The sequence below is a fragment of the Campylobacter sp. JMF_08 NE1 genome (assembly GCF_027737875.1).
GTDB lineage: Bacteria > Campylobacterota > Campylobacteria > Campylobacterales > Campylobacteraceae > Campylobacter_B.
Genome location: NZ_JAOVUC010000004.1, coordinates 1 through 57671 on the forward strand (window position 1 = coordinate 1; position 57671 = coordinate 57671).

The window sequence follows — 57671 nt, forward strand, 5'->3', positions numbered from 1 at the left end:
TACTGTTATATTACCCTCGCTATCAGCTGTAATAGTAATATTTTTACCATTTTTGAAATTTGCAATATCACCTGGGTTGATTAAAGTAGCGTTTTCATCGTTAGCTTTAAGAGTCCAACCACTAGCATTGATAGCATTTACTATATCTCCGGCAGTAGCTAATGAATCTGTATTAGTAGGATTTTCTACTTTACCTGTGTTGCTATTTGTAGTGATATTTGTAGTTTTAGCTGCAATGTTTCCAGCACTATCTAGTTGAACTGTTTTGTTATCAACAAGAGCAGAAGCTGTATAAATAGTGTGTCCGTCAGTAGCAGGTTCAGAAGTTACTTTTACGCCATCTTTTCCTTTAACTTCTGTTTTTGCTGCTTTAAGTTGGCTAACATTAACAGCGTCGTTATCATCTGTTCCGTTTGCAACATTAGTAATTTTTACAGGATTTCCGCCTTCATCACTTACTTTGATATTACCATTGCCGTCACTGCTGATTTTTGGACCATTATCACCGAATTGAACACTATTGAAATTTGGATTATCAATAGTTGCTACTGTTATATTACCCTCGCTATCAGCTGTAATAGTAATATTTTTACCATTTTTGAAATTTGCAATATCACCTGGGTTGATTAAAGTAGCGTTTTCATCGTTAGCTGTAAGAGTCCAGCCTGCTCGTTTTAGTTGAGCGACATTGACTGCGTCAGTGTCCTCGCTACCGGCGGCTAAGCCTGTGATTTGGCGAGTTATATCTTTACTTACATCGCCCACTGCGATAGCGTTTGCGGTGGCAATCCAAGTAGAATCATCCGGCGTTGCGGTATTGGCTGCACCTTTTGTGTTTGTTTGCATATCGTAGCCTTTGAATATTTTAGTGGCTACATTACTTTCATTATCTCTATTGGCTAAGCTATATGAGCCAAGAGCAACGCCATTTTTCACATTAGCGTTTGAACCACTACCGATAGCGACAGCTCTCGCTGCATTTTGCGCCACCTTTGCAGCACTAGTATAATTTGTGATAGTCAAATTATTTTCATCTAAGGTAGGATAGTAGGTATTATCTGCTCCGCTTATATCAGCACTTGCTCCACCTATTGCTACGGCACCTGTCGCACCGATACCGACTTCTGCACCGATACCCTCAGCCTCTTTCTGCCATTTTTTGTCATCACCAGCATAATATTTGGTTTCTATATTGACACTATTGTCATTAGTTCCAAGATGATAAGTATATGATATACCGCCACCAAGAGCTACTGAGTTTTGCGATTTTACAAAGCTACCTGTGCCTATGGCAACAGCATCATTTACATTTATGTCAGCACCGGCTTCTGAACGCTCAAAATCGCCACTTACAAATTCTTCTTTTGCATAACGAAAAGCTGTCGCTTGGTCACCGATAACGATAGAGCCTTGACCACCAGCACGCGAACCTGAATGATTTTGTCCAGTTGGCAAACTAGTGCTACCAGTTCCTAGTGCAAAAGATCTCTCTCCCGTAGCATCTGTGCTAAAACCGATAGCAAGAGCATTTGCTGCGTGAGTATGAGCAGCAGTGCCTATCGCGGTGGAGTTTTTCGTATTGGCATAATAATACGTTCCAGGGGCTTTTACACCATATAGGAAAGTCGAGGCTTTGTATCCGATAGTTACCGAAAAGCCACCTTTATCAGCCGTATCCAAAGCATAATCTCTACCGCCTAGTCCTTGATTTCCTCCTTTACCCGAGCCGATAGTGATAGCATACGGAGTTAATGCCCAAGCATTTTCACCGATTGCAATAGCACCTGTTGTTTCTGAGGTTTCATCTGCTCCTGTGGTTTGATTTCTCCATCTTGTCAGCGCACGAGCATTTTTACCGATAGCGATAGCGCTAGAAGTCAGTTTTTCTTCTTTTCCACTTTTGTCTGTATATGTATATGTAGCTGCACCCCTAGCAATAGCTCCTTCGCCCATAGCGATAGAAGAGTTACCAGCAGCCTCAGAATTTGTGCCAATAGCGATAGCATTGTTTGATGTTGCTCTTGCAAATGAGTAGTCATGGAGTAGATTGGTCATTTGATCTGTAGCGGCTTTATATCTATCTTTTTGAGTTTGATCTGCTTGGGCTTTGTTTGCATCTGCAATCGCTGTTAAAGCCGCTATCATATTATCATAGTTGTTTGCATTTATAATTCGCGTATCGTAATTAAGATTATCATCTTCTTTTATGGTATCTACACGAGCATTGTATGCTTTTGTTTTTGCCTTGGCTATACTTAATTTTTCACTAGTAGTTGCACCATTTCCCATAGCGATAGCATTTGTACCGTTTGCCTTGGCTGATTCTTCTGCTGCGTCAGCGACACCATTTATATGTAATAGTGGGCTTTGAATTTCATCGGTAGAAATCCTTACAACTCTATTATCGCTCTTTAAAGTTGTTGTTGGGTTCGGATTATTTTCAGCGTTAATAGTGCCGTCAGGGTCAATTCTTATGTTTGTTCCTTGTTTTAAATTTTGGAATTTATAGGTCTGATCTCCGATTTCCACACTAGAAACAGTATCATTAGCACCTGCAACATTATATTTAGGTAGCACGGCAAAAAGTTGTGAGCCGTTGATAGCGTCTGTGCTATCTTCGCTTATCAAGCCTGCTGCGACATTTTGGATACGACGCGCAGAGCCTTCTTTGCCTATGCTTACTACGCCCACAGGTGTATTACCTGCAAAACCATCATAAATTACGCCCTTGACATCTGCTTCATTTACAGTATCCATACCGCCTGTGGTGTTTCCTGCTACTACATACGCAGAGCTATCGCCTAAAAATACAGAATTTGCAAAAGTATCAGTAACATTATTTCCTAAGATAAATACGCTATTATTTCCTGCTGCTATGTTGTTATTATTACCCACAGAATAGCTATCATTACTATTAATCACGCTTGGATCACCAAACACACCTGAGCGATCGCCAGTTACGGTATTGCCAGTTCCCATAGCGATAGAATTTTTACCTTTTACTATGTTGCCATAACCATGAGCGATACTCTCGACACCTGTTTCGGTTACATTGTTGTCCATACCGACCGAGAAAGACCTATCAGCACTTGCGGTATTGCCAAAACCAAGTGCGGCTGATTTCTCGCCTTCGGCTAGATTGCTCATACCGGCAGCGACAGAGTATCGTTTTGTGGTGTTGTTATCAGCACCCAAAGCCATAGAATTTTCAGCCTCAGCATTATTTAAAGTTCCGATAGCTAGGGTATTATCCTTATCAGCTTGGTTTCGCAAACCAAATGCAGTTGAATATGCTCCTGTGGCGTTATTTTCACCACCCACAGCGATAGAGCCAATACCAAGAGCATAGTTGTTTAGACCCACAGCAGCAGCATTTGTCTTGTTTGCATCGTTGTATAGACCGACTGTGATAGTATTATCGGCGTGGTTTTCATTATAGTAACCAGCCGCGATAGAAAAATTGCTACCTGCGACAATGTTTCCATTACCAAGAGCCATAGCGTTTGTCGAGCCGCCGTCGATTGTATTAATTACACCGATTGCGGTAGAATTTACATCGACTATGGTATTTTCTGCACCCACAGCGGTCGAGCCGTGACCATCGACTACATTGTATGTTCCGATAGCACTAGCACCGATACCCTTAGCTATATCCATATAACCAAAAGCATTTGAGAAGGTATTGCTAGCTAATGAGCTTTGACCTACTGCCATAGAGCCAAGACCACTAGCTGTCGTTGGTATGTATAGATTGCCTTCGCTTGGTTTGTCGATAACATTACTACCGCTACTACCATATTTTGCACGAATTGCTTCTTGCTCAGCTACTGTTTTATTTGTATTAACTTGTATTTTTTTACCAACAACTACCAAATCTCCATTAAAAATACCTTGCAAAATTTTAATATGGTCGGTGGCGTGCTCTTCACCGCCGATGACATACAAATATTCACCAATTTTTCCTAGCTTAAAATCACTTTTTGTACCACCGATATCATCTCCGCCTATTGATATAGAGCCATATCCACTTGCGATAGTATTCGCACCCAAAGCCATCGCCTGACCACCAGTCGCAAATGCACTATATCCCACAGCGGTGCTCTGTCCTGGTCTATCATTTTCATCTTCGCTATTCATTTCGACAGCTTTTGCTTTACCGCCGATAGCGACATTACCACCACTCCAATCATTCATAGTAGCCGCCATAGCCTCTTCACCGATAGCGATAGTGTAATCTCCATTCGCTGTCGCACTATTTCCAAGAGCAACTGCACCTTTATCCATAGCATAAGAATTTGGACCGATTGCAATCTGTGTGCCGTCTGAACCAGCTATTACGACTTTATCAGAGAAAAAGCGATTAGGATCGCCAATTTCTTTCTCAAAGCTATTTCTGTTATTATATATAAATTGTGCTACATTTGCCGCTACATCTGCATCGGTTTTAGTGCTATCCTTGGCAACCCAGCTTTTTCTATAATTATTATCATCTTGTTCATAATTTTCATCGCTTCTAAAAGCATAAGCTCGAAGCAATTCGGATTTTAGCTCTCCGTTAATATCTTTATTCTTATATAAATCCTTATCCCTATCCAAACCACCGACTTTTATCTCACTATTGCCTTTTTTATAATATGCGTAATAGTAAGTCTTGGTCGCACCAGTAATTCCCATCTCAGCTAGTTGAGTAGTTGTATATGCTTTAACCATAACTTTGGTAGGATTGTTATCGTTAATAAAGCTAGCTTGGATATACATCTCAGTCACTTTATGACCAGCCTTGGCGTCTGTGCCCACAGCAATACCATTGTTTGCTCTAACATAAGAGTCTTTGCCAATGGCGATAGTATCAGTCCCAGTAGATGTGCCCTCTACTATCTCTGCATACAGACCCTCTGGTGCAAATGGCGCACTAATAGCCACTATCGTAGCTAGCGACATAGCCAGCCGTCCCAGAGCAGGCGCACTCGCTATCTTGCCAATGCTTGAAAAAATCGTGCTACCGAATCCCTCGCGCACAGTTTTTTCGCCACTGTGTCCCTTAGCGATCTCGCTAACGACCTTGACGCCGCGTGAGCTCCTTTTGAGCTTATAGACCTTGTTCATGAAAAACTCCTTTTTTCTGCGAACTTAATCGCAAAATGTGATAAATAACTCCGTATTTTAACTCTTTAAAAATTAAACGAAGTTTAATTACACATTTGTAAAGGATAAAATTTATCGCCGTTTTTTTTTGCGCCGTTTTTGGGGGAATTTGGGGGAATTTTAATGTCGCTAAATTTGCAAATTTAGCGTTTGGAATTTTTAAGTCGTAGATTGCTTCGTCGCTTCGCTCCTCGCAATGACAAAAAAAAGAGTGGCATTACGCGAATTCGGCTAATCTGTCATTGCGAGCGAACACAGTGAGCGCGGCAATCTACGAGTGAAAAATTTAAAGTTTGGTTTTTTGCAAAAAATTTACTCGATTTGTCATTGCGAGGTGATTTATCACCGAAGCAATCTACGAGTGAAAAATTTAATGTAAATAAATTTGCAAATTTAGTGTTTGGAATTTTAAAGTCGTAGATTGCTTCGTCGCTTCGCTCCTCGCAATGACAAATCGAGGCAAATTTGTTTTGCACCTCGCAATGACAAATTAAAACAAATTTGCTTCGCTCCTACAATGACAAGTCGAGATAAATCAAAACAAAATTTCATCATACAAATCAATCCAAGTTGGATTTTTGCTTTCGATTAAAGCGATTTTTTGCTTTCTGTTTCCATTTTTTAGCTGTTTTTCGCGCAAAATAGCACTTTCGATACTATCGTATTCCTCGAAATACCCAAGCTTATCCACGCCATAAGTAGCCGTAAAACCTCTGATAATCTTGCTTTTATGCTCACTAATTCGGCGTTTTAAGTCATTTGTAACACCGATATAAAGCGTGCCGTGCTTTTTGCTAAACAAAATATAGACAAAGTATTGATTTGCCATAAAACACCTGCTTTTAATGATGATTTGCTTGGGATTTTAACATAAATTTTACATTTTCGCTCGATATGTCATTGCGAGCGAACGCAGTGAGCGTGGCAATCTACGAAATAAAAATTTAATGTAAATAAATTTGCAAATTTAGCGTTTGGAATTTTTAAGTCGTAGATTGCTTCGTCGCTTCGCTCCTCGCAATGACAGATTAAGGCAAATTTGCTTCGCTATGCTCGCAATGACAAATCAAGGCAAATTTACTTTGCTTTTGCAATGACAATAGCATACAAAAATTTCGGGGCAGTGTTTAGAAGTTGCGCTAGCGGAAAAAAATGCGAAATAAAAAAGCCTAGACGCAAGGTCTAGGCAAAGGGGAAAATGAAATTTAAAATTCAAACAAAATTTCAAGTAAAATTTTAAGCTATAAGCCCAAAATTTTAATCGTAAATTTAAACAAAATTTCAAATAATCAAAATTTCAATCACAAATTTAAGCGACCAAAATTTAAAACAAAAATTTGAATAATCAAAATTCCAATCAAAAATTTAAATAACTAAAATTTAAACAATCAAAATTCACAATCCACGCAAATTTAAATCATCAAATTTCAAGCAAAATTTAGCCAAAAAGCTTTCTCATCGCCTTGAAAAACAGCGCAGTAATCGGATTTGACTTGCCAGTAATGCGCACAATCCAGCTCTCATAAGTCTCGCCTTGTTTTTTGAGGTACTCGTTTAGAAGCGCCTCGCTAGCCTCCATACCGCCTTGCTCCTCTGCGGCGAGAAGCTTTTTATACAGCGGTTCGACGATGTCGATAGCAGCGCGTGGCGGGGCTTTGCGGTAGGCTGTGTATTCGACAATTTCGCCTGTGGCGGGGTCTTTTTTAGGGATAAATTCGGTCATGACCCAGTAGTAACTGCCGTCTTTGGCCATATTTTTGACGACTGCGACGAAATCGCGACCTTTTTGGATCGTATCCCACATGAGCTTGAACGCGATTTTTGGCATATCTGGGTGGCGGATTATGTTGTGTGGCTGACCGAGTAACTCCTCGACGCTATAACCGCAAATAGCGCAAAAATACACATTGCCAAATGTGATGATACCCTTAGAATCGGTGCGAGAGACGATATATCTGCCCGGATCTAGCTTGATCTCGTTGTTTTTAGGGGTTGGTCTTGGCATTTTTTTCCTTTACGATAAAATTTCTCTCAATTTTACAAAGTGATTTATAAAATTTAACTTAAAATAAAAAAACAACAATAATATTATGCGCTAATTTTAAAATTCAGGCAATTTGAGTATCTCAAATGGCGCGATGAAACCCTGCGCGAAATCCGCGAAAATCGCTGTTTGCGCCTGAGAAAGAGCGCACGAAAACACAGCCCCTGTGTCGGCGAAATTTAGCGTGTAAGCGAAATTTTGCTTTTTCATAAAATGCTCGAATTTCGCAATTTGCGCAAACGGCACGAAAAATTCGCAAGGCTTTTTGAGCTCGTATAATACTAGCTCGCTCGCATTTATCGCCAAATTTACAGCCCCGCCATACGCGCGCACTAGCCCGCCCGTGCCTAGCTTGATCCCGCCAAAATACCGCACCACAAGCACAGCCGTGTCAATCAGACCTGCGCCACGAAGCGCATTTAGGCACGATGGCCCGCTCGTGGATTTGGGCTCGCCGTCGTCGCTTTGGTTTTCGACGATTTGGGAATACTCATTTAGCGCTCGATACGCCCAGACGATGTGGCGGGCTTTGGGGTGTTCGCCTTTTAGTCGCTCACGCACGCGCTCAAACTCAGCTAACGGCACCAAATGCGCGATGAAATTTGACTTTTTGACCTCTAAATTCGCGCTAAATTCGCGCTGTATGATATACATTTTCGCCTTTTTGATTAAATTTAAAATTTGAATTTGAAATTTGCAGGCTTACCACCCGCCACTGGCACCGCCACCACCAAATCCGCCTCCGCCACCACGAAAGCCACCTCCTCGCGAACTGCGCCCAAATCCACCAGAGCCACCGCCGAAACCACCGCCAAATCCGCCATTTCTACCAAATCCGCCAGAGCCACCAAAGCCACCGCGCAAAATTTCATCAAGCCCGTCGCCTAAGATGATAGTGTTGCCATAATCCCCATGTGAGCGTGATTTGTTTCTCATCATCATAAAAAATACAAAGAAAAAGAAAAGCATAAAAATTACAAAGTCTATGTCGATTTCCTCGCCCTGAGCGCGCTCGATTTTGGCGAATTTTATGTCGCCACTCTCGATAAAATCGAGGATCGTAAGCACACCAGAAACTATTCCGCCCTCATAATCCCCAGCCCTAAAATGTGGCAAAATTTTATACTCGATTATGCGTTTTGACACGCCGTCAGTCAGCACGCCCTCCAAGCCATATCCGACCTCGATACGCACCCTGCGCTCGTTTGGCGCGACGAGCAAAAGCACGCCGTTATCATAGCCCTTCTGCCCTATGCCAAGCGCCCTAGCCTGCTCGTTCGCGACCTCTTCGATAGAGTAATCCCCGAGCGTTTTTAGGGTTACGACCATGATTTGATTGGTGGAATTTTCGTCAAATTTAAGCAAAATTTCGTTTAACGCACCAGCCGTAGAGGCGCGCAAAATACTCGCCTCGTCGATAATAGCCGTGTCGTTTGGCAAGGCCAAATAGTCTGAAATTTTAGCCTGCGAAAAAGATAAAGCCAAAAATAAAAAAAGTAAAATTCTTCTCATTTTATTTCCACAATCTTTTCTTTGATTTCATCTTTATCGCCCATTTCATGGGGGATTTTCGCCATTATTAGCGCGCAAAGCCTATCTATACCCGCGCTCACAGCCTCGCCAAAATTCGCAGTTTTTGCCTGGGCGCAAAATTCCTGCACAATCTGCAAAAATTCAGAATTATCAATCTTCGCGCTGATATTTTCGCCACAAACTATGTGCGCGATTTTTTCATTTTTGCAAACGCAAAAAATCACAGCGTTTGGGATTTTATCATATCCAAACAGCTCAAATTTACTCACGGCAAAGTCGTAAGTAAGCCTAAATTTAAAGAATTTAGGGATAAAAAATTCTAAAAATTTAGGAAATTTAGAAAATAGAAATTTAAAGAGCAAAAATACAATCGCAATCAACTCAAACGCGCCTACTTTGCCTACTTGCTGGAAAAACATCAGCGCAGTGCCCACTACAAAGGCAATCGTGCAAGCCACGCCCCAGCTAAGGGGCTCTAAGTCCAAAGCCTCGCCACTTAGCACGCAGATAATCTCAGCGTCGCTCGCATCTTCGGCCTTTGAGATTTTATCCGTTATGGCGTCTTTGTAAATTTGCTCAATCATCTAAAACGAAACTTTTGGCGCGTTTTGATTGGCTTCGCCTGCGTTAAATACAGGCTTAGCTCCGCCCTTGCCTACGAGTTTGGCGATGATATTTGTAGGGAAAACCCTAATCATCTTGTTATACTCTTGCACCACAGCGATATAGTCCTTACGAGCCACAGCTATGCGGTTTTCGGTGCCCTCTAACTGATTTTGCAAATCCGTGAAATTTGAGTTTGCTTTTAGCTCAGGGTATCGTTCTACAACTAGCATTAAGCGCGATAGAGCCGAGCTTAGCTCGCCTTGTGCGTTGTTAAACTGCGTAAAGGCTTCTGGGTTATTTACGATATCGTTTGCGTCGATTTTCACGCTCGTTGCCTTCGCGCGAGCCTCGATTACGCCCTCTAAGGTGCCTCTTTCATGGCTTGCGTATCCTTTGACGGTTTCGACGAAATTCGGGATCAAATCAGCGCGCCTTTGATATTGGTTTTGCACCTGCGCCCAGGCCGCATTGACATCTTCGTCTTTTAGGGTCAGTTTGTTATACACAGGCACGGCAAAAATCGCAAACACAGCCAAAATTATGCCAACGATAATCAGCCATTTTAGCCAGCCTTTTGATGATTTTTTCTCGACATTAGCAGAGCCATTGTAAGTTTGGCTTTGCTCTGCACCTTTTGCACTTTTTTCGCCGTCATAGCCGATTTGTTCGGCGCCATTTTGGTTTTCTAACTCGTTCATACCACTCTCCTTGATATTTTTTCATGAAGTTTAACTAACACATCATACTCAATCGTGCCAAAAAATCTCGCCCACTCTCTGGCGTCATTTATCACGCACACTCGCTCGCCACCAAACTCAGCGCAAAAGCTATCCATGGACATTTTGCCAAGTAGCCTTTCGCCACTGGCTAATCGCAAATCCCCAAGCCCAGCGTATCGCAAAAGCCCGTCTGCATAGCCTAAATCATAGGTGCCGATTTTCATATCGCACGGCGCGCAAAACACCCCGCCATAGCCTACCCTTTCGCCTTTTTTAAGCACTCTTTGGCTGATTAAATCAGCCCACAAGCTAAGCACAGGGCGCAAATTTAGGCTATCATCAAATTGAGCGTATCCATACTGCGCCATACCCACGCGCACAAACTCATCGTCAAACCCCGCTCTACGCTCGATCGCGGCTGAATTTGAAGAGTGGAAAATAAGCTCATTAAATCCAGCCTCATTTGCCTTAAATTTGGCGATTTTTTTAAATTCGGCGAAATTTTGCCTTTGTGCGTAAAAATCAGAGCTTAGCTCATCGCTGGCGCGGTAATGTGTCAAAAATCCGCGCAAAGCTAGCGAGTATTTTTTACAAAGTGCCAAAGCCTCACTTAAATCCTGCGCGCAAATGCCGTTTCTATGCATGGCTGTATCAGCCACGATATGGACTTTCGCGCCCCGTTTTAGGCGCGAAAAATAGCTCATATCATTTACGGCATAAATAAAATTTGGATTTTCGTTTCCGTTTGGAATATGCGAAAGAATTAAAATTTCCTCGAAAAATTCTGAAATCTCGCGCGCTTCATCTAGCGTCCTAGTAACAGCTCTTTTGATACCAAACTCGCGCGCCCAGCCCGCGATTTCGCGCATGCCATGCCCATAAGCGTTGTCTTTAAGCACGAGCATAATGCGCTCTTTGGCTACTTTTTGCGAAATTTGCGAAAGATTGTGAAAATACGCTGATTTATCAATCAAAATTTCAGACATTAAAGCTCACTCCATACGCCTTGTATAAATACGGCAAAAGCTTGCGAATAGCGTAATCATAGCCGTAAAATTTGGTGTAAATTTCCTTTAAATTTGCCTCTTTTGCGTTTGCGAAATCAAACACATCTGTGCCCTCTATTTTTGGCACTTTTTCATCTAGTAGCGCGAAAAATTCAGCCCTAGCGCCAAGAAGCTCTTTTATATTTTGCTCGACTAACTCTTTTTCCATTATTTTGCAATCTCCTCTAATGCGCCCATTATCACCCTTTGCATTTCATCGCGAAATTCAGGGCTTTTAGCCTCAAATCTCGTTACGATTATCGGCGTGGTATTGCTAGCTCTCACCAAAGCCCAGCCATCATCAAACCTCAATCTAACCCCGTCGATTTCTATCATATCGCGCACGGCTGGAAGCCCAGAAATGCCGTTTTTGGCTAAATTTTTAAATTTATCAATTATCTCAAATTTTGCGGTGTCTGTGGTTTTAAATTTGATCTCATCGGTGCTATACATTACAGGAAGCGCGTCAAGCTCGGCGTCTAAATCAATACCCTTTGCGACGAGTTCTAGCACTCTCATCATCGCATACACGCCGTCATCGAAGCCAAAATATCGCTCCTTAAAATAAATATGCCCGCTCACCTCAGCCGCCAAATCAATGCCAAGCTCCTTCATAGCCTTTTTGATATTGCTATGACCTGTTTTGCCCATAAAGCTCTTGCCACGGCGGTTTATCTCATCATACATTACCTGCGAGCATTTCACCTCGCCCAAAATTTTCGGCTCTTTCATATTTAGTGATAAAAGACAGGCTAGCTCGTCGCCTTTGATATTTCGCTTCGCTGTTAGCACGGCGATTCTATCGGCGTCTCCGTCGAAACCAAAGCCCAAATTTAGCCCGTTTTCGCTAATTGCATTTTTTAAATCGACTAAATTTTTCTCTTCACTTGGATCTGGGTGGTGATTTGGGAAATTTCCGTCAGGTTCTGGAAATAAAATTTTAGCATTTAAGCCCAATCTTTCCACGATTTTACACGCTGTAACACCTGCTGCGCCGTTTGCGCAATCAATCACAAATGGTGTTTTGAAATTTTTCAAATTTGCAAATTCTTTTTCGAAATAGTCCAAATACTCGCCCAAAATATTATATTTTTCGCAAAATGTATTTGTTGGGATTTCCACGCCAGAGCCCATAAATTCAGCCACTTGGCGGCCGAGTGTTTTAAGCTGTGCGCCAAAAAAACTATCCGTGCCGATTGTGATTTTAAAGCCGTTATAATTTTTCGGATTGTGCGAGCCTGTAATCATAATGTTTGCGTCAAATTTGTGCGTAAATACGCCAAAATACCCCACAGGCGTAGGCAAAAGACCAATATCAAAAATCCTAAGCCCAGCGTAATTAAGCCCACTTACTAGGTATTCAAACATATCTGGCGCGCTTAGCCTCGCATCATAGCCTACGCTGATACGCTCACGGCCTAAATGGCGCAAATGCATACCAAAAGCAAAACCAATCGCCTTAACGCTCTCTTCGTTTAGATCCTCGCCCACGATTCCGCGGATATCGTATTCTCTAAAAATATCTTCAATCATAAAATTCCTTAACAAAAAAATTACAATATTTTAAATTATAAATGTTAAAATTTGTCAAATTCAAGGAGTCAAAATGAAAAAAATTTTTCTTGTTTGTGCGATTTTGGGCGCAGTTTTCGCTAAGGATTATGAGGTGATTGATAGTGTAAATACTTCGTTTAGAATTTTTGGCAAAAACGATAGAATCGAGGTTATCAGCGTCAGCGACCCTAAAATCGACGGGGTTACATGCTTCATCTCATACGCCAAAAAAGGTGGCGCCAAAGAGATTGTTGGCGTCGAAGAAGACCGCTCAGAAGCCTCTGTTTCATGCTCTCAAACAGCCCCAAAAATCATAATCAAAGAAGAGCTTAAAAAAGAGGATATATTTGCGAAAAAATCCTCGCTAATCTTTAAAAAAACCCATGTCGTGCGTATGTTTGACGAAGCAAGCCAGAGCATAATTTATCTAGTGTATTCAGATAAAATCATCGACGGCTCGCCAGATAATTCTATCTCGGCAATTCCGTGCAATCAAGCCGTAGGCAAGGTGTGTGAATTTAATTACAAAAAATGAGAATTTTTAAGAATTTTTTGATAAAATCCCAGCTCTTAATAAAATTTATCATTTAGCAAGGAAAAATATGAAATCTATTTTTAGCATGGAATCTGCCAGCATTATGCTTGCCCTGCTGGCTATCGCGTGCGCGGTGGCGACATTTGTGGAGACTGCATTTGGCACGCCAGTAGCGTGGGCGAGTGTGTATAATGCGTGGTGGTTCGGGCTGATAATGCTACTTTTGGGGCTAAATTTAGCCTACAATATCTACCGCTACCGCCTCGGCGATATCAAAAAGCTTCCGACCTTTATATTTCATTTAAGCTTTCTTTTTATTTTGCTTGGGGCTGGGCTTACGAGATATTTTGGATTTGAGGGGAATTTGCACATTAGAGAGGGAGAGGAAAGCTCGCTAATTAGCACCAAGGACGAATTCGTGCAATTAATCAGCATAGGCGAGGATAAAAATTTCATCTCAGCCGATGAAAAAAACTACCTAAGCGGCGTAGGAAAGATGAAATTTGATCTAAATTTAGATGTAAATGGCAAAAATGCAAATTTAAAATTTAAAGAATTTATCCCGCACGGCGAGCTAAAATGGGTCAAAGACGAGAGCCAAAGCGCACCCGCTAGAATCGAGTTTTTGTTCTCAAACGATACCCAAAAACAGCCCCTTTCGCTACTTTCTGGGCAGAGTATCGAGCTAGGCGAGGTTAGCATTAGCTTTAATACCATGCCAAAAACCAAATATTTCATCTATGTCAAAAACGATGCCGATAAATTCTATATAAATTCAAATTTCGACATAAACGCCACTAAAATGGGCACTAGCGAAAAAATCGCACTAAATAAAAACGAGGATAATCTAATCGATGATTTATCGCTTTATAGCTTTGAGGGGACGAATTTCGCCCCAGTTAGCCTGCTAAGCTCAGCTGTGGAAAAATTTGTTAAGGTCGAGGAAAATTTAGCCGGTATGGGTGGCATTATCGCAGATCTTAGCTATAACAACGAAAGCAAAGAGGTGCTAGTAATCCAGGGCGAAAAAGGCCTTCAATACGAAGTCGGTGGCGCAAATTTTATCACGCTTTTGGGGCCAAAAATGGTAAATTTGCCGTTTAAATTAGCCCTAAGAGATTTCGTCATGGATCGCTACCCAGGCACGAACTCGCCCTCAGGATACAAGAGCGAAGTTACCGTCAAAGACGGCGCAAACAGCTATGATTACGATATTTATATGAACCATGTCCTAGATCACGGCGGATACAGATTTTTCCAAAGCTCGTATGACAGGGACGAGGGAGGCACTGTGCTATCTGTAAATCGCGACCCGGGTAAATTCCCGACATATCTAGGATATTTTCTGCTCTGCCTTGGCATGTTTTTAAACTTTTTAAACCCAAATTCGCGCTTTTTCAAGCTTTCTAAACTCATCAGCGAAAACACCCACCTAGCAAAAAGCGTGGCAATTTTGGCTGTAATTTTCGCCTGTGTTGCGCCAAATTTAGCCCACGCAGAGGGAAACGAGAGTGTGAATTTAAATGAAATCAAGCTAAATTTGCCAAATTTTGATAAGGAATTTAGCAAAGAACTTGGCAAATTAGTCGTGCAAGGTTTCAATGGCCGTATGGAGCCATTTGATACAGTTTCGCGCGAAATTTTGCACAAAATTTACCGTGGCGAAACCTACAAGGGCGAGGACGGGATTACGCTCAATCACAACGAAGCCTTGCTTTCGTTTATGCTAAATCAAGATTATTGGCGCACTGCCAAAATCATACGCGTGGGCGATAAGGAACTGCGTAAAATTCTAGGTCTTAGCGAAAATCAAAAATATGCTTCGATGATGGATTTTTTCGAAATGAAGGATAATGAGAGCTTTTATAAGCTTGATAAATTAAGCGAGGAAATCAACCGCAAACCCCTTGGTAACCGCTCTACGCTCGATAAAGAAATCATCAAAGTAAATGAGAGAGTAAATGTGTTTTACGGCGCGATTATGGGCGAATACTTCCGCATAATCCCTACTGGAAAGTCAAACGATAGCACCTGGATTTCGCCGTTTGCAACCCTTGAAATGCTAAGCGAGAGCGAGCGCGATAAGGTGCGCGATATGAGTGCGATGTTTGCCACAGCTGTGATTTACGCCCAAAACAAAAACGACTGGCAAAGCGCAAACAAAATGCTAAGCATTATCAAGGATTATCAAATCAAAAATGGTGGCGAGTTAGCACCTAGCGAGAGTGCGATAAAATATGAAATTTTATACAACAACGCGCATATTTTCAAACGACTTTTTTCGATTTATACAATCGCTGGATTTTTGCTTTTAATCTTTATTTTTATCCGTATGATGAAGCCAAATTTGGGCTTGAAATGGGCGTTTAATCTAGTTTGGTTTGTAAATGTAGTGGCGTTTTTGATCCACACTTTCGGGCTTGGGCTTAGAGCGTATGTATCAGGACATGCACCGTGGTCGAATTCGTATGAGTCGATGATTTATATCGCGTGGGCATTAGCGCTTAGTGGAATTTTCTTTTCGCGCAAATCTGCGATTTCTTTGGCGCTAACGGCGATTATGGCGGGAATTACGCTAATGGTCGCGCATTTAAGCGATATGGATCCGCAAATCACAAACCTACAACCAGTCCTTAAATCGCACTGGCTGACAATCCATGTATCTGTAATCACCGCTAGCTACGGATTTTTGGGGCTTTGTATGTTGCTTGGAATTTTCACGCTTTTGATGTTTTGCTTCGGCAAAAATAACCCAGAAATCGCGCGCAATATCACAGAAGCCACTAGAATCAACGAAATGTCGATGATCCTTGGGCTTTGTTTGCTAACAGCTGGAAACTTCCTAGGTGGCGTGTGGGCGAACGAGAGCTGGGGCAGGTATTGGGGCTGGGATCCGAAGGAAACTTGGGCTTTGATTACGATTTTTGTCTATGCGATTGTGGTGCATTTTAGATTTATGCCAAAGCTAAATTCACAATTTGCCTTCGCCGTAGCGTCGATGTTTGCGTATTTTAGCGTCATAATGACATATTTTGGAGTAAATTTTTACCTCACAGGTATGCACTCTTACGCAGCGGGCGAAAAAATCCCTGTGCCAAGCTGGGCATATATAATGACAGCTTCTATGTTTATTTTGGCAATCGTTGCATATTTTCGCTCGGGAAAATCGGCTAGATTGTAAAATTTATTATATGAAATTTAGAGTTTGTAAAAATAAAATTTCAAACTCTAAATTTTAAAATTTCATTAAATAATTCCCTTAAATAGGCATTTTAAGCCAAAATTCTTAACTCAAATCAATTAAATTTAATATTTATTTGGCTAGAATTACCCTTTTATTTCACAAAAAGAAAGGGTAAAGATGTCTGTTAAATCTGATTTTAGTGAAAATAGACGAGGCTTTATCGGACTTGCGTTTGGTGCGGTCGCTGCTGTGGGTGGCGTATTTGCATTAGGCGGTATGAAAAAAAGCTGGGATCCGCTTCCTAGCGTCAAAGCAGCCGGCGTAACGACTGTGGATTTAAGCCCGATTAAAGACGGAGAGCTATACAGGACAGAGTGGCGCAAAAAGCCAATATTTATTCTCAAAAAGACAGCCGATATGGGCAAAAACGATGAACGAGATGTCGTCGTAGGTGGCGCTAGATACACGCTTTGTATCGGTCTATGCACGCATTTGGGCTGTATCCCTAGCTACAAACCAGCTTCTAAACAATTCGTTTGCGCATGCCACGGAGGCGTTTTCAACACTGACGGCGTAGCTGTGTTTGGTCCGCCACCACGCGGTATGGATATACCTCCGTTTAAAATAGATGGAACTAAACTTGTCCTTGGCGAAGAGGGCCCTGAATATCAAGCTCTAATGGGCAAAGCGTAGGAGGATTGATATGCATGTAAGAAAATCAACAGGCATCTTGGATTGGTTAGATCAAAGACTTGCTGTTAATAAATTTATGAAAGTTATGATGACGGAGTATTGGATTCCGAAAAACATCAGCTTTTTATGGGCTATGGGCGTTATTTTGATGACGCTATTTATCGTGCTTTTCGTAAGCGGTTTAATGCTTGTAATGTATTACAAACCAGACGCTGCTTTGGCGTTTGATAGCGTAAATAAAACTATCATGCAAGAGGTAGAATATGGCTGGCTATGGCGACATATCCACGCAGTAGCTGCTTCGGTCGTGTTTTTGGTGATTTATATCCACACTTTTGTAGGACTTTACTATCGCTCATATAAGCAAGGTAGAGAGATGATTTGGGTCAGCGGTATGCTACTTTTCATACTTTTTTCAGCCGAAGCTTTTAGCGGATATATGCTTCCTTGGGGACAAATGAGCTACTGGGCGGCTATGGTTATTACAAATTTATTCGGTGGAATTCCAGTTATCGGACCAGCTGTGGTCGAGTGGATCAGAGGCGATTACGCTGTAAGCGATCCGACTTTGACAAGATTTTTTATGCTTCATGTCTGCTTGCTTCCGATAGTCGTAATCTCTGTCATCGCGCTTCACTTCTACGCGCTTCGTGTCCCTCATGTCAATAACCTAGACGGCGAGGAAATCGATTTTGAGGTAGAGAGCGAAAAATTCCTAAGCGGCGATACAAAAGGTGCAAAAGTTATCCCATTTTGGCCGGGATTTTTATCAAAAGACTTCTTATATCTTTCAATCTTTATGATATTTTTCTTCTATTTGGTTGGATTTCAATTCAATTTCGCAATGGATCCGATAAATTTCGACCCTGCAAACAGCCTCAAAACACCAAACCATATCTACCCAGAGTGGTATTTCTTGTGGCAATATGAAATTTTACGCGGATTTTTCTTCGATGTTGGACCATTAAAGGCAGCAGATATCGGACTTATGGCGTTTGCGTTCGCTGGTGTTTCACTAATGATAGTTCCATGGATGGATAGAAGCTCTGTCGTAGCCCCAGCTCACAGAAACAAAGCATATTTTATCTGGTTTTGGGTATTACTAATCGATATGATACTTTTAAGCCTATTTGGCAAACTCCCAGCAGACGGCGCAGAGCTTGGCATATCAAATACATATTGGGGCTTTATTTTATCGATACTTTATATCGCATTGATAGTAGTTGTCTTGCCTTTGATAACAATCGCAGAAAGAAAGAAAAGAGGTTAAGATGAAAGAGATAAAAACATTAGCAATACTCGTTGTTTTAGTAGCGGTTTTATACTGGATGATTGAGCCTTTTGCTCATACTAGACTTAGCCCGCATGTCGATCCTGCTAATTATGACTTTGCAGCCGAGGATATCACCCTTGCTACTACAAATGTAGAAAAGGCGCAAAAAGCCCTAGAAACAGCCCAAAACTCAGGCGATGAGGGTATGATCGCAAGTGCGACAAGAACGCTTCAAGACGCGAAAAACCAACAAGACAAAGTTACGCTATTTTGGGACGAGATTAATAAAATCGACATTATCAAAGGTGACGCCACAAGAGGCGCTGATACCTTTATGAACGCAGGTTGTGTGGCATGCCACGGCGTAAGCAAGCTTGGCATGGACGCTCCAATGGACGCGACAAGCGCTAGCGAAGCTTATGGCGTAAATCCGCCAGATCTTAGCAGTGCAGGATATCTATACTCACCAAAATTCCTAGCCGCTCTTATCAAAGATCCTGTAATGGCGATGAAGCTAGATCATAAATTTGGCGATGAAAACCCGCACCCAATGCCAGCATTTTACGGACTTGGCGATGATATAAACCAAGAAATCGCAGATATCGTAGCATATCTACGCTCAATCGCACCAAGCGCAATGGAAAACGCGCAGGTTTTCGAGGACTCATGCCAAAGATGTCACGATGTCAAATATGCTGGTCGCAAAGTCACAAGCGATATGGAGAAAGTCGCGGCCTACATGGGCTCTACTCCGCCAGATTTATCAATGATGATTCGCTCGAAGTTGCCTGATTATTTGCACGAGTTTATCAACGATACACAAAAGAAACTCCCAGGCACATCTATGCCTCGCGTTGGCTTGACACAAGAAGCTGAAAATCAAGTCGTCGCCTACCTCGAAGAAGTCGGCGATAGCAAAAAAGATGAGCGCGAAAAAACAGCACTTTACATAATGCTATATTTCGCGATTTTATCAGTTTTCGCTGGACTTTGGAAAAGCAAAGTTTGGTCGAAACTTCACTAAAACTAAGTAGTCGGTTCGCCGACTACTTTTAAATTTATCCCCTAAATTTCAATAAATTTTCTCAAATTTGACCTTTAAAATTCACTAAATTTCGATTTCAAATTCGCATAAATTTTGCCTTAAATTTGACCAAATTTCGGCTATCATTTAGCCTTGTTTTTGATAAACATTTTTATTATAGTTTAAGTATTTTGCTGTATAATCCCAAACTGATTTTGAAACCAATTAGCAAAAAGGTAGGTTATGAAATTTATCCTAAAATCATCTTTTTTACTGATTTTTCTGTTTTTATCGTCGCTTTTTGGCGCAGATTACCAAGTCCATGCCCAGGCGATAAAGGCTAAATTCGAGCAGGCTTTGAGCGCGTATGATAGCGGCGATAGCGCTAGTGCACGCAAACTAACCCAAGAGGCGTATTTTAGCCATTTTGAAAATTTAGAAGCTGGAATTCGCATAAATTTAGGACAGAAAAAATCCTACGCTATGGAAAAGCAGTTTGGAAATATCCGCAAAGCCTTTAAAGCAGGCACTCCAAGGGGCGAAATCGAGGCTATGATAGCAAAGCTAAATAGCGAAATCACTGAAATTTTGCCAGTCATCGAAAGCGGTCATAAACTAGTCGCCCAGTATCAAAACGAGGGCGAAGAACAGCCTCAAACTAGCGCAAATCAAAGCGAAAATTCTGCCCCAAACACCGCGCAAAATTCTAGCGCAAATTCGGGTGCAGATTTGGCAAATCAAACCCCAAATTCCGACCCAAATTCTCCATGGCTTAGCGTTTATAATGATTTCATCACCGAGCTAAATAATGCAAAAACTGCCTTTGATAACAAAGATGAAACCGCGCTAAAATCGGCTCTAAACAAGGCTAAATTTGACATTTATCGCAACACTCGTCTCGAAGAGGTCGTGCGAAAATATGTTTCTAGCAAAAACGACCAAATGATTCAGCGAATTATCTCGAATTTATTGCGCGATAACCTAAATATGGACGAAGCGAAATTTAACCAATCTCTAAAAGATTTAGATGATTTGCTTCTTAGTGCCACGCAAAATTTGCCTAGCCAAACTTACGCCCTAGCCCCACAAAGCGCGCAAGAGGCTAGCGAAAGCGAAGTGGCGCAAAATGCAGATTTTAGCCAAACCATAGCAAACATAAAATCCAAAATGGCGCAGGTTTTGGCTCTGTATGAAGCTGGCAAAACCGATGAGGCAATCGATGAGAGCGGAAATATTTACTTCGACGAATACGAAGAAAGTGGCATGGAAGCCCTCGTGGGGGCGAAAAACTCCCAGCTCAAACTTGACACCGAGGCTAGCTTCAATAAAATTTCAGCTCTAATTAGCTCTGGTGCGCCAAAAGAGCAGATTATCGCAGCGCAAAACGAGCTTTTCGCACAACTTGAAGAGAGCCTAAATTTGACGCGAAATTCTAGCGCATGGGATCTGTTTTTATACTCGCTTATAATTATTTTGCGCGAGGGTATGGAGGCCCTAATCATCGTGGCTGCCGTCATCGCCCTACTCATAAAATCAAGCAACGAGGGCAAATTAAAAATCGTTTATAGCGCGCTTGCGGTCGCAATTGCGCTTAGTTTTGCCACAGCGTGGGGCATAAGCGCGATTTTTGGCGCCGCAAAAGCAGGTCAAAGTCGCGAAATCCTAGAAGGCGCGGTCATGCTAGTAGCCGTGGGATTGCTATTTTATGTCGGGTTTTGGCTACTTTCAAATGCAAATTCGAAAAAATGGAGCGCGTATATCAGTGGAGCGATTTCGCAAAGCCTGAGCGAAAAAGACGGCAAAATGCTATGGTGGATGGTCTTTTTGGCGGTATATCGCGAGGGAGCCGAGACGGTGCTGTTTTATCTAGCGCTCATAATTGACGCTAAAACTCCGAGCGCGCTAGGTATGGTGGGCGCAGGATTTGTCGTAGGCGTAATCGCACTGCTCGTGGTTTATATCCTAATCAAAAAATTCTCTCTTCGTATCGCAATCAAGCCGTTTTTTATGATAACTTCGGCGATTATTTTTTATATGTCGATTGTCTTTGTCGGCAAGGGAATAATGGAGCTAGTCGAGGGCAAGGTATTTACGCCAAGCATAATCGAGGGCTTGCCTACGATTACATGGCTGGGATTTTACCCTTACAAAGAGAGCCTAATCCCGCAAGCTGCGCTAATCGTGGCTTTAATAGTTGGAATTTTGATAATCAAGCAAAAAAACAAATCTATTTCAAAGGAGAATTTATGAAAAAATTATTTTCATCAGTTTTGGCTTTAAGCCTTGCTTCAAGTATCGCCTTCGCTGGCGAGCAACCTATCGGCGAACCTGTGGAGATGAACGGCATGGAGATCGCCGCTGTGTATCTACAACCAATCGATATGGAGCCAAAGGGCATTGATCTAGCCCCTAGCTTAGCTGATATCCACTTAGAAGCTGATATCCACGCGATCGAGGGCAACGCAAACGGCTTTGGCGAGGGCGAGTGGATCCCATACCTAAAAATCGGCTACGAGCTAAAAAACCTAGATAACGGCAAAATCCAAAAGGGAAATTTCATGCCAATGGTCGCAAGCGACGGCCCACACTATGGCGCAAATGTCAAAATGGAAAATGGCGTGGGAAATTATGAGCTGATTTTCCATATCGAAAACCCAGGCGCAAACGGCTTTGGTCGCCACGCTGACAAGGCCACAGGCGTGGGCAAATGGTGGGGCGCATTTGATGTGAAATACACATTTGCATACACTGGAACTCCAAAAGAATAACGAAATTTCACCCTTTTCGGGTGAAATTTTAGAAGTGTTTGAAAAAAGGAAATTTGCAAATTTGGCATTGTGAGAAATGCGAAGCATTTCCGTAAAAATAAAACCAGCTAAATTTGGAAAAACTTTGTTTTTCCAAATTTAGCCACTTCTAGCGTTTTACAGGGGTGGGGGTTGGTAAGGGGGAGGGTAGCGTCTCGCAAAAAGCGCGCCCTCCCCCTTACAAGGAATTTCACGGCGCAGGTTAAATTCCTAAAATCGTTCAATGCTAAATTTAAGTAGAATTTTGAATTTAAATTTTTCTGGATTGCTTCGAGCCTTTCGGCTCTCGCAATGACAGCAAATTTAGCGCAAGGAATTTTAAAGTCGTAGATTGTCACAAATTTCGCTAACGCAAAATTCTCGCAATGACAAATTAGACAAAATTTAAATTTTAAATTTGCATTTTATTTCAAACAGCTCTAAAATTTCACATTTAGGTTGCAGTTTTGTCGATATTTTTTTACCATTTTGTTTTGGCATTTTTGCCACTATTTATCATCGCCGCGCACTTTGGCAAAAAAGATTTTGCATTTGCCTTTTTTGGAGCAGTGTTTGGGGGTGCCTGTTTTAGCGCGCTAAATCATAGTCTAATCGCACAAGAGGGCAAAATTTTCTTCGATATTTTGGCATTGATTGCGTTATTTTTACTGCCATTTTGCGCCAAATTTTGCCTTTCAAAAATTGCCAAATTTTGCATTTTTGCCCTTGGCGTTTGCGCCTGTTTTGAGTATTTTTTAATCAGCGCAAATTTTAAAATTTTTAGCACAGAACTCCTTGATAGCGGGGCTATTCTAAACCTTTTTATGGTGATTTTGGCTCTTTCGTGCCTAATTTTATTTTACCTGCTTTATAGCGAAATTTTAAAAAATCGAGCGCGCGCAAATTTTGTCGCCCTTACCCTAACCTGCGCCCTCTTATTCATCGCTAAGCTCGGATTTGTGGGGCTAGGGATTAGGCAGGGTGGATACTTCGCAAATTACGCCTCGCTAAAATTTATAAATTCGAGCGAATTTCTAAGCATAATCGCCAAAATCATCTACCACAACAACCAGCATTTAATATTGATTTTGTGCGCAATCGCCCTATTTATGGGGCTTTGCTATCTAAATTTAGCCCCCAAAAAACTAGCGCGAGATGAAAATATCATCGCTTGGCGCATAAACAAAAGCGCAAGGTTTAAAATTTGGCGCACTTTCCTCTGCACACTCGCACTTTGCGCCCTATTTTGCGCTATTAGCTTGTATTATTTGCTAGTAGCTTCTCGCCCGCCTACGATCGATACACCCACACTCGTAGAGCCGGTAAATGGCGAGTTTGTCTTTGACGCGCAGGCTTTGCAAGACGGGCGCCTTCACAGATACGCCTATATCAGCGATGATGGGCATAAAATCCGCTTTTTTTTGCTAAATAAATTTAGCACTCATCTCTCGCCGGTTGCGGTGTTTGACGCCTGCTCGATTTGCGGAGATATGGGCTATGTCAAAAAAAAGGGCGAGCTAATCTGCATAGCGTGCAATGTGCGAATTTTCTTGCCAAGTGTCGGTAAAATGGGTGGCTGCAACCCAATCCCTATGAAATTTGACTTTGACGGCGAGCGCGTGAAAATCGCACTTAGCGAAATTTTAAGCGGGGCAAGCTATTTTAGCGAAATCGTCGAAAAACAGGTCATCGACCCCGTTTCGCGCGCGCAAATTTCAAATTCATCGAAATTTAGCTATTTGTATTATGGCAGGATTTACTTTTTCGAAAACGAAAAAAACGAAGAAATTTTCACTCAAAATCCGCAAAATTTCGTCGATGAAAACGGCACTTTAAAGGAGCTTAAATAATGTTTTTTAGCATTTTAAAAGCTTCGATTTTTGGGGCTAAGGAGTCGAAATTTTTAGCGTTTTTGACGATTTTTTTATCTGTTGGCTTAATCGCTTGCATGCTAAATATCACGCTTAAAATCGGCGACAAACTAGCAAGTGAGCTTGGAAGATATGGCGCAAATATCGTGGTTTTGCCCAGATCTGCTAACCTAAATATCGAAATTGCAGGGCGCGATTTTTCGCCACTTGCAAACGATGATTTTTTGTCCGAAAGCGATTTAGTCAAAATCAAAGAGATTTTTTGGCGCAACAATATCACAAGCTACGCGCCGTTTTTATCCGAGCAAATCGATGAATTCGAGGTCGTTGGGACATACTTCGACAGACCCGCAGGAGTGAGCGATGAGCCTGATTTTAGGGTCGGGGTAAGGCACCTTTATCCATTTTGGCGCGTTAGTGGCGAGTGGGCAAAGGACGGCGCAGATGATGAAGTCATCGCAGGCGAAAAGCTGGGTTTAAAAATCGGCGATGAGATTGATCTTGGCATTTACACTGTGCGCGTGGTGGGGATTTTGCACGACGCGGAGGAATACAGCGGTAAAATCATCGCGAATTTGGGCTTCGTGCAAAAGCTCACTCACCGCGAGGGTCAAATCGCCAAAGCAGAAGTATCTGCAATGACAATCCCAGAAGATGATTTATCGGTAAAGGCTAGGCGAAATTTAGACAGCCTAGACGCCGTCGAGCATGATACTTGGTATTGCTCAGCCTATGTTAGCTCCATAGCATACCAAATCGCCGAGGATTTCCCAAACGCAAGCGCCAAAGCAGTCCTTAGCGTGAGCGAAGCCCAGAGCGGAATCACCAAAAAAATCCAAGGCCTAATGGGCGTGGTGAGTATCCTCTCACTCATCATTTCTAGCATTTGCATTGCAAGCTTGCTTAGCAACGAAACCTTCAAGCGCAAAAAGGAAATCGGGCTTTTAAAGGCGCTTGGGGCAAGCGGTTTGGCTATATATTTGCAATTCATCGCCGAAACCCTCGTCGTGTGCCTTTTCGCTTCGATTTTAGGGGCGAGCGCGGGATACTTAGCAAGCCAAATTATCGCTCAGCAAATCTTTGGCTCGTTTTTGGGCTTTGCTCTGCTAGTTTTGCCACTAAGCATTGCATTTGGGTTTGTAATCTGTCTAATCGGCTCGGTTTTGCCACTTCGTAGCGCGCTAAAACTGCCACCAGCGGAGGTTTTATATGGTAGAAAATAATAAATTTTATCGCACGATAGTCTTAAAAAGCATTTTTGCCAACTCTTTGCGCTCGTTTGTAATTTTTATCGCAATCGCCCTTGGCTCGGCAGTTTGCGCGGCGTTTGTGAATATCTGGGCAGATATCGACAAAAAAGTCGCAGGAGAATTAAACTCTTATGGGGCAAATTTGATAATCTCGCCAACCCTAGCGCAAGAATTTCGCATTAGCCAAGATGAGCTAAGGGCAAAATTTGAAAAAATTCCAAATCTCAAAGCGCACAATAGCTATCTATTTAAAAGTGCGAATTTAGGGGTAAATTCGGCTGTGGTAATGGGCGTGGAGTTTTCAAATTTGGCAAAAACAATGCCGTTTTTACAACTCAAAGAGGGCGAGCTAATCAGAGTGGATTTCGACGATAAAAACGCCCTAATCGGCGAGGATTTAGCCAAAATTTTAGGCGTGAAGTTAGGCGATGAAATCGGCATTTCTCCGCACAACGCAAATGCAAATTTCACTCACAAAGTCCGCATAAAAGGCATTGTTTTTGACGGAGGCAAGGAAGATGGCTTGCTTTTAATCTCGCTAAATTTGGCGCAAAATATCTTTAATGCCAAAGGCGAAATTAACTACGCCGAAGCGATTGTAGATAGCGATTTTAAGGGTCTTAGCGAAATTTCACAAAATTTGAGCGATGAGAAAATGAGCTTTAATGTCGTGGGTAAAGTATCCAAAACACAAGGCATAATCCTAGATAAAATCAAGCTTTTAATGCTACTAAGCGGCTTTACGATTTTAGCCATAACCTCGATTTGCATAAACACTAGCCTTAGCCAGGTCCTACTCTCTCGCATTAAAGAATTCGCCCTGCTTCGCGCAATCGGCGCAAACAGGGCCAATATCTTTCACATAATTTTGGGCGAAATTTTGCTTTTGTGCGTTAGCGGGGCAGTATTTGGCGCGATAATCGGGTATTTTTTAGCCATAATTTTGGGTCAAATTTTATTTTCTAGCGGAGTGGATTTTAGATTTATAGGGCTTGTAATGGCGGTGATTTTATCGCTGATTTTCGCGCTTAGTGCGAGTTATTATCCCATAAAACGGGCGCTAAATCCAAATTTGGCAAATTTATTAAAGGAATAATATGGAAATTTTAAAATTTAATGGTATTTGTAAATATTTTGGCGATGTAAAGGCGCTAGATGATATTAGCTTTGGCGTGAAAAAGGGCGAGTGGGTGAGCATAATGGGGCCAAGCGGGAGTGGCAAAAGCACGCTTGTAAATATCCTTTCTTTGATGGATAGCCCCACAAAGGGCGAGTATTTGCTAGGCGGAGATGATGCTAGCTCGCTAAATGAAGCGCAAATTTTGGAATTTCGTCGCAAAAAAATCGGCCTAGTTTTCCAGCAATTCCACCTCATACCATACCTAAACGCCATTGAAAATGTCATGCTAAATCAATACTACCACTCCTGCGTCGATGAAAAAAGCGCAAAAATGGCGCTCGAAAGGGTCGGCCTAGCGCACAGGCTGGCGCATAGACCAAGCCAGCTAAGCGGTGGCGAACAGCAGCGATTATGTATCGCGCGCGCCCTAATCAACGAGCCTGATATCATCATCGCCGATGAGCCTACGGGCAATCTAGACGAGGCGAACGAGGCTGTGATTTTGGAGCTTTTTAAGGGACTGCGCGCCGAGGGAAAGAGCCTCATACTGGTCACGCACAACGAAGAATTAGGCAAATACGCCGATAAAATCGTGCGTTTAAGGCACGGCAAATTAGATAAAATCGAGGTTTTAAATGAAATTTAAAATTTTAAAATTTGCGCTAGGGCTAGCGTGCGCTTTAATGCTTGGTGCATGCGATGGCGAAAAACGCCATTTAGCCCTAAATGGCGAAAGTATCGCGACGAAATTTGACCCAAAAACTCGCTCTTTTATAGTCGGCGAAAACGACAAACCTGTGATTTTGTTTTTTTTCACGGCTTCGTGTGGGGCATGCGGGGCGCAAACCCCTATCCTAAATGAAATCCACGCCTCGCAAAAAGCCCTTGTAATCGGCGTTTTAGGCGGTGGCGGTGAGCTAGAAACGGATCTGAAAACCGCGCGCGAAAAAGGGGTAAAATTTCCTACGCTTAGCGCGCCAGCCTCTGTGAAATACCTATCAAATGTCGCTGGTGGGATATTTGGCACGCCAACCTCGCTTATTTTTGACAAAAACGGCAAAATGGTAAAAAAACTAATCGGTCTGTATCCGAAAAGTGCGTTTGAAAATGAAATTTAAAAATTTAGTCTAAATTCAGTAATTATTTAAATTTTTCCACTAGAATTAGTAACTTTTTTATTTAAGGATAAGAAAATGACAAACCGCATACTAATCGCGATTTTCGCCCTATTTAGCGCACTTTGCGCCGAGCCGTATAGCGCGTATTCAAACGACGCTGTAATGAAAAAAAATCCTAATGGTGGTGCGAACCTCGACATCGCCAAGCTCTACGAATACTCCGACGCGCTGTGCAAACACGCCTGCGAATATCCGCTGAAATTTGACAGCGAGGACGAAGCCGAGCAAGGATACAACGACTCCGTGCTCATGGCGAGCGTTTTTGAATACATAAACAAAGAGATTATCACCGATAAAATCGACGCCAAAGACCGCACGCAATTCGATATGAAATTCGCCCAAATTTATGTATCCCAACACAATTTTGATGTGCTAGGTGCAAAGGAAAAAGCCGACGCGATTTATGAGAGAATACTAGCGCGCGATAGCCAAAACACCGAGGTTTTAACCACTTATGGCGAGTTTTTGCTAAATTCCACTCGCACAGACAAGGCAAAAGAAATTTTATCTCGCGCCGCAGCTCTTGGCGCAAAACGCCCGTATTTGGCACTCGCAGCAATCGAGCTAATGAATCAAAACAACGCCAAAGGGATTGAGTATTTGGAGATTTACTGCGCCGAGTTCAAAGACGACGAAAAGGCCAAAACCACGCTCGAAGGGCTAAAATCAGGCGATATCATAATCGAAAAAATTGAGCGATAATTTTGGGCTGAATTTGCGAAATTTGGCGAATTTTAAAATTTGTCAAATTTGCAAATTTTAGCCAAATTTGCCCAAATTTCGCGTGCTAAGTTTAGAATTTATCGCGCGTGCCACGCAAAGAGCGCTAGCAAAGGCAAAATGCAGATTATATCCTCCAAGCATTCCAGATGCGTCTATGCACTCGCCTGCAAAATACAGCCCGGGGACTTTTTTGCTTTCACAATCCGCGCCTAGCTCGTCCGTGCAAACGCCACCCGCGCTAATTTCGGCCTTTTCAAAGCCAAAAGTGCCAGCAGGGGCAAACTCGTAAGAAAAAATTCGCGCGATTTTTTCTAGCTCTGCGGGACTATATTTTGAGAAAATTTTATCCTGCAAATTTTGCGAGCGCAAAAACTCCAAAACAAAGCGTTTTGGTAAAAATGGCAAACTCGAAAGCTGTTTTTTACCGCCGTTTAGGGCCTTTTCTAGGCTTTGCATATTGTGATTTGGGGCGAAATTTAGAGTGATTTTGCCACTTCTCCAAAACAGCGACGCATTTAAAATCGCTGGCCCACTAATGCCCCTGTGCGTAAATAGCGCCTCGCCTACAATCTCGCGCCCTGCGAGCTTTGCGCGCACACCAAGGCTCACGCCACTTAGATTTTTGAACCAAAACTCGCTCTTTTGCACGCAAAGCCCCACGAGGGCTGGGCGAAATTTCTCGCACTTTATGCCAAAACTCACCGCAAAGCTTAGCGCGCTATCACTTGCGCCAAGTGCCCTAAAACTAGGCCCACCAGTGGCGATTATGAGATTTTTGGCACAAAATTTCTCGCCTTTAATGCTAAGCACATTAAAAATTTCGCCACTCTTTGAAATTTCGCAAATTTCGCAATTTGTGCGAATTTCGCAACTCTTTTGCGCCATAGATAGTAGTTTTTGCAATACTGCGCGCGAGTGGTTTTTGCAAAAATACTGAGCGTTTTTTTCTAAGCCAAATTCCAAAGGCGCAAACACGCTCAAAAGCTCATCTACGCTTAGCCGGCGCAGTATTTGCGAGATAAAATTTTCATCTCCTAAATAATTTTTCGCACTCAAATTTGCATTTGTGATATTGCACCGCCCACCACCGCTGGCTAAGATTTTGCGCCCTGCCAAGGCGTTTTTTTCCACAATCAAAACGCTTTTTGCGCGTAAATTTATCGCGCTAAAAAGCCCAGCCGCACCCGCGCCCACAACAATCACATCGTAAATCAAAATTTCTCCTATTTTTGGGCGCATTTTACTAAAATTTGCAAAATTGGGCAATAAATTTGGAGAATTTGTCTAAGCAAAATTTCAAAATTTCGCTAATATAAACCAAAAATTTCAAAGGGAAAAAATGATTTTAAAATCGATTTTTTGGTTTTTTGCTACGATTTTGTTTTTGGGCGCGCTCGTGCTTTGCTTCGTGAAATTTCACCCTGTTTTTGGCGGAGTGCCAGATGAGATTTCTATGGCGAAAATCCGCGCCAGCAAGGCTTACAATGGCAAAACCTTCGAAAACGCCCAGCCTACGGTGCTAGCGACCAGCGATGAAATGCCAAGCATGCTAAGCTGGCTTTATGATATGATTTTTACACCCAAGGGCAAAAACCCCTCCTGCGCGCTTCCTAGCGTGAAATTTGAGCCTAGCGCCCTCAAAAACGGCGATTTTGTCTGGTTTGGGTATTCGAGTGTGCTATTTCGCATAAATGATTTAAATATCATCACCGACCCTGTATTTTACCGCGCCTCGCCGATTTTCGTGGGTGGTGCGCCATTTAAGTATGAAATAACGCCTAGGATTTCGGATCTGCCGGATAAGCTATGCGTGGTAATCAGCCACGATCACTACGATCACCTCGATATGCGCGCTATCAGGGAGATTGACGCCAAAGCAGAGCGCTATATCGTGCCTCTTGGCGTGCGCGCCCACCTGCTTCGCTGGGGCGTAAGCGACGAGAAAATCACGGAGCTAGATTTAGAAGAGAGCGCAAGCGTAAATGGTGTGAGCTTCACGCTCGAACGCGCTAGGCATTTTAGCGGTAGATTTCACAGAAATACCACGCTGTGGGGCTCGTATGCGATTATCGCTGATGAGGCTAGGATTTTTTACGGAGGCGATAGCGGAGATGGCGAGCATTTCGCACAAATCGCGCAAAAATACGGACACTTTGATATCGCCATGCTAGAAAACGGCGCCTACAACCGCGCCTGGGCGCAGATCCACTCCATGCCAGAGCAAAGCGCGAAAAACGCCAGCGTGCTTGGTGCGCGCGTACTTTTGCCGATACACTGGGCGAAATTTGATTTGGCGTATCATAAATGGAGCGAGCCTATGGAGCGTTTGGTGCGCGCTAGTAAGGAAGCTGGGGCGAAATACACTATCGCAACGCCACTTGTGGGAGAGGTTTTTAATCTTTCAAATTTACCGCAAAACAGATGGTGGGAAGGCGTGAAGTAGCTGGGTTGCGGGACACTGCGCCAGATTTGTCATTGCAAAATTTTCACGCAAATAAAATTCCTAACACAAATTTTGCAAAAACACTGCCCCGAAATTTTAAATTCGTAGATTGCTTCGCTTTCTGCGAAAGCTCGCAATGACAGATTAAACAAATTTGCAAAACTCTTGCAATGACAATAACAAGCAAATTTCAGGGCAGTATTTTGCAAAATTTATGAAATTTTATAAAATCCGTCTTTTAGGGTGATTTTTCCTAAATTTAGCAAATTTGCTAAATTTGCTTTTGAGAGTTCGCTAAATTTAGCTTTGACATCGCCCAAGCTTTGGGGACGGCGAACTAGCATAGATAGGATTTCATCTTCGCTAAAATCGAGCTTTTCGCTATCATATTTTGGTTTTGCGACTATATTTACGCTTTGATTTTTCAAAAATTTGCTTAAAAATTCTAGCCTCTCGTAGCTTACTGGCTTAGCGTTTTTAAACGCAGGCGGACGATCAATCGTGCCTAAATCAATGCGAGCGGGATTTATTTTTTCAAGCACCGAATTTAGCGCTTCAAATTCGCTGGCAGTATCATTTAGTCCTGCAACAACCAAAATTTCAATAACTAATTCGCCCCTAAATTCAGAGCTAAATTTAATCAAATTTGAGATAATTTCGTCCAAATTTACACTATCATGCGGATTATCAATTTTTTTAAAAGTTTCACTAACCACGCTATCAAGGGAAAATTTACAAATATCGCATTTCAAAAATGCTTCGCGGTTTTGCGAAATTCTGCTTGAATTTGATAAAACTAGCAGTTTTTGAGGCAAATTTAAAGCCTTAATCTCGCTTACAAGTTCGCCAAATTTAGGGTGAAGGCTAGGTTCGCCATTAGCCGTAAGCGTGATGACTTGGGTATTTTTAAATTTTTTTAAAGCCGTTTTTAGCTCATCAAGCACGGGCGAAATATCGCAAATCTCGCTCATTTGCGAAATGGGCTTTTTGGCTTTTAATTCGCAATATGCACAGTTGAAGTTGCATTGCTTCGAATTTGGACTTAAATCAATCCCAAGGCTCTGCCCAAAACGGCGTGAGCTTACGGGACCAAAAATGTATTTCATTATCTCGCGCTCATTTCATGCACTAAATTTATGAAATATTTCGCATTTTCCACAGGAATATCAGGCAAAATTCCATGCCCCAAATTGAAAATATGCGGGCGATTTTTCATAACTTCCAAAATCTGCGAAACGCCCTGTTTTATGGCTCCTTTATCATAAAGGCGGGTTGGCTCCATATTTCCTTGAAGCGTGTATTTTTCGCCTAATTTAGCCGCAGCTAACTCTATCGGAGTGCTCCAATCCACGCCAAAAACATCGAAATTACCGCTAATCTTATCCAAATATCCGCTAATGCCCTTTGGAAAAACGATAATCGGAATTTGCGGAAATTTCGCCTTTAAATAGTCGCAAATTTCTAAAATATACTTCCAGCTAAACTCGAAAAATGCGCTTTCTTCTAACGCACTCGCCCAGCTATCAAAAATCTGCACAGCATTTACGCCGTTTTTGATTTGGTTTTCAAGGTAAAGTTTGGTCGTCTCAGTAACGGCGCGTAAAATCTCGTGCAAAAGCTCAGGGTTAGAATACGCCATTTTTTTGCAAATCGCATAAGTCTTTGTTGTGCCGCCTTCGATCATATATGTCGCCACCGTCCAAGGCGAACCACAAAAGCCAATCAACGCCTTATCATCGCTTAAATTCTGCCTTGTTAGCGCAACCGTATCATAGACATATTGCAGATTTTTCACGGCTTTTTCAGGGCTTAAAGCCTTTAAATCTTCCACGCTTTTCAAAGGATTTTTAAATTTTGGTCCCTCGCCTGCGACAAATTCCAAATCAAGCCCCATTTCAAGCGGAACAACCAAAATATCGCTAAATAATATCGCCGCATCGACGCCTAAAATCTCCACGGGCTGGATTGTAACCTCACTAGCCTTGCGAAAATCCTTACAAAGCTCCAAAAATCCGCCCACGCTTTTTCGCACTGCCATGTACTGGGGCAAATAACGCCCAGCTTGTCTCATCATCCACACAGGCGTATAAGGTGTCGGTTTTTTCAAACATGCGTCGATAAAAATCATCATTGCTCCTTAAATAGGCTAAATTTAGTGAAATTTGCAAAATTTAAAATGGGCGCTTTAAATTTGCGCCCAAAATTTATTTGTTTTCTTGAAGTTCAATCCAATCAAGCGCGATTCTAACGGCATTTGTAGCCGCTCCGACGCGGATTTGATCGGCACTGCACCAAAGGTGCAAGATTTTATCATCATAGATATCGCGACGGATTCTGCCTACGAAAGTTTCGTTCGTATCGGTAGCGACGATTGGCATAGGGTATTTTTTCTCGCTTGGATCATCGCAAAGCACGACGCTTTTTGCGTTTGCTAAAATTTCGCGCACCTTTTCAAGCGTGAAATCTTGTTTAAATTTAATCGTAATCGCCTCGCTGTGGCTTCTCATGACAGGCACGCGCACGCAAGTGGCGGCTACTGGGAAGTTTTTGTGCAGGATTTTTTGCGTTTCATTGACCATTTTTAGCTCTTCTTTGGTAAAGCCATTTTCGTTGAAAACATCGATATGCGGGATTACATTCATTGCGATTTGGTGAGCGAAAACCTTTGGCTCGCACTCATCGAGCTTAAAGGCAAAAAACGCTTGAAGCTGTTCGACTAGCTCGCTCATACCCTCTTTACCTGCGCCACTTGTGGCTTGGTATGTGCTCACATCTACACGCTCGATATCAAATGCGTCGTTTAGTGGTTTTAGGATTTGCACCATTTGGATAGTTGAGCAATTTGGATTGGCGATAATTCCTGTTTGCTCCCATAGCTCGATATCGCCAGGATTGCACTCAGGCACCACGAGAGGGACATCATCTTGCATTCTAAAATGGCTTGTATTATCGATTACTACTGCGCCACTAGCTGCTGCAAGCGGTGCGAAATGCGCCGAAATACTTCCACCTGCGCTAAAAAACGCGATATCAATCTCATTTTCTTCAAATGTAGTCTCAGTAAGCTCTTTTACCACATACTCTTTGCCCTCAAATTCTACGACCTCGCCAGCTGAGCGTGCGCTAGCTAGTGGCAAAATATCTGCTACTGGGAAATTTAACTCAGACAAAACTCTAAGTATCTCTTCGCCAACAGCGCCTGTTGCGCCAACGATTGCGATGTTATATCTATTCATCACCCTCTCCTTGTATGATTTGATTTTCGCTATTTTCTAAATTTAGGCTCTCGCCACCATTTTCTTCGCCCACTTCGCCCTCATCATCGCTTTCTGCTTTCGGGCAAGTAGCAATGCTAACCACATCATCGCCCTCGACATTTACCACGATGACGCCACTTGTGTTGCGTCCGGCCTTGCGTATGCTTTGGATATCTGTGCGAATCATCTTGCCACTTGTGGTTAGTGCCATGAGATCCATTTCCTCATCGACCATGACTACGCCTACCAAATCGCCGGTGCGGTTTGTGAGCTTCATGCAGATTACGCCCTTGCCACCGCGATTTGTGAGGCGATATTCGCTAGCTGTGGTGCGTTTGCCAATACCTTTTTGGCTCACGCTTAAAATTTCTAAATTATCATTTAAAATAAATGTCGCTCCAATCACCTCATCGCCAGCTTCTTTAAATTTAAGCCCTCTCACACCTCTGGCTACGCGTCCCATTTGGCGAACTTTACCGAGTTTAAATTTAACGCACATACCCTTTTTAGTAGCGATGAAAATCATATTTTCGTTGATTTCGCTACTGTTTTCATCTAAAATTTCGCTCTCAACTTCTTCGATTTCTTGCGAAATTTCTAAATTTTGTCCATTTTCATCATCGCTCTCAATCGGTGCGCTCTCGCCTGCCTCATTTGGCACGATTAGCGCAGTTACTAGCGCGTCATCATCGTCTAGGCTGATAGCCCTTACGCCAAGCGAGCGGATATTTGAAAACGCGCTTAAATTTGTGCGTTTTACGATACCATTTTTGGTGAAAAATACTAACGATTTGCTATCTGAAAAATCGGTAGTCGGGATTATCGCCATGATTTTTTCATCGCCTACGAGTTTGATTAAATTTACAATCGCCTTGCCTTTGGCTGTGCGTGAGCCCTCTGGGATTTTATAGACTTTAAGCCAATAAAGCTGTCCGCGGTCTGTAACAAACATAAGCGTATCGTGGGTGTTGCTAGTGAAGAAATTTTCGATGAAATCATCATCGTATGTCGTCACTGCTACCCTACCCTTGCCACCTCTTTTTTGTTTCTCGTAAGTCTTACTTGGCACGCGTTTGATATAGCCTCTATGCGTGATAGTTACGACCATATTTTCGTTTGGTATAAGGTCCTCGATATCGATATCATCGTAATCATCGACGATTTCTGTAATGCGCGGGCATTTAAATTTATCTTTGATTTCTAAGAGCTCATCTTTGATAATTTGCTCGATTAAATTTTCAGATTTTAGGATATTTTCAAGGCGTGAAATTTCGACCAAAAGCTCTTTTAGCTCATTTTCGATTTTTTCGCGCTCTAAGCCAGTTAGCTTGCTTAGCCTCATATCCAAAATCGCGTTTGATTGAAGCTCGCTTAGGCCAAATTTAGCCATTAAATTTTCCCTAGCTATCGCAGTATCGGCCGAATTTCTAATGATTTCGATCACTTCATCGATATTATCAAGCGCGATTTTAAGGCCCTCTAAAATGTGCGCCCTAGCGCGCGCCTTTTGAAGCTCGAAAATCGTGCGTCTAATGACGACGGTTTTTCTGTGATTTAAGAAAAGTTTAAGTAGCTCGATTAGCGAGAATACCTTTGGCTCTTTGCCGTCGATTGCGAGCATAATTACGCCAAAAGTGCCCTCCATAGTGGTTTGTTTGAAAAGATTATTTAGCACGATATCGCTCATAGCGTCGCGTTTGAGCTCGATTACGACGCGAATTCCCTCGAAATCGCTCTCATCGCGCACTTCGCTAATACCATCGATTTGCTTATCTTTGACCAAATCCGCGATTTGCTCAATCAAACGGGCTTTGTTTGTTTGGTATGGAAGCTCATCAATTACAATGACATCTTTGTTTGCTTTTTTCTCAATGTGGGTTTTGGCTCGCAGTTTAATCCTACCACGACCTGTGCGATAAGCATCAATTATGCCCTTTTTGCCAAAAATAAGCCCACCGGTTGGGAAATCTGGACCTTTGATGTATTGCATGACCTCTTCAAGGCTTGCGTTTTTATTGTCGATTAAAAGTAAAAGCCCATCTACAAGCTCATCAAGGCTGTGTGGCGGGATATTTGTCGCCATACCCACAGCGATACCGCTTGATCCGTTTAAAAGCAAATTTGGCACGCGCGCAGGAAGCACATCAGGCTCACTTAGGCTCTCATCGTAGTTTGGTATGAAATCGACCGTCTCTTTGTCTAAATCTTTCAAAAGCTCTTCGGCTAGTGGCGTCATTCTAGCCTCTGTATAACGCATAGCAGCTGCGCCGTCGCCGTCAATCGAGCCGAAGTTTCCCTGACCATCGACGGTTGGAATTCTCATAGAAAAGCTTTGTGCCATACGCACTAGTGCATCATACACCGCTGTATCGCCGTGTGGGTGGTATTTACCGATGACATCGCCCACGATACGCGCTGATTTTTTATATGGTTGGCGAGAACTAACTCCAAGGTCGTTCATAGCGTATAAAATTCGCCTATGCACGGGCTTCAAGCCGTCTCTGGCATCAGGTAAGGCGCGACCTATGATAACGCTCATCGAATAGTCTAAATAGCTTGTTTTTATTGATTCTTCAACATCTATGTCTATGATTTCTTGTGTGTCAAAAATACTTTCTTGCATATCTTTCCTTATTGCAAATTTAAACTTTTGATTTTAGCAAAAAAACCTTTTGAGTAACCTAAAATTCGCGTAAATTTGCTTAAATTTGTGCATTTGCCAAAACTATGCCAAAAACCACTCTAAATCCAGCCTTTTTTAAAACCTCCCTAGCCTCCAACATACTAAGCCCGGTTGTAACGATATCATCGACTAAAATCACGGGAAATTTTGGCTCTTTTGTAATTTTATAATCGCGCCTGTGTTTTAGGCGAAATTCCAAGGACTGACCTGCGTATTTGACCTTGTTTTGGGCTTTAATCACGCCATAAGTTGGCGTGATTTCGCGCGATTTTAGCGCACGAGCAAGCACGGCAGTATGCGAAAAACCTGAGCTGATATCATCATCTAGCGGGACAGCTTGAAATTTGAAATTTGGGATTTCGCGCGTCAAATTTGGCAAATTCTCATCTAAAAAAGCCTTAAATTCATTTGGAAATTTCGCCAAGCTAAATTTAGCCAAACGCGATAAAACCGCGCTTCCGTGCAAATGGTGCTTGGAGAGGATTAAATTTTTAACCTCCGAGTATCCATAATAATAAAATACCACGAAATCCTCCACCACACGCGCGTTTAGGCGGTTTTGCGAGAGGGTGCGCGCACAAGAGGCGCAAAAAAGGCGCAGGGAAAATGCGCCACAATTAATGCAACGCATTTAAAATTTAGAGCGAAGAGACGATTTGATCGGCTGATTTTTTGATGATATCTCTTAGCATACTTTCGACGAAAGGCTCCATTGTGCGGGCATTGCGAAGGGCTGCAAACTCGCTTTGATCTTGGGCGACGCGCTTGGTAATCGTTCTGGTGCCATTTACGATAGTTATGAAAACTTCGGCTTTTGCGCTCATATTTTGTTTAGAATACCCCTCGATTGCGGCATTTAGGGTTTTGATATCCACGCTTATGTTAGCCCCACCTGCGCCTATGGCTACGCCACGCGCGCCAAGCTCGGTTTTAAGGGCGTTTTCGAACCACGAACTCAAATCTGTTTTAAGCAAAACCTCATCGATTAAATTTCCGCTATTATCGTTGATAGTGCCGATGATTAGGCTGTTTTGGCGAGAGTCTTTGATATTTAGCTCGCCAGCGCTTTTGGTTTTTGCCTGTGGCGCAACACCAGAAATATATGGACTAAGCCCCAAAACAGGCGTATTGCTCGAACACCCTGCGATTAGAAGTGCAAAGATTGCGACAAAAATTGATTTCATTTTGATCCTTTTTTGAAAAATTTGGCGTAATATAGCGATAAATTTTAAATTTATAGTTTTTTTTGTATTATTAAAAGTTTTAAATCAAGGAGAAATTTTGCAAGCACTCGCACTAAAATACAGACCCAAAAACTTCGACGCCCTAATCGGACAAAACGCAATCGCAAGCTCCCTAGCGCACGCACTTGATGGCGCAAGACTAGGACATGCGTATCTTTTTAGCGGACTTAGAGGCTCTGGCAAGACCTCGACCGCGCGTATTTTCGCCAAAGCCCTGCTTTGCGATCACGGACCCACTTCGAAGCCTTGCGAGAGTTGCGATAACTGCATAATGGCAAACGAGGGTCGCCATATCGACATCATCGAAATGGACGCCGCAAGCCACCGCAAAATCGACGATATCAGGGAGCTAATCGAGCAGACCAAATACTCCCCGGCTAGTGCGAGATTTAAAATTTTTATCATTGACGAGGTTCATATGCTTACCAAAGAGGCTTCAAACGCCCTTTTAAAGACGCTTGAAGAACCGCCTGCGTATGTGAAATTTATCCTAGCTACCACAGACCCGCTCAAACTACCAGCGACCGTGCTTTCGCGCACGCAACACTTCCGCTTCAAACCAATCGCCCAACTAGCGATTATTTCGCACCTTGAAGCGATTTTGCAAAACGAGGGTATTTCTTACGAAAACGGCGCGCTCAAAATCCTAGCTAGAAGCGGTTCTGGCTCGCTTAGGGATACTCTCACGCTTTTAGATCAAGCCATAATTTATAGCGAAGAAAATGTCACGCAAACCGCAGTAGCCGATATGCTAGGGCTCCTAGATCCCGCCAAAATCAATGAAATTTTAGAAATCGTTTTGCGCCAAGACCGCGTGGGCGCTATCGAAATCGTCAAAGAGATCGAAAACTACAACGCCGAGACCATAATCGACGAGATGATTGCAAATTTAAAAGAGAAATTTTTGCGAAATGATACCAAATTTAGCATGCTAATTTATGAGCGATTTTTCCGAATTTTAGCCGGCGCAAAAAGTATGCTAGGCGTGAGTTCGGATAATACTTACTCGCTTTTGATGATGATATTTTTGATGATGGAAGCTGTGAATTTGCAAGAAATCGACGAATTAATCGAAATTTCAAAATCCATTGATGATGGCGGTGCAAGTGGGGCAAATTTGGGCACTGCGCCAAATTTTGCTACGCCAAAAAGCGCGCAGGCAAATGCAAATTTCAGCGCACCGCGAAATGCGCCAAATCCAGCGCAAAATTCAGCGCAAAGTCCAGCTCCTGCGCAAAACAGCACCAGCCAAAAACTAAACGATTTAGAGCAAAAAGTAGCGCAAAAAACAGGCGCAGATACGCTAAATGCGAATTCGGCGTATGATAAATTTCTTTCGAATTTATACGATAGAAGCTACGAGCTGGGCGAGAAATTTGATAATTGCATTGAATTTGTCAAATTTGAAAACTCCACTTTGTATCTGATTTCGCGCGCCAAAAACGAGGACAAAGAGTATTTGCGCGCCGCGTCAAGGGCGATAAATAGCGTTTTGAAAATGACTTTTGGCGAAAATGCTAAAATTTCAATCACCCAAAACGCCCCACTTCGCGAGGCGGAGCCAAAGCCGAATTTGGCAACCCCGCCAAAGGATTTACCCAAGCCAAATTTGCTAAATCAGACAAATTTGAGCAATTACGAAATCAGCGCCGAAGTAGCCAAGCCTGATATGCAAAAAACCAGAAGCGAGCTTGCCAAACTTGCAAGCGAAGCTGTGAGCAAGGAAGAAATTTTAAAAACCGAGCTTGCAAATCTTTTTGGCGAACCGAGTAAAATCGTAGAAAATTAGCTTAAATTTATCAGCTTTGGTGTAAAATTAGGGCTCATCTTATCACAAAGGCAAAATATGCGTGGCTATAAAATCGTATCAGGAAGCGCCAATCCTGACTTCGCAAAAAAAATCTCAAAATACCTATCCCTGCCACTTAGCGAGTGTTCTATCAAGACATTTAGCGACGGCGAGATTAGCGTGCAAATCGGCGAAAGTGTGCGCGGCAAGGATGTTTTCGTCATACAACCGACCTGCGCTCCGGCTAACTCAAATTTAATGGAGCTTTTAATCCTAAGCGACGCGCTAAAAAGATCAAGCGCTAGATCAATCACAGCCGTGGTGCCGTATTTCGGATACGCTAGACAGGACCGCAAGGCAGCCCCAAGAGTGCCAATCAGCGCCAAACTCGTCGCAAATATGATGCAAACAGCGGGCATTGACCGCGTAGTTACGATGGATTTACACGCTGGACAAATTCAGGGATTTTTCGATATTCCGGTAGATAATCTATATGGCTCTTTGGCGTTTTTGGACTATTTCAAAAACAAAAATTTAAAAAACCCTATCATCGCTAGCCCAGATGTCGGCGGTGTGGCGCGCGCAAGATCCTTTGCTAAAAAGTTAAATTTGGATATGGTTATTGTAGATAAAAGACGCGAAGAAGCCAATAAAAGCGAAGTTATGAATATCATCGGCGATGTAAATGGCAAAGATGTGATTTTAATCGACGATATGATCGATACAGCCGGCACTATCGTCAAAGCCGCTGCTGCGTTTAAAGAAAGGGGCGCGACTAGCGTTATGGCGTTTTGCACACACGCGGTTTTAAGCGGACCAGCTTATGAAAGGCTAAATGAGGGCGCGCTAGATGAGCTAATCGTCACAGATACGATTCCGTTGCGCCAAGAGTGCGATAAAATCAAAGTCATCTCGGTAACATCGCTATTTGGCGAGGTTATCCGTCGCGTATATCACGACGAGAGCGTAAATAGCCTTTTTGGTTAAAATTAATACTAGAAATTCTTTAAATTTACCCACATTTGCCGTGAAATTTAAATTTTATTTTAAAATTTCACGGTAAAATTACTCCTAATATCTTTTTAAAAAAAACTAAAATTTCATTTATAGGAGTATATAATGAAAAAGTTTTTACTTTTATCACTTGGCTGTGCATGTGCATTTGGTGCCTCTTTGCAAGAAATTCAATCAAGCAAAAAGGTCAAAATAGGCGTCAGAGAAAACCTGCCTCCATTTAGCTCGCAAGCAAATGGGCAGAGCGAGGGGTTCGAGGTATCTTTGGCCAAAGAAATCGGCACAAAGCTAGTAGGAAGCGACGGCTCAATCGACTTAGTAGTCATCGAGGCAAAAGACAGACTTCCTATGCTTAAAAACGGCGATTTAGACCTAGTGGTCGGCAACTTTTCTGCCACACCAGCGCGCGCTAAGGAAGTGGATTTTTCAGTACCATACCTAGCAGATGTGCAAGTCGTAGTCACCAGAAAAGCTGACGGAGTTACAAAACTATCTGATTTAAAGGGCAAAAAAATCATAGTCCAAAAGGGTACCACAAGCGATGATTGGCTCAAAACAAATGCACAAAAATATAGTTTTGATGTTTCTTACTGCGAACATGGCGTAGAGTGCGCGGAAAAAATGTTATCAAACGAAGTCGATGGCTACATGCACACAAATATCACAGCCGCCGCAGTTGTGATGAATAATCCTAGCTTAGAAACTGGCGTCAAAAGCGTAGGCGAGATAGATTATATCTGTGTGGGCGCGCAAAAAGGCAACGCAGAGCTTGTAAATTTCGTAAATAACGCGATTATTGAGCTAACAAAGGCGGAGTTTTTCCAACACGCATATACCGATACTTTCGAGAAATTTTACAAAGGCAGTATCGATAAAAAATACCTTCTGCTAGACGATTTCCTTAGCAATTTTTAAGCTAAATTCTACTTTATAAGCCCAAATTTGGGCTTATAAATTTCCCTGATTTGTCATTTGCAAGCAAACGCAGCTAACATGCTAATCCATGGGATTTTCATCGACTTTTAATTTGTCATTGCGAGGAGCAAAGCGACGAAGCAATCTACGATTTAAAATTACCGAACGCTAAATTTGCTGTCATTGCGAGCCCAGCGTTGCAATCCAGGGAAATTCAAATAAATTTTAATTCGCAGAAAAATTTATCGGAATTTTAAATTTAGAAATTTAGAAATTCTTTGGAAATTTTTCTGGATTGCTTCGACGGCGTTGCCGTCTCGCAATGACACGAAATTCGCATTTTGATTATTTTTGCTCGTAGATTGCTTCGCTTTCTGCGAAAGCTCGCAATGACAAATTAAACAAATTTTACCCTCGCAAAATTTCTGCGACAAAAATCACACGAGAAATCCGGGGCAGTATTCCCCAAAGAGCCAAATTTTAATCAATCTTCAAAACGCTTAAAAACGCCTCGCTAGGCAAATTCACCTTACCGATAGCCTTCATGCGCTTTTTGCCCTCTTTTTGCTTTTCGAGCAACTTGCGCTTGCGCGTGATATCGCCGCCGTAGCACTTGGCGGTTACATTTTTGCCCATGGCGCGGACATTTTCGCGGGCGATGATTTTGTTGCCGATACTGGCCTGAATCGCCACCTCAAAAAGCTGACGCGGGACAATTTCCTTCATCGCCTTTACCAGATCCCTGCCCTTAGACTGCGCCTTTTCTACCGGCACGATGATAGAGAGCGCATCGACAGCCTCGCCAGCGACGCGAATATCGAGTTTGACCAAATTTCCGCGCCTATAATCGCTAGGCTCGTAATCGAAACTCGCATAGCCTTTGGTGCAGGATTTGAGTTTGTCGTAAAAATCCATAATAATCTCATTTGTCGGCACATCGTATTCGAGCAAAACACGCTCTGGCGTGATATAGTCCATTTTGGTCTGCACGCCACGGCGAGAATTTAAAAGCGTGATTAAATTCCCCAAAAATTCACTCGGCGTAATGATTGTAGCGCGCACATAGGGCTCTTCGATATGATCTATATAGTTTGGCTCAGGCAGTTCGCTAGGGCTGTGGATTCGCTTGATAGAGCCGTCTGTGAGATATACTTCATAAGTAACAGTCGGCGCAGTAGCGATTAGATCGAGGTTAAACTCGCGCTCCAAACGCTCTTTGACAACCTCCATGTGAAGCAAGCCCAAAAACCCCACGCGAAAGCCAAATCCAAGCGCAAGCGAGGTCTCTGGCTCGTAGCTAAGCGAGCTATCATTTAGGCTGAGCTTATCTAGCGCGTCGCGTAGCTCTTCGAATTTATCGGTTTCGACGGGGTAAATTCCAGCAAACACAAAAGGCTTTGCCTTTTCAAAGCCACCGATTGGCTGGGAAGCTTGATTACGATAGAGCGTAATCGTATCGCCGACTTGCACATCGCTGACATTTTTTAGCCCCATTACTACGATACCGACCTCGCCGCTTCGCACGGCGTTTGTTTTAATCGGCGCAAGAGGGTTTGGATACATGAGCCCTAGCACCTCGTGGCGACCGCCAGTGCCCATGACATAGACCTCATCGCCCTTTTTGACCACTCCGTCATAAATGCGCACAAGTGCTAGCGCGCCAAGATAGTTATCAAACCAGCTATCATAAATAAGCGCTTTTAGCGGTTTGTTTTCATCGGTTTTAGGGGCTGGGATTTTCGTGATAATCGCCTCTAATAGCTCTTTTATACCCTGCCCGGTCTTCGCACTTACTTCGATTGCCTCTGAACAATCAAGTCCGATTATATGCTCAATCTCGTCCTTGACGCGCGTAGGATCTGCTGATGGAAGATCGATTTTGTTTAGCACAGGGATAATTTCTAGGTTGTGTTCGAGTGCGATATAGACATTTGCGATAGTTTGAGCCTGCACGCCCTGGCTGGCATCGACGACGAGTATCGCGCCCTCGCAGCTAGCCAGACTTCTGCTCACTTCGTAGCTAAAATCCACATGGCCTGGGGTGTCGATGAGATTTAGGACATATTTTTCGCCACCAAGCTCGTATTCTAAGCGCACGGATTGGGCCTTGATAGTGATACCACGCTCTTTTTCGATATCCATAGTATCCATGATTTGCGAGCTCATTTGACGATCTTCGACCGCCTTACACTCGCTGATTAATCTGTCTGCAAGGGTGCTTTTGCCGTGGTCTATGTGGGCAATAATGCTGAAATTTCGTATATTTTTCAAATGTTTTCCTAATTTAAATTTTACTATTTTTTTAAATTTGATTAAATTTAAAAAAGCCTAGCACCAAGGCTAGGCTTTAAATTTTAACTGGCGTGAAAGTTACCAGTTAATGCGGTTGTTGCGGTATGTTCTTCCGCTAGAACCTTCTTTTGCTCCGCCATCCACAGAAGCTTCACTATTACTATCACCGGCGAAATTACCGACTTGTTTATTTTTTTCACCCTTTATACCGCCTTCACCAGCCCAATCACCAGTCGCAGTAAAACGAACCTTAATAGGATTAAAGTATTGTCTAACACCAGAGTATCTAGCAGCATAGTCGTTTCCGCCAACAAATGCCGAATCTTCTATAAATATCGCAGTATCATTTGGAGTGTAAATCAACCACGGATTTGTTATAATCCTAATAGTATCACTCGCTCTGTTTGGATGAGTTACCCTTAGAGTTTGAACTCCGTTTTGAAGCGTCGATATATTGCTTAATGTTACTCTGCTAGTAGCATATCTAGAAACAAACACACTAGGCGCCAAAGTAGCATCTACGCGAGAATTCACATTTCTAACAAAACCTTTCTGCGCCATAAGTTCAGAATTATCTCTTCTCAAATCAGTAAAAATATTTGTGGTAGGCCTTAATGCGCTAGGAATAATATTTGGCGCAACCATACCAGTGCAATTTGCAAAATTATCACCTTTGCCACAATACAAACCTTGCTCTATATTTATAGGCTCGGTAGTACCAGCTACTGGCGTATATTCTCGCGCTCCATTTTCTATATCATACGCTTTTCCATATACGAAATATGCATAGATATCATTTGGATTGGTTATTGTATTTATGATACTTTTAGTGCTATTTCTATCTATCTTCATAGCGCCGGGATTAAATACTTCACGAGCAGAGTTATAGTCATAGTTACTTCCACGAGGTTTTAGCTTATAATCTGCTCCAAATTTAGCCGGACGAATCTCATTACTTCTTAATGCAAAACTACCTATATCAAAGTCTGTCAAATATACAAGCGCAGGGAAATGAGGGATTTTTTGCATTCTATCGAAGTTAAAATAGATAGTCGCAGTAGGTGTTTGTCCCTCTTTAAACGCACGAGACATTAATACAAAATTTGGAGACTTAGTAGTTAAAATATCGCCATTAGCTGTATCTAGCGCATTGATAAGACCGCTATTTAAGCTACCGTCTGTATAGTAAGAAAGCGCATGTTGTAAAGAAAAATGTTTTTGAGATACTTTTCTTTCTTCGTCTCTAACTCCTTTTGTAGTAAAATTATAACATCTAGTATCATAATTCACGCTATTTGCACATGCATTTTCGCTGAAAAACCTCGCATTGTTAGGGATTGTAATGCCATACCCGCTCGCTATTTTACCAGGCATACCAGAATACGGAGTATAAGGCTCTTGCGGAGCACTCTCATCAGGATCTACACCTTGGATACAACGAGGGTCGCTATTATCCGCAGCACAATCAAAGCTGAAATTTACAGAAAGATCCATATCAGACGCGAAACCACACAATGGCTCAGTATTGTTATTATCATAAGTGCTCATTCTACCATCATATAGTGTAGCGATGATTCCTGGATGAACTTTATCGCTCAAAAACGCCTTGGTATTAATCGAAATTCTAGCCAGCTCGCTTAGCTGTCTAGTCGCAGCGTTATTTGCATTAGCAGCTACATAACTCTCACCATTTCCGACAATGTCGATATCAAAATTTTCGACATCAACCGAATTGAAATATGTAAAATTTTCATTGTTTCTATCACCGACAAAAGCAGTAACGCTCGCATTGTAATCAGCACCGCCATCCCATCTAGCACCATGCAAACCATTTCTCAATCCGTTAATAGATGCAACAATTCTATCTGGTTGATAGCGTAGCACTAGACCTAGCGCATCATCAGCTTTTTGACCACCAACATCTACCTTGTGAGTAGCTCGTTTTATACCAATATCGCAACCGATTCTACCTCTTTCATCGTGCTTATTGGTAGTAGAGTTGATGATACATTTAGTGCCCCAGTAATCATTACTATTTTTATCTTTGTCGTCATCATCGTCATCATCGTCATCATCGTCATCATCATCATCATCGTCATCTTTTTTGGCACTAGGATTTATTCTTTTATCAAATGTCTGATCGCCAAAAGCATCTGTCCATGAATTGTCATACACACTTACCATGACATCGCCGACATTGTAATAATTGAAAATTTCACCCTGTCTGCTTGCTAAATTTTTATCTTTATATAAAATTTCAGTGAATAAAACAGCTGGTTTGCCAGTCTTCGCTGCTGGCTCTTTTAGAGCTTCTAGTCGAAGATCGTTGCTAGTAAAGGTTTTTATGGTAGCGACACCATTGGCATTGACATTGATATCCTTGGCATCAAACATAGCATTCAATGCCACTGCATCTTTATCCCAAACTCTTCTAAAATTCTCAATGTTATTAAAGTCTTTGCTATCCACCATACAATGCTCTACTGTTATACTCGTTGCTTTACCAAATTTGTCATCTTTGTTTAATTTATCATAATCGCTCACCTGATATCTGCCGTCTTTGAGCACAAGTCCAGTATAACCGATTTTTTCATTAGCACACTGATAATCAATCGTTTTTCTTAAATAAGTTTGATCTTTTAACTGACTTTCTATGAAAAACGCTTGATTTGATATGCTATTGCGACAATCATTTGAAATAAATGGTTTTAGATAAGTCAAATTTTCTCTATATGCCGCTAGCGTTGCATTTTCGTCAGAAGAACTTGCGCTTAGAGACTTGCCATTATAATCATAACTCGCTCTCCTAACAAATCTTTGATTGCTTAAATTTCCACCTATGCGATTTGTATAGTTTGGCACAGGATTTCCTTCAAAACTTTTTGCATAAAGCACCTTGCTTAAAATATCTTTATTGCTCTCATAGTCGCCACCTGTGCGCAAATCAGTAGTATGTGTGTCATCTAATGCCGTTGTGATATCGCCGTCTTTGTCAGATTTGCCACTAGGATCGACTAGTTTAGCGTATTTGTCGATAGCGCTCATATCTACTTCGAAATACGCAGGTCTGACTACGAAGCTATCACTATCGCAGACATGGAAAGAGCCATCTTTCGACATTTCTACACCGAAATATGATTTGGCTTTACCAATCTCTTCTTTGATTTGTTCCACTTCCTTTTCGAAAGCTTTTCTTTCATCGGTATATTCACCAGTCTCATCGACACTATCTCTTAGCCATGCGACTTCTAATGGACGCTTTTCGCTCTCGTCAGCTTCGATATCGTATCCGGCTATGTATTTTTCATACAATTTTTCAATTTGAAACCTTACATAGTAATCAGTCGCATCAGAAATAGCCCTAGCTGTGCCGTCCGCGTCATACTCATATAAAGTCAATTTATCCATATCTAATTTCGTATTTTCATCTACATTTACCATACTTTGTTCGCTATATCCACCCCTAGGGAAGTAGCTAAACATAAATGTTACGCCATTAAACGCATCCTCTATAACTACATCTTTGATACCTACGACCTTTTCTTGCTCATTTGTTTGTTTATCTGCAAAGCCAGTATCGTGGTCGATAGCTCTCGTGCCACCTATTTTAAATGGCAATTTTTTCTCTTTTGTGATATCTTTACAACCGCCTCTATCTACTGCCCTTATAGCAGGACATAGAAACCCTGCCTGGCAAATCAAAATCCTTTAAATCACCATTAGCTGGCTCGTAGTCTATCCTGCCATCTTCGTAGTTTATCGGTTGGCATTTGCCATCATTATTGAGTGCAAAAATCATAGGAAATCTAGAACACAAATCAATTTTTTTATCTTCTTTATCTTTGCCTGCATACTCATAGTTCCAGTCATCGCACTTTATTTCACCTGCGACATTAGTTTCTGAGCAGTGGAATATATCATTAATATCTGGCTGAAAAACCATATTTACATCAAATGGCAACTCTGCTACTTGGGTATATAATCTATCGTCTTGTTTGCTGTTTTTATCTCGGTCTTTTAAATCTTTGAAATTTTGATTTACCACTTTAAGACCATTTAAAAACGAAATCGCAAGTTTCTCATCAGGATCTGCATCAGGACATCTTTCTAGCATAGTCTTAGGTCCTGTTATCGCTTCTCCGCCAGCTAGTCTCATTTGATATGACAAAGTATAATTCATAGGCGTATATACATATGTATTTCCGACAGTAGCGTTAAACTCGATATATGCTGATTGACCTTTGCCTATGTTACCACCAGCATATTCGCCACCACCCATTTCGCCACCAGCATCGCTACCGATACGGAATTTCATATTGTTATTATTCGTCGTAAATATAGTCTTGCCTGTATATCTTGGATCATCGCCTCCCGCCGCCTCAGCTAACCTTGCTTTGTTGGTAGTATATGCACCGGGCTTATCATCTACGAGATAGCTAAATTCCACATTTCTTAGCTGTTTGCTAGCTAGGCTGGTATTGTTGATACCAGCGGTATTTTTATTGTATGTATTAGACGCACCCGTGGCTAGCTCTACTACTGCACCCTCGATATCCTCACCTTCGCCTTGGTTGCCTACTTGGTTTCGAATCTCCGTCCTATAATACAGCGTCTCGCCTACGACTACCTTTTCTGGTTTATCGACATCACCGACAGTAGTTATTTTTTCGCCAGTTTCTTTGCTATAAAATTTCAACCAACCAGCTGTGTCGTAAAATTTCTGGTTATAACATAGTTTTGGGGTATATAAATCAACAGATACACCCACAAATTGCACATAGGCACGGTTGCTTTCGTATGTATCAGAACCCTGTGGTTTAAATGGAGTTAGACCGACCCTGATAGCGAGCGAACTTTGCCCATGGTCTAATTTGTTTGAAATATCAAATTCATCTAGGTCAAATCCCTGATGATAGCCTTTATTATAATACCCAGCAGTACCGCTTCTACCCTGTAACGCATAATCTCCTTCATCATCTAATTCTAGCCAAGTTCTCGAACCATTAAAGAAAGAATTTGGATGATAGACATTACTAGGTATTTTGTTGCTATACAAATCCTCACCGATCTTCGCCACAAACAAACCTTCTCTCTCACCAGTTTTCGGACCTCTATTTGCACCAAATGACGCAAATACTAGTTTGCCTTGGACATCAACATTTTCATCTTTGGGCGTATAAAACCCGCTCAAAGCAAAATCAGCATAAACTGATTTTGCTAATGCTTGCGCTTCGTTACTTACACCAGAGGGAGAAGGCTCCATATACAAATATCCGTCGTATAAGGTAACATTTTTTGGTCTGAAAAATTTATCGATGTATTGTTTAGCGCCATCTTTATCACTTGCGCCGATTTTACTAGGATTATCTAGTAGTTGTTGTTGTGATTCTAGATTTTTATCATAAACCAATACTACATACCAACCGCCAAATGGCAAAAGGCGAGCATTTCCTCCAAAAAACCCAGCATCTATACTACCGCCATTATAAGCATCAATCATCCTCCATACTTGGTTGCCTTTGCTACCATAATGCGGGTTTCTTCCAGTGGCATTTACATTTCCTACCGCTATGTCGATACTTTCGCTATAATCTTTAAAATTACTTTTCACAAAACTAGTAATATCAGCTGAACAACTATACTTCATATCATATACTTGAGCTTGACCTTCGTTTGTGCCCTTGGATGAGTTGTAGGCAAATATTCCTTCGCAAATTTCTCTTTGGACATTATAAGCCGAACTATTTCCTACCTTTAATTTAACATCCTTATAGTCTTTTAAAGCCTTTATTTTAAGGGTTTTTGGAAATCTTTTGCAACTAGCATCTCTGTGTAATTTGCCCTCTCTTTTTCGCTTCGCAACCTCATCTAACTCAGCTTGTGTGCAGTTTTTTGGACCATAACTATCGTCTAATTTAGTATCTTTTCTGTCATCGTCGTTTTTGTCATTGTTATTATATAAGTGACCAAACCAATAAAGTCTAGCCATGACAATATCGTCTTTCGTAACGCCCTTTGGAAGTTTTATTTCATTTTTAGAGCTATTGAAAGTATCCCCTATGCCACCGTCGTTAAAAAAATCGCCGTCATATACATTTGGGCCAGAACTCGTCATAGTATCACCCGGCATAGGCTTTATGACAGGGGCACCCGCTGTCACGATATCACCAAATACATAAGTTCCATCACCACCAAATCTTCTACTAAGGTTTTGGCTCTGAGGATTTAATGGGTCGAGATTGCTAAAATTTATGAATTGTTTTTTTCCATTTTCATCATACCAGACATTGTCGCTACCATCAGGGTTTTTTGGAGCAAGACCGCCCCAAAGCTTATTGCCACTCGTAACACCAGAAGTTCCGCTACCACCGTATGTTATGGTACCTAAATGCTCGCCCAAAAAATCAGAAGGAATTTCACCACTATTTGGAATCTCATCTGCTCTTGCAGTAGGTTTAAAATATTTAATATTACTGGCATAGCCGTCGTAGAGTTTATCATCACCGAACGCGCCAACGCTAACTCCAAACAAAATCAACATAGCAGATAACGCCCTGCTAAATACCTTTTCTTTTTTCATAATATGACCTCCATCATTTTATGTGTAAAAATTTTCTCTATTTTATTACTAAATCGCTTAAAATAAATATAAATTTAACCTTTGAAAATGTGAATAATCAAGGCATTTAGCGGATTTTTTATTTTTGTTATTTGTGCGAATTTATTTGCGCGCAAATTTAAAACGAAAAAATGCAAATTTGGCGTTCGGTGATTTTAATTTGTAGATTGACTTCGCCTACGGCTCGTCCAAACCTGTCGTGCTACGCACGCCACCGCTACGCTTGTTTTGCTTCGTCGCTTCGCTCCTCGCAATGACAATAGCGAGCGTGAAATTTGCCTGATTTGTCATTGCGAGAATTTGCAAACGAAAATTTGTTTAATCTGTCATTGCGAGAATTTTGCGTCAGCAAAATTCGTGGCAATCTACGAGTGCAAACCACCAGACGATACAATCTGTGTCATTGCGAGACGGCAACGCCGTCGAAGCAATCCAGTAAAATTTCAAATAAATTTCAAAAATTTTATAACTTTTAAATTCTGATAAAATTTTCTGCGAATTAAAATTTTGCTTGAATTCCCCTGGATTGCTTCGCTACGCTCGCAATGACAGCAAATTGAGCGTTCGGTAATTTTAAATCGTAGATTGCTTCGCTCGTTACACTCGCTCGCAATGACAAATTAAGAGTTAAAAAATTCCCTGGATTGCTTCGTCGCTATGCTCCTCGCAATAACAATAGCGAGCGAAATTTGTCTGATTTGTCATTGCGAGAATTTACGAGCGTGAAAATTGTCTAATCTGTCATTGCGAAAATTTTGCGTCAGCAAAATTCGTGGCAATCTACGAGTGCAAACCACCAGACGATATAATCCGTGTCATTGCGAGACGGCAACGCCGTCGAAGCAATCCAGTAAAATTTAGGGAGAATTTCAAAAAAATTTTATAACTTTTAAATTACGATAAATTTTTTTGTGAATTAAAATTTTATTTTGAATTTCCCTAGATTGCTTCGCTACGCTCGCAATGAGAAAAAACTCGCCATTAAACAATTCCGGCGCAGTATTCCCAGAGCCAAAAACCCGCGCATAAAACCGCCAAAATTCAAACGCAAAGAAAAAATTTAACTAAAAATTTGTATAATACGCGTTTTTCTTTGAGCTTTTCGTCTAGCGGCCCAGGACGCTACATTCTCAGTGTAGAAACGCGTGGTTCAAATCCCGCAAGGCTCGCCATTTGCGCTAAATAATCCCTCTTCGCCCAATGTGTAAATTTTATCTGCCACGGCACCTATAAATTTCTCATCATGGCTCACGATAATCTCGCTAATATCGAGGTTTTTTAGGATTTTTGCGACGCGCGATTGCATAGCAAAATCAAGCCCAGTTGTGGGCTCATCGAGCAAAACTATCTCAGGCTCGCACACGATCACCCCAGCAAGTGCGACGAGTTTTTTCTCGCCGCCGCTTAGATGATACGGCACGGCGTCCCTTAAATGCGAGATTCCAAAGCGTTGCAAAATCTCATCAACTTGGATTTTTATCTCGTCTTCGCTTAAAATTTTTCGCGGTTTTATGTGGTGATTGTGCGGCGTGGTGAAAATTTCGCTAGAATTTTGCTCTAAATTTCCGCCCGAATTTTTGCGGAAAAATTTTAAAATTTTAGCCTTTTTTGCGCCCCCGTTTCGCCCCTTTTTTATCGCTTCGTTTCGCGCCCTAAGCCCAAATGCGACATCGTCAAAGACATTGGCGCAGATGAATTGCTCGTCGGAGTTTTGAAACAAAAACCCGATATTTTGGCGAAATTTCGCAAACTCTTTGACGCTAGAAATTTTTTCGTGAAAAATCTCGATTTCCCCGCCACTAGACGCCCTTAACCCGCACAAAATCTCCAAAAGCGTGGTTTTCCCGCGACCATTTTCGCCCAAGATTACGATTTTTTCCTTGTGCGCGACATCTAAATTTAGCCCCGCAAAAAGGGCTCTCTCGCCCATTTTCGCGCTTAAATTTCTAAGTTTTACCGAACAGCTCAAATCATCTCTCCAAGCCTTGCAAAAAGGCAAATTAATACAAAAAATAAAAATCCGATTTCGAGTGCGCCAAATTTCTCTTTGGCGAAGAAAAATTTCCCGCTAAATCCGCGCGTAATCAAGGCGTTTTGCAGATTTTCTGCCCGCCCTAACGCCCCTAAAATCAGTAGCGCGACGCAGTTTGCGTAGGTTTTGTAGCTAAAAATCGAGCTTTTCGCCCTAAATCCACGCACTAAAAGCACGGTTTTTTGGCGTTCTAACTCCGCGCGCAAAAATGCGATAAATTTCACGCAAAAATAAAAAATCGATGAAATTTTATCCCCAAGCCCTAAATTTCGCACCCCGCGTGCCAAAAAATACTCGTCCCTCTTCCAAAAAATCAAAATCGCAAAAAGCATAATCAAATTTGCTCTAAAAAATACAAGCAGTGCAAAGTGTGAATTTTGCGCTATTAGCGCGCTTAGTATCATAAAAAATACAAAAATATTTAAAATCGCAAGTTTTTTAAAAATCTCTTTAAAATCGGCGAAATTTAGTGCCAAAAGAGCCAAAACTGGCAAAAAATAGCTAAGATAAATTTTGCCCCCAAGTGCGACAAAAAAACTATAAATCACAAAGCAAAGTAGGCTAATTGCGGCGTTTTGGCAGGGGTTAAAAGTTTTGATTTTTGATCCTTATTTGCGTTTTTTTATGGCGTAGAGTGCGCCAAAAATCGCAAAAATTATAGCCAAACTAAGCGCAAAATTTAATAAATTTTGGTTTGATGAATTTTCTAGTTCGGGCGAATTTTGCAAAATTTCGCTCGAATTTTGATCTAAATTTTGGCGTTGCAAATTTTGCGAATTTCCACCTAAATTTTCTACTTTAAAATTTATTTTTTTCGCATGACCTGCGCCGCCGTAAATTTCGATTTCGTATTCCCCAGCGCCCAAATTTAGGCTTAAAACGCCAGTTTTATCGGTTTTTGCTTCCAGTAATACTGCGCCGTTTTGGCTGATTTTCACATCGCAGTTTTGGCAGGGCGAATTGCCGTAAAAAAAGCTTTTTATACGCACATTTTCCCCGTCTTGGCTGGCGAAAACTTTGAGCGAGTGAGCCGGGGCAGTATTCGCTAAACCAAGCGCAAACAGCGCAAAAACGAGCCTTTTCATAGCAAAATTTCCTTTTTTACCCGCACGATAAATTTCAGCGCAAACAGCGCGATAATCCCCTCCAAAACCGCCAAAACTGCCGATTCTAGCGAGATTAGCGTGATGATTGTGTAAAATTCCTTGCCACTAGCAAAAAGGATTAAATCCAAAAGTAGCGTCGAGATGAGTATCGGCACCGCTCCTGCTAGGAAAAATGCCGTCGTGGCGGGCATTTTAGCATTTTTCCACGCGCACACAAACACTGTGCCCAAAACGGCTGGAAAGCCGATAATCGCGGTATTTACGCCCAAAATCGTAATCCCGCCAAAGCCAAAGAAAACCCCTTGAAGCATAAGCCCCACAAATATCGCTAAAATCGCGTCAGCACCCAACACTGCGCCGATTAATCCGCCCAAAATCAAATGCACGGAGCTTGCGCCCACTGGCAAATGGATAAATGAAGCGATGAAAAAAATCGCGCTCATACACGCTACTTGCGGGATTTTCTCCACTTTTAAGCGGTATGCGAGATACGCCACCACGGGCGCGCTTATCGCCCAGCCTGAGATTAAAATTTCGCTTGGTAAAACGCCTTCGCTAATGTGCATTTAATGTCCTAAATTTCGTAATTTTAAATGAAATTTCGCTCAAATTTGAGCTAAATTTATAGGTAAAATTTGCGCCAAATTTCTCGCTTAAATTCATACTAAATTTCGCTTCGATTTTCCCGTCAAATTTCACGCGCAAAGCCCTATTTTTCGTAGTCTTTGGTTTGCACCCAAAGCACCGCACCAAGCTCGACGCCGTATTCCTTGCCCTCGTGCGCGATTTTTTCGTCATCATCGATTAGCGCCGCAAAGCCCCAATGCCCAGATAAAGGCATCGTAAAGCAAAATTCCCCGTTTGCATTAGTTTTGAGAGCCTGCGTGATATGGTCCTCGCTAGGGGCTTTTATGGCGGATTTGTTGTAGTATTCGACCTCGACTTCTACGCCCTTAGCTGGGGCATTTTTGTATAATACTGTCCCGCAAAACGAGTTGCCCGCATACAGCCCAAATGGGCGCGTAAGTGGCACGATTTCGGCTTTTAGCCCCACTGGCTCGCCCCAGCCCTCGCCATATCCGTAAGCGTCGATTATGGTTTTGCTTTGGTGGCGAATAAATTTTCCCTCGGCTGGTTCGAAATATGGCTTAGGATCGAAGTAAAATTGATAAACGCCCGGTTCTTTTACCTCAAATTCGGCTGTGAAATAAGCGTTTTCGCCATCTTTTTGCGCTTTTAAATTTTGCAAAAACGGCTTTTTCTCGCCATTTATCCAAATTTCAGCCACATTTGGAATTTCTAAATTCATACGATTTTGCTCGAAAGGGTGAGTAAATTCATAAACTAAATTTAGCTTGTTTTTAGCTTCGTCTTCTATGATGTCGCTATCAGCTAAAATCACACCAAAATGCGCAAATGACGCTGTTGCGGCGCAGGTTAGAAGGGATAAAATTTTAAATTTCATATTTGCTCCTTGTGAAAAATTTTAGTTTCGTAATATTACAGAATTTAGCTTAAAATAACACTAAAAATTTTTAGATATTATAAAATTTCGCTTAAATTTGCCCACTTTATATTTTTAAAGTAAAATTTCGCTAAAATCCAAAAATTTTTATTTCACGGAGAAAGATATGATAAATTTACGACTAATCGAAACAAATTTTGACGAATTTAATAAAAAACTAATCGCCAAAAAAGTCCCCTCAGACACGCTAAAAAGCCTACTTAACGCTTACAACGAACTAAAAGAAAAAAAGACAAATTTAGAAAATTTGCAAGCCGTGCAAAACGCCAAAAGTAAAGAAATGGGTGTCATCGCGCGAAATGGTGGCGACATGAAAGCCTTAAAAGCCGAGCTTGACGCAAACAAGGCAAAAATCGCCGATCTTAATTCAGTGGTTGTCGAGTGCGAAGAAAAGCTAAATAGTGTCGCAGCCGTCGTGCCAAATATCATCGATGATGATGTCCCATTTGGTGCAGATGAAAACGAAAATGTATGCGTAAAAACCGTGCTAGAACCGCGTAAATTTGACTTTACGCCAAAAGAGCATTTCGAGCTAGGCGAAAGCCTTGGTTGGCTAGATTTCGAACGAGGCGTGAAGCTTAGTGGTAGCCGTTTTACCGCACTTCGTGGGCTTGGTGCGAAGCTAAATATGGCGCTGATAAATTATATGATAGATTTTAACAATAGCCGTGGTTTTGAGCTTGTAAATATGCCGTTTTTGGTGCGTGATGAGATACTTTACGGCACAGGACAGCTACCCAAATTCAAAGACGATCTTTACAAAGTAGATAGCGACGAGCTAAATTTGTATCTCATACCCACCAGCGAAGTTACAGCGACGAATTTATTTAACGATGAGATTATCGAAAGCGCGAATTTACCGATAAAGCTTACGAGTTACAGCCACTGCTTCCGCAAAGAAGCCGGTAGCGCAGGGCGCGATACTAGGGGCATGATTCGTCAGCATCAGTTCGAAAAGGTCGAGCTTGTGGCGATTACGAAGCCAGAAGATAGCGCAAAAATGCTAGAAGAAATGGTATCCTGCGCTAGTGATTTACTAGCTTCTTTGGGACTTCCGCACCGCCACATGGTGCTTTGCAGTGGAGATTTGGGATTTAGTGCGGCTAAAACTATCGACCTTGAAGTCTGGCTTCCGGGACAAAATAAATATAGAGAAATAAGCTCGATTTCAAATTGTCGTGATTTTCAAGCTAGACGCGCGAAAATCCGCTATAAAGATGAAAATAAGAAAAATGCTCTCGTGCATACGCTAAATGGCTCATCTTTGGCAGTGGGCAGGACGCTAATCGCTGTCATGGAAAACTACCAACGAGCCGATGGCACTATCGAAATTCCAAAAGTTTTAGAAAAATATATGTAGGTTTTGGCTTTTCGCAATGACACATAATCTGTCACCCTGAAATACTGCGCCGAAATCTTATTGTTATTGTAAGCGAAGCAAAATTTACTTTATTTTGTCATTGCGAGCGAGTGTAACGACGGGGCAAAACAAGCGTAGCGGTGGCGTGCGTAGCACGACAGGTTTGGACGAGCCGTAGGCGAAGTCAATCTACGACTTAAAATTACCGAACGCTAAATTTGCTGTCATTGCGAGCATAGCGACGAAGCAATCCAGGGAAATTCAAATAAATTTTTAATTCACATAAAAATTTATCGGAATTTATATTTTATGGAATTTTAAAAAACTCACTCTAAATTTTACTGGATTGCTCCCCTGGCGTTGCCGTCTCGCAATGACACGAATTACAGCGTCTGGTAGTTTGCACTCGTAGATTGCTTCGATTTTCTTACGAAAATCTCGCAATGACAAATTAGACAAATTTTGCTCGCTATTGTCATTGCGAGCGAAGCTCGCTAGCTATAACAGATTAAACAAATTTTCTGCTCACAATGACGAAAATTTTAATTTTCACCCAAAATCGCCATTATCACGGTGTTTGCTTGGTGGGCGGCGCATAGCATTACTCGCGCAGAAATTAGCCCGTTTTCAAGCCCTGCCCCACTTGCGCTATCGCCACAAAGATATAAATTTGCTCCAAATTTGCGAGTTTGGATAGAATTTGCTCCCCCAAGACCAGCCATACCCGAAGCGCAAACGAAAATTTTATCCCTATACTCAGCCGATAAATTCGCTATCATCGCCTTATTTTCGGCTCCGTCGAAACACTCGCAGATGATTTTTTCATCTTTTAAAATCTCTCTTGCGTTTTGACTTGTGATTTTTTCGCCGCAAATTTGCACTTTTGCGTAAGGGTTAATTTCTAAAATTTGCTCTTTTAAAGCTTCTATTTTTGGGCGTCCTAAATGTTTTAAGGCGTAGTGTTGGCGATTTAAATTTGACGGCTCGACAATGTCAAAATCTACAAGCAAAAACTCGCCCACACCAGCGTGAGTAAGCATTATAGCGACATTTGAGCCAAGCCCACCAGCCCCTAGTATGCAAACCCTAGCGCGTGATAAAATCTCGC

At 42.0% G+C, this 57671-nt stretch carries 45 protein-coding genes and 1 tRNA gene (1 of these 46 running past the window's edge); 19 read left to right on the top strand and 27 right to left on the bottom strand.

Going from position 1 to position 57671, the window contains the following annotated elements:
- The 10 genes from OFN91_RS04460 to OFN91_RS04505 form a co-directional block, all read right to left on the bottom strand.
- The coding region (locus tag OFN91_RS04460; RefSeq protein ID WP_270873417.1) for a hypothetical protein at nucleotides 1–5106 on the bottom strand (5106 nt) is incomplete at its 3' end.
- A gap of 574 nt (nucleotides 5107–5680) precedes the next feature.
- On the bottom strand, nucleotides 5681–5974 hold the full coding sequence (locus tag OFN91_RS04465) for a GIY-YIG nuclease family protein (protein WP_270873418.1): 294 nt from the start codon (nucleotides 5972–5974) through the stop codon (nucleotides 5681–5683).
- A 609-nt stretch (nucleotides 5975–6583) separates the two neighbouring features.
- Nucleotides 6584–7150, bottom strand: a complete 567-nt coding sequence (locus OFN91_RS04470; RefSeq protein ID WP_270873419.1) for a PAS domain-containing protein — start codon at nucleotides 7148–7150, stop codon at nucleotides 6584–6586.
- Nucleotides 7151–7246: 96 nt separating this feature from the next.
- Nucleotides 7247–7843 (bottom strand): IMPACT family protein, encoded by a 597-nt coding sequence (locus OFN91_RS04475; protein WP_270873420.1) that lies wholly within the window; start codon nucleotides 7841–7843, stop codon nucleotides 7247–7249.
- Nucleotides 7844–7891: 48 nt separating this feature from the next.
- On the bottom strand, nucleotides 7892–8701 hold the full coding sequence (locus tag OFN91_RS04480) for a TPM domain-containing protein (protein WP_270873421.1): 810 nt from the start codon (nucleotides 8699–8701) through the stop codon (nucleotides 7892–7894).
- Nucleotides 8698–9306 (bottom strand): hypothetical protein, encoded by a 609-nt coding sequence (locus OFN91_RS04485; RefSeq protein WP_270873422.1) that lies wholly within the window; start codon nucleotides 9304–9306, stop codon nucleotides 8698–8700. Before OFN91_RS04485 ends, OFN91_RS04480 begins: the two co-directional genes overlap by 4 nt.
- Complete coding sequence (locus OFN91_RS04490) at nucleotides 9307–10026, bottom strand: LemA family protein (RefSeq protein WP_270873423.1); 720 nt, start codon at nucleotides 10024–10026, stop codon at nucleotides 9307–9309.
- A complete protein-coding gene (locus tag OFN91_RS04495; RefSeq protein WP_270873424.1) occupies nucleotides 10023–11033 on the bottom strand; it encodes an alanine racemase in 1011 nt (336 codons plus the stop codon). The genes OFN91_RS04490 and OFN91_RS04495 overlap by 4 nt, the downstream gene beginning before the upstream one ends.
- Nucleotides 11026–11262: a CmeU family protein gene (gene cmeU, locus OFN91_RS04500; RefSeq protein ID WP_270862096.1), complete on the bottom strand. Its 237-nt coding sequence runs from the start codon at nucleotides 11260–11262 to the stop codon at nucleotides 11026–11028. Before cmeU ends, OFN91_RS04495 begins: the two co-directional genes overlap by 8 nt.
- Complete coding sequence (locus tag OFN91_RS04505; protein WP_270873425.1) at nucleotides 11262–12626, bottom strand: phosphomannomutase/phosphoglucomutase; 1365 nt, start codon at nucleotides 12624–12626, stop codon at nucleotides 11262–11264. The genes cmeU and OFN91_RS04505 overlap by 1 nt, the downstream gene beginning before the upstream one ends.
- Before the next feature lie 73 nt (nucleotides 12627–12699).
- Here OFN91_RS04505 and OFN91_RS04510 point away from each other — a divergent pair, with 73 nt between their 5' ends.
- The 13 genes from OFN91_RS04510 (at nucleotide 12700) to OFN91_RS04570 (ending at nucleotide 28263) form a co-directional block, all read left to right on the top strand.
- On the top strand, nucleotides 12700–13182 hold the full coding sequence (locus OFN91_RS04510) for a CreA family protein (protein WP_270872756.1): 483 nt from the start codon (nucleotides 12700–12702) through the stop codon (nucleotides 13180–13182).
- 67 nt (nucleotides 13183–13249) lie between these two features.
- Nucleotides 13250–16363: a cytochrome c biogenesis protein gene (ccsA, locus tag OFN91_RS04515; protein WP_270873426.1), complete on the top strand. Its 3114-nt coding sequence runs from the start codon at nucleotides 13250–13252 to the stop codon at nucleotides 16361–16363.
- Nucleotides 16364–16543: 180 nt separating this feature from the next.
- On the top strand, nucleotides 16544–17059 hold the full coding sequence (petA, locus tag OFN91_RS04520; protein ID WP_270859958.1) for a ubiquinol-cytochrome c reductase iron-sulfur subunit: 516 nt from the start codon (nucleotides 16544–16546) through the stop codon (nucleotides 17057–17059).
- 10 nt (nucleotides 17060–17069) lie between these two features.
- The gene (locus OFN91_RS04525) at nucleotides 17070–18329 is read left to right on the top strand and encodes a cytochrome b (RefSeq protein ID WP_270873427.1); all 1260 of its coding nucleotides are present in this window, start codon (nucleotides 17070–17072) and stop codon (nucleotides 18327–18329) included.
- A 1-nt stretch (nucleotide 18330) separates the two neighbouring features.
- On the top strand, nucleotides 18331–19356 hold the full coding sequence (locus OFN91_RS04530) for a c-type cytochrome (RefSeq protein WP_270862102.1): 1026 nt from the start codon (nucleotides 18331–18333) through the stop codon (nucleotides 19354–19356).
- Nucleotides 19357–19599: 243 nt separating this feature from the next.
- Nucleotides 19600–21606, top strand: a complete 2007-nt coding sequence (locus OFN91_RS04535; protein WP_270873428.1) for an FTR1 family iron permease — start codon at nucleotides 19600–19602, stop codon at nucleotides 21604–21606.
- Entirely contained in the window at nucleotides 21603–22124 is a 522-nt protein-coding gene (locus OFN91_RS04540; protein ID WP_270859954.1) for an iron transporter, read from the top strand. Before OFN91_RS04535 ends, OFN91_RS04540 begins: the two co-directional genes overlap by 4 nt.
- Nucleotides 22125–22609: 485 nt before the next feature.
- Nucleotides 22610–23992: a Fe-S-containing protein gene (locus tag OFN91_RS04545; RefSeq protein ID WP_270873429.1), complete on the top strand. Its 1383-nt coding sequence runs from the start codon at nucleotides 22610–22612 to the stop codon at nucleotides 23990–23992.
- On the top strand, nucleotides 23992–25236 hold the full coding sequence (locus tag OFN91_RS04550; protein WP_270873430.1) for an ABC transporter permease: 1245 nt from the start codon (nucleotides 23992–23994) through the stop codon (nucleotides 25234–25236). The genes OFN91_RS04545 and OFN91_RS04550 overlap by 1 nt, the downstream gene beginning before the upstream one ends.
- Nucleotides 25223–26359, top strand: a complete 1137-nt coding sequence (locus OFN91_RS04555; protein WP_270873431.1) for an ABC transporter permease — start codon at nucleotides 25223–25225, stop codon at nucleotides 26357–26359. Before OFN91_RS04550 ends, OFN91_RS04555 begins: the two co-directional genes overlap by 14 nt.
- Nucleotide 26360: 1 nt before the next feature.
- Nucleotides 26361–27029 carry an ABC transporter ATP-binding protein gene (locus tag OFN91_RS04560; RefSeq protein ID WP_270873432.1) on the top strand — a complete coding sequence of 223 codons (669 nt, stop codon included), beginning with the start codon at nucleotides 26361–26363 and terminating at the stop codon, nucleotides 27027–27029.
- On the top strand, nucleotides 27019–27501 hold the full coding sequence (locus OFN91_RS04565) for a TlpA family protein disulfide reductase (protein WP_270873433.1): 483 nt from the start codon (nucleotides 27019–27021) through the stop codon (nucleotides 27499–27501). Before OFN91_RS04560 ends, OFN91_RS04565 begins: the two co-directional genes overlap by 11 nt.
- A gap of 75 nt (nucleotides 27502–27576) precedes the next feature.
- Nucleotides 27577–28263 carry a tetratricopeptide repeat protein gene (locus OFN91_RS04570; RefSeq protein WP_270873434.1) on the top strand — a complete coding sequence of 229 codons (687 nt, stop codon included), beginning with the start codon at nucleotides 27577–27579 and terminating at the stop codon, nucleotides 28261–28263.
- A gap of 57 nt (nucleotides 28264–28320) precedes the next feature.
- Here OFN91_RS04570 and OFN91_RS04575 read toward each other — a convergent pair whose 3' ends face one another.
- Nucleotides 28321–29499 (bottom strand): NAD(P)/FAD-dependent oxidoreductase, encoded by a 1179-nt coding sequence (locus OFN91_RS04575; RefSeq protein ID WP_270873435.1) that lies wholly within the window; start codon nucleotides 29497–29499, stop codon nucleotides 28321–28323.
- 124 nt (nucleotides 29500–29623) lie between these two features.
- Between OFN91_RS04575 and OFN91_RS04580 the strand changes: the two genes are divergently transcribed.
- The gene (locus tag OFN91_RS04580) at nucleotides 29624–30727 is read left to right on the top strand and encodes an MBL fold metallo-hydrolase (protein ID WP_270873436.1); all 1104 of its coding nucleotides are present in this window, start codon (nucleotides 29624–29626) and stop codon (nucleotides 30725–30727) included.
- A gap of 212 nt (nucleotides 30728–30939) precedes the next feature.
- On the opposite strand, the gene OFN91_RS04585 is transcribed toward OFN91_RS04580, so the two are convergent.
- The 6 genes from OFN91_RS04585 to OFN91_RS04610 form a co-directional block, all read right to left on the bottom strand.
- Nucleotides 30940–31833: a radical SAM protein gene (locus OFN91_RS04585; RefSeq protein ID WP_270873437.1), complete on the bottom strand. Its 894-nt coding sequence runs from the start codon at nucleotides 31831–31833 to the stop codon at nucleotides 30940–30942.
- Nucleotides 31833–32855 carry a uroporphyrinogen decarboxylase gene (gene hemE / locus OFN91_RS04590; protein WP_270873438.1) on the bottom strand — a complete coding sequence of 341 codons (1023 nt, stop codon included), beginning with the start codon at nucleotides 32853–32855 and terminating at the stop codon, nucleotides 31833–31835. The genes OFN91_RS04585 and hemE overlap by 1 nt, the downstream gene beginning before the upstream one ends.
- A gap of 76 nt (nucleotides 32856–32931) precedes the next feature.
- The gene (locus tag OFN91_RS04595) at nucleotides 32932–33963 is read right to left on the bottom strand and encodes an aspartate-semialdehyde dehydrogenase (RefSeq protein ID WP_270862114.1); all 1032 of its coding nucleotides are present in this window, start codon (nucleotides 33961–33963) and stop codon (nucleotides 32932–32934) included.
- Nucleotides 33956–36607 (bottom strand): DNA gyrase subunit A, encoded by a 2652-nt coding sequence (gene gyrA / locus OFN91_RS04600; RefSeq protein WP_270871441.1) that lies wholly within the window; start codon nucleotides 36605–36607, stop codon nucleotides 33956–33958. The genes OFN91_RS04595 and gyrA overlap by 8 nt, the downstream gene beginning before the upstream one ends.
- A 79-nt stretch (nucleotides 36608–36686) precedes the next feature.
- The gene (locus OFN91_RS04605; RefSeq protein WP_333720467.1) at nucleotides 36687–37298 is read right to left on the bottom strand and encodes a ComF family protein; all 612 of its coding nucleotides are present in this window, start codon (nucleotides 37296–37298) and stop codon (nucleotides 36687–36689) included.
- Nucleotides 37299–37305: 7 nt separating this feature from the next.
- Entirely contained in the window at nucleotides 37306–37851 is a 546-nt protein-coding gene (locus OFN91_RS04610) for a YajG family lipoprotein (RefSeq protein ID WP_270868801.1), read from the bottom strand.
- Between the two features lie 97 nt (nucleotides 37852–37948).
- Between OFN91_RS04610 and OFN91_RS04615 the strand changes: the two genes are divergently transcribed.
- From OFN91_RS04615 to OFN91_RS04625, 3 genes are all read left to right on the top strand, one after another.
- Nucleotides 37949–39700, top strand: a complete 1752-nt coding sequence (locus OFN91_RS04615) for a DNA polymerase III subunit gamma/tau (protein ID WP_270873439.1) — start codon at nucleotides 37949–37951, stop codon at nucleotides 39698–39700.
- 57 nt (nucleotides 39701–39757) lie between these two features.
- A complete protein-coding gene (locus OFN91_RS04620; protein WP_270859651.1) occupies nucleotides 39758–40687 on the top strand; it encodes a ribose-phosphate pyrophosphokinase in 930 nt (309 codons plus the stop codon).
- Between the two features lie 132 nt (nucleotides 40688–40819).
- Complete coding sequence (locus OFN91_RS04625; protein WP_270873440.1) at nucleotides 40820–41629, top strand: transporter substrate-binding domain-containing protein; 810 nt, start codon at nucleotides 40820–40822, stop codon at nucleotides 41627–41629.
- Nucleotides 41630–42109: 480 nt separating this feature from the next.
- On the opposite strand, the gene lepA is transcribed toward OFN91_RS04625, so the two are convergent.
- The 3 genes from lepA to OFN91_RS04640 all read right to left on the bottom strand — a co-directional run bounded on the left by lepA (nucleotide 42110) and on the right by OFN91_RS04640 (nucleotide 50501).
- The gene (lepA, locus tag OFN91_RS04630; RefSeq protein ID WP_270871437.1) at nucleotides 42110–43900 is read right to left on the bottom strand and encodes a translation elongation factor 4; all 1791 of its coding nucleotides are present in this window, start codon (nucleotides 43898–43900) and stop codon (nucleotides 42110–42112) included.
- 99 nt (nucleotides 43901–43999) lie between these two features.
- Complete coding sequence (locus tag OFN91_RS04635) at nucleotides 44000–47623, bottom strand: hypothetical protein (protein WP_270873441.1); 3624 nt, start codon at nucleotides 47621–47623, stop codon at nucleotides 44000–44002.
- Nucleotides 47574–50501, bottom strand: a complete 2928-nt coding sequence (locus tag OFN91_RS04640) for a hypothetical protein (RefSeq protein WP_270873442.1) — start codon at nucleotides 50499–50501, stop codon at nucleotides 47574–47576. The genes OFN91_RS04635 and OFN91_RS04640 overlap by 50 nt, the downstream gene beginning before the upstream one ends.
- A gap of 1134 nt (nucleotides 50502–51635) precedes the next feature.
- Here OFN91_RS04640 and OFN91_RS04645 point away from each other — a divergent pair.
- Nucleotides 51636–51712, top strand: a tRNA-Glu gene (locus OFN91_RS04645).
- Here the strand turns inward: OFN91_RS04645 and OFN91_RS04650 are convergent.
- From OFN91_RS04650 to OFN91_RS04675, 6 genes are read right to left on the bottom strand one after another with little or no spacing between them, the layout of a single operon-like run.
- A complete protein-coding gene (locus OFN91_RS04650) occupies nucleotides 51691–52470 on the bottom strand; it encodes an energy-coupling factor ABC transporter ATP-binding protein (protein WP_270873443.1) in 780 nt (259 codons plus the stop codon). The two genes, OFN91_RS04645 and OFN91_RS04650, sit on opposite strands and share 22 nt — an antisense overlap.
- 35 nt (nucleotides 52471–52505) lie before the next feature.
- Nucleotides 52506–53171, bottom strand: a complete 666-nt coding sequence (locus OFN91_RS04655; protein WP_333720462.1) for an energy-coupling factor transporter transmembrane component T — start codon at nucleotides 53169–53171, stop codon at nucleotides 52506–52508.
- A 9-nt stretch (nucleotides 53172–53180) separates the two neighbouring features.
- Nucleotides 53181–53657 (bottom strand): hypothetical protein, encoded by a 477-nt coding sequence (locus tag OFN91_RS04660; protein ID WP_270873444.1) that lies wholly within the window; start codon nucleotides 53655–53657, stop codon nucleotides 53181–53183.
- Nucleotides 53654–54244, bottom strand: a complete 591-nt coding sequence (cbiM, locus tag OFN91_RS04665) for a cobalt transporter CbiM (RefSeq protein WP_270873445.1) — start codon at nucleotides 54242–54244, stop codon at nucleotides 53654–53656. Before cbiM ends, OFN91_RS04660 begins: the two co-directional genes overlap by 4 nt.
- Nucleotides 54234–54377, bottom strand: coding sequence for a hypothetical protein (locus OFN91_RS04670; protein ID WP_270873446.1), 144 nt, complete (start codon nucleotides 54375–54377; stop codon nucleotides 54234–54236). The genes cbiM and OFN91_RS04670 overlap by 11 nt, the downstream gene beginning before the upstream one ends.
- Before the next feature lie 10 nt (nucleotides 54378–54387).
- Complete coding sequence (locus OFN91_RS04675; RefSeq protein ID WP_270873447.1) at nucleotides 54388–55143, bottom strand: DUF4198 domain-containing protein; 756 nt, start codon at nucleotides 55141–55143, stop codon at nucleotides 54388–54390.
- 166 nt (nucleotides 55144–55309) lie between these two features.
- Between OFN91_RS04675 and serS the strand changes: the two genes are divergently transcribed.
- Nucleotides 55310–56563, top strand: coding sequence for a serine--tRNA ligase (serS, locus tag OFN91_RS04680; RefSeq protein WP_270873448.1), 1254 nt, complete (start codon nucleotides 55310–55312; stop codon nucleotides 56561–56563).
- 542 nt (nucleotides 56564–57105) lie between these two features.
- Here serS and thiF read toward each other — a convergent pair.
- On the bottom strand, nucleotides 57106–57671 hold the 3' portion of the coding sequence (thiF, locus tag OFN91_RS04685) for a sulfur carrier protein ThiS adenylyltransferase ThiF (protein ID WP_270873449.1). It continues 67 nt past the right edge of the window; 566 of the gene's 633 nt are visible here — the last part of the coding sequence; its start codon lies off the right edge, out of view — the gene reads right to left on this strand; the stop codon is at nucleotides 57106–57108.

Coding starts and splice junctions, on each gene's coding strand:
- OFN91_RS04465 (WP_270873418.1), bottom strand. CDS start 5,974: ATGGCAAATCAATACTTTGTCTATATTTTGTTTAGCAAAAAGCACGGC.
- OFN91_RS04470 (WP_270873419.1), bottom strand. CDS start 7,150: ATGCCAAGACCAACCCCTAAAAACAACGAGATCAAGCTAGATCCGGGC.
- OFN91_RS04475 (WP_270873420.1), bottom strand. CDS start 7,843: ATGTATATCATACAGCGCGAATTTAGCGCGAATTTAGAGGTCAAAAAG.
- OFN91_RS04480 (WP_270873421.1), bottom strand. CDS start 8,701: ATGAGAAGAATTTTACTTTTTTTATTTTTGGCTTTATCTTTTTCGCAG.
- OFN91_RS04485 (WP_270873422.1), bottom strand. CDS start 9,306: ATGATTGAGCAAATTTACAAAGACGCCATAACGGATAAAATCTCAAAG.
- OFN91_RS04490 (WP_270873423.1), bottom strand. CDS start 10,026: ATGAACGAGTTAGAAAACCAAAATGGCGCCGAACAAATCGGCTATGAC.
- OFN91_RS04495 (WP_270873424.1), bottom strand. CDS start 11,033: ATGTCTGAAATTTTGATTGATAAATCAGCGTATTTTCACAATCTTTCG.
- cmeU (WP_270862096.1), bottom strand. CDS start 11,262: ATGGAAAAAGAGTTAGTCGAGCAAAATATAAAAGAGCTTCTTGGCGCT.
- OFN91_RS04505 (WP_270873425.1), bottom strand. CDS start 12,626: ATGATTGAAGATATTTTTAGAGAATACGATATCCGCGGAATCGTGGGC.
- OFN91_RS04510 (WP_270872756.1), top strand. CDS start 12,700: ATGAAAAAAATTTTTCTTGTTTGTGCGATTTTGGGCGCAGTTTTCGCT.
- ccsA (WP_270873426.1), top strand. CDS start 13,250: ATGAAATCTATTTTTAGCATGGAATCTGCCAGCATTATGCTTGCCCTG.
- petA (WP_270859958.1), top strand. CDS start 16,544: ATGTCTGTTAAATCTGATTTTAGTGAAAATAGACGAGGCTTTATCGGA.
- OFN91_RS04525 (WP_270873427.1), top strand. CDS start 17,070: ATGCATGTAAGAAAATCAACAGGCATCTTGGATTGGTTAGATCAAAGA.
- OFN91_RS04530 (WP_270862102.1), top strand. CDS start 18,331: ATGAAAGAGATAAAAACATTAGCAATACTCGTTGTTTTAGTAGCGGTT.
- OFN91_RS04535 (WP_270873428.1), top strand. CDS start 19,600: ATGAAATTTATCCTAAAATCATCTTTTTTACTGATTTTTCTGTTTTTA.
- OFN91_RS04540 (WP_270859954.1), top strand. CDS start 21,603: ATGAAAAAATTATTTTCATCAGTTTTGGCTTTAAGCCTTGCTTCAAGT.
- OFN91_RS04550 (WP_270873430.1), top strand. CDS start 23,992: ATGTTTTTTAGCATTTTAAAAGCTTCGATTTTTGGGGCTAAGGAGTCG.
- OFN91_RS04555 (WP_270873431.1), top strand. CDS start 25,223: ATGGTAGAAAATAATAAATTTTATCGCACGATAGTCTTAAAAAGCATT.
- OFN91_RS04560 (WP_270873432.1), top strand. CDS start 26,361: ATGGAAATTTTAAAATTTAATGGTATTTGTAAATATTTTGGCGATGTA.
- OFN91_RS04565 (WP_270873433.1), top strand. CDS start 27,019: ATGAAATTTAAAATTTTAAAATTTGCGCTAGGGCTAGCGTGCGCTTTA.
- OFN91_RS04570 (WP_270873434.1), top strand. CDS start 27,577: ATGACAAACCGCATACTAATCGCGATTTTCGCCCTATTTAGCGCACTT.
- OFN91_RS04580 (WP_270873436.1), top strand. CDS start 29,624: ATGATTTTAAAATCGATTTTTTGGTTTTTTGCTACGATTTTGTTTTTG.
- OFN91_RS04585 (WP_270873437.1), bottom strand. CDS start 31,833: ATGAAATACATTTTTGGTCCCGTAAGCTCACGCCGTTTTGGGCAGAGC.
- hemE (WP_270873438.1), bottom strand. CDS start 32,855: ATGATTTTTATCGACGCATGTTTGAAAAAACCGACACCTTATACGCCT.
- OFN91_RS04595 (WP_270862114.1), bottom strand. CDS start 33,963: ATGAATAGATATAACATCGCAATCGTTGGCGCAACAGGCGCTGTTGGC.
- gyrA (WP_270871441.1), bottom strand. CDS start 36,607: ATGCAAGAAAGTATTTTTGACACACAAGAAATCATAGACATAGATGTT.
- OFN91_RS04605 (WP_333720467.1), bottom strand. CDS start 37,298: ATGCGTTGCATTAATTGTGGCGCATTTTCCCTGCGCCTTTTTTGCGCC.
- OFN91_RS04610 (WP_270868801.1), bottom strand. CDS start 37,851: ATGAAATCAATTTTTGTCGCAATCTTTGCACTTCTAATCGCAGGGTGT.
- OFN91_RS04620 (WP_270859651.1), top strand. CDS start 39,758: ATGCGTGGCTATAAAATCGTATCAGGAAGCGCCAATCCTGACTTCGCA.
- OFN91_RS04625 (WP_270873440.1), top strand. CDS start 40,820: ATGAAAAAGTTTTTACTTTTATCACTTGGCTGTGCATGTGCATTTGGT.
- OFN91_RS04640 (WP_270873442.1), bottom strand. CDS start 50,501: ATGAAAAAAGAAAAGGTATTTAGCAGGGCGTTATCTGCTATGTTGATT.
- OFN91_RS04650 (WP_270873443.1), bottom strand. CDS start 52,470: ATGGGCGAGAGAGCCCTTTTTGCGGGGCTAAATTTAGATGTCGCGCAC.
- OFN91_RS04660 (WP_270873444.1), bottom strand. CDS start 53,657: ATGAAAAGGCTCGTTTTTGCGCTGTTTGCGCTTGGTTTAGCGAATACT.
- cbiM (WP_270873445.1), bottom strand. CDS start 54,244: ATGCACATTAGCGAAGGCGTTTTACCAAGCGAAATTTTAATCTCAGGC.
- OFN91_RS04675 (WP_270873447.1), bottom strand. CDS start 55,143: ATGAAATTTAAAATTTTATCCCTTCTAACCTGCGCCGCAACAGCGTCA.
- serS (WP_270873448.1), top strand. CDS start 55,310: ATGATAAATTTACGACTAATCGAAACAAATTTTGACGAATTTAATAAA.